The sequence below is a fragment of the Mesorhizobium sp. Z1-4 genome, assembly GCF_004000235.1.
Lineage (GTDB): Bacteria > Pseudomonadota > Alphaproteobacteria > Rhizobiales > Rhizobiaceae > RCIO01.
In genome coordinates, this window is sequence record NZ_RCIO01000002.1 from 835,869 (window position 1) to 891,908 (window position 56,040).

Below are 56,040 nucleotides of genomic sequence, written 5' to 3' on the forward strand. Positions count from 1 at the left end.
CCGTAGCCGTGCGACAGCATGTAGTCTGCAACGGCGGCAAGCTGCTCCGGCTCAATCAATCTGCGCTTGGCGTTGTCTTGCGGTATCTGATGCACGCCGGCCCCCTGTTGGCGTCTGATCGAACGCAACACCCGGCGCACAAGCGCGCCAATACTCCGCGACTTTTTTGGAAATACTGCCCGGCTACAGCGGACTACGCCCCCGAATCACCTGACTATGAGTATGCCTTCGCTCGAATCTTGGCGCAAGAGTCGGCTTTGCTTGCGCAAGGTCGGCGCAAGTTTCGCGGTAAGTGTCTATTTCAGAATGCGAAAACGGCTTGATCAGGGTTGGCGGCGGGCGGCGCGGCGCGCTCATGTGCCAGCAGGCGCTTTTTCGTTTCGGTGCCGCGCTCGGCCGAAAATCCACCCAGTTTGCCGCCTGCTGCCACGATACGGTGACATGGCACGATAAGCGGAATCGGGTTGCGCCCGAGCGCCGTGCCCGTTTCGCGTGCGTGATTTGGGAAGCCGGCACGCGCTGCGAGTTCGCCATAGGTAACGACTTCGCCATGGCCGAGTTTACGCGCGGCCGCATAGACCGCGCGCCGGAACGGATCGACGCCATCAAGATCAAGCGGCACGGCGTCGAAGCCGCTTTCGTCGCCTTCGGCATATGCGCGCACTGCCGCAACGACCGCTCGAACCGGGGCTGGAAGGTCGGGTTCTGAGACAAGCCCGGCGTCACCGGTGTCCCCGCGATTGGCGAACAGCTGCTCGGCTGCCTGCCGGGTCGGTTCGGGCAAGATGCAGCGGCAGATGCCGCGCGCACTCCAGGCAATGGAGAAGAATCCCAGTGCGGTTTCGAAGATGAACGCACCAGGCGCCAGTTTGGAAGGGAAGGCGGTTTCAGTCATCTGTCACACCCGTTCCGCTGCAGAATAGCATGGACAACTAGCCGAACAAAGCACGAACCGATCACTCCTGCCACCCGATTCCCGCATGTGTTGTACTTAGCGTCTGCAACACCCGTTGAAGGTGGACATATGCGCGTCGCAACGAAACAATGCTCCGCAACAACGGAGGTATTCATGCGTCTGAAGATAATCGCCGCAATCTTGCTTGCGGCTTCCACTATTAGTGCTCCGGCACAGAACTGCGAGGATCCGCAGACGCAACTCGAGATGAACCATTGTGCGGGCCTTGCCTACGAGGCCGCCGATGCGCAACTCAACGAAATCTATGGCGAGGTACGGTCGCGGCTCGATCCCGACGGCACGGAGCAACTCGTAGCAACGCAGCGCGCATGGATCGCTTATCGCGACGCCGAATGCACCTTCCGGTCGCGCGGCGTCGAGGGCGGGACAATCTATGCTACAATCCATGCCGGCTGCCTTGCCGATCTAACCGAACAGCGCACCGCCGATTTCGAAACGATGCTGGCCTGTCCCGAGGGCGATCTGAGCTGTCCGTTCTGACCGCGCAATGCCGGCGGTTACCAGGCGTTGGCGGCCTCGGCTCTTGCGAAACGGCGATAGGCTGCAGGAGCCTTTGACTGGTGTTTGCTGAAGGCCCGGCTGAATGCCGCTTCGGAGCCGTAGCCGACCTGCTCGGCAATTTCTATGATCGGCTCGTTCGATCCTGCCAGCAGCTGACGTGCGACTTCCATGCGCCAATGGGTCAGATAGCCGATTGGCGTCATGCCCATGCATTCGGCAAAGCGCATCGCAAATGCCGTGCGAGACATGCCGGCCGTGCGCGCCAGCCGCTCGATCGTCCATGTGTCGCCGGGCCTTTCGTGAATCGCCGCAAGCGCACGGGCGATGTGCGCGTCGGCGAAACCGGCAAGCACCGGTCTGTCTGAACCGGCGATGTCGAGATAGGTGCGAAGTGCCTGGGCGAAGATGATTTCCGACAGTTTGAGGGCAATCAGGTCGCTGCCCATTCTCTGACGCCCGGCTTCGGCCCCGATCACTTTGAGTGTCTGTTCCATCCAGGCGCCCGCGGCCTCGCTGTAATCGGCGATATGGATGTGGTCGGGCAACGCATCGATGAGCAGTGAACGCGCATCCGGGTCGAATGCGAAATGCCCGCAGACCAGCTGTGTGGCGTGGTCGGTGCCGGTCGGGCCGTAAACAAGCGCCCCTTTGCCGTCGAACCCGGACTCTTCGATGACACTTTCCAGTTGGACCGCGAGGTTTTCCGTCTTTGGGTCGCAATACATCGTGTGGGCCGCGCCGCGCATGATGATGAGCAGATCGCCCTGTTCCAGCAGAACGGGTGCCTCCCGAGGACTGATGCGGACCAGGCAGCGGCCTTTGTGCACGTAGTGGAAGCGCGCAACATTTTCATAGGCCGGCACGCGGATGCTCCAGGGCGATGTAAACGCGGTGCGAAAATAAAGCGTCCCCGCCAGTCGCATGTGGGAGAGAATGTCACTCAGCAGATCCATGACGGGAATAATGCCATTGCGATCATCTATCGTCCATAGATGGAAACTGTTCCGAACGATTGATCAATTTTTTGGAACTTTGAGCCATTCATGAAACCAGCTTGTTCCGTTTTGGTTGAGCGCGAGGGCTGCCACGGCTCTCGGCGAACCTAAAAGGAACCAATCCATGAAGATAATTTCATCCCTCCTGGCAGCCGGCGTTGCTGCATCCCTCGCTGCTGCCCCGGCTTCGGCACAGGATGCGGCTGCCCTCAATGACCTCGAAATCGCGCATGTCGCTTATGTCGCGGACAATATCGACATTCGTTATGCGCATCTGGCGCTGGCGATTTCGACCAACCCTGCGATCCATGAGTTCGCCAGAACGATGATCCGCGACCATACGGCGGTGAACGAGCAGGCGCTTGCACTTCTCGACAAGCTGGGTGCGCAGGCACAGGACAATTTCCTCAGCCAGACACTGCTCGAAAACGCCGACAAGCTGGTCGACGAGATGGCTGGTCTGCGCGGCGCGGAGTTCGACAAGCGATATGCCGAAAACGAACTTGCCTATCACATGGCGGTCAACGATCTCGTCGAGAACACCTTCATACCCAACATCGACAATGGCGAGGTGAAGGCTTTGTTCGAGGCCGGTCTTGAAATCTTCAAGGCGCATCAGGGCCATGCCGAAATGATGGTCGGGCAGGTTTCGCAGTGAGCCGGCGGAACAGGCGTTCCGTGCTCGCGGGCGGTGTGGCGGCTTTTGCCGCCGCGCTGTCCGGGCGCGCGGCCTTCAGCCATAACGGCATCGACCACAGCAAGGAGGGTGCCGCGCATCACACGGTGACGATCGAGCGTTTCAAGTTCGTGCCGGCGGCGATCGAAGCAAAGCCGGGCGACACCGTGACCTGGACGAACGCCGATATCGCACCGCATACGGCCACTGCCGCCGACGCCAGCTGGGACACGGGTACGATCAGAAAGGGCGAGGCGAAGTCCATCACCGTTTCGGCCGGCATGGCGCCCGACTATTTCTGCCGCTTTCATCCCGCAATGAAGGGGACGATCGGCGTTCACGCGTGAAGGGTAGCGCCGTGCGATCTTTTTCACCATGCGACTGCGCGTTCCCGGCGGTTCGATTACCGACTGTTAATTCCTGCCCGGCTACCTCGAAGCATGGCCAAGAAATCGAAAAAAGCAGATGCCGGGACCGCTCCCCGGGGGCGGTCCAGGCTTTTCATTGCGGCGGCGATAGCGCTGCCGCTCATTGTCGGTGCGGGCGGTTATGCCGTGTGGGCGCTGTATTTCGCTGCTCCGGGAAATGCCGAAGCCGCGGCCGTGCACGACGCGACCGACGAGACGAAAGTTGCCGCCGTTCCGCGCGAGATCATGGCGGAATCGTCCTTCACCCATTCCCACGCGCTTTCCGTGCTGGTGCGCGAAAAGTGCGGGTCTTCGCAGGCGCCGGCGCTGCGCGAGGCGAGCAATGCCGAAGCCGCCGGGGACGGGCTTCTGGCGCAGCTCTCGTGGGAGGCCGCGGCGCGCCGCACCCAGCTGCTGAAGACAAAATCCTGCGGCTACCTGCTGACCGAAATCGCCGATGCCGATGCCCGGGCGGCGCGGATGCTCGCCGCCAACAAAAGCGGGCAGGCGTCCAAGCACTGAGCGCGCCTGCCGGCCAATTGCCGGCGCAAGGGGCCGGTCTTTGCCGCCGAATGGACAAAGCGCCCGCCCGGGGAGACAATGGTGCCCGGATTTGAGCGGGGGCAACCATGCCGAAATGGGCCAAGATCGCACTGGGCGTCGCAGGCGGCCTGGCGGTGTTCGTTGCGATTGTGATCGCGATCGTGTTCTACGCAACGTCGGGTGTGATCGAGGCGATCGACCGGCACCTGGCGCTGCTGAAGGCGGGCGATGTGCCCACAGCCTACGAAGAAACGTCGGAGGCCTTTCGAAGTGCGACGACCCTGGAGGGGTTCGTTGCCTTCATCGATGCGCATCCGATCCTGAAGGAGATCGAGGACCATTCCTTCTCCAGCCGCGAGATCAAAAACGGTGTCGGCCATGTGTCGGGCAAGCTGACGACTGGAAGCGGCGGCGTGCAGCCGGTGGAATACCGGCTGGTGAAGGAAAACGACGTGTGGAAGATCATCTCGATCGATCTCGGCGGATGATTTTCTCGCTCACGCCGAGTCCCCCCGGAACATGTCCGGGGTCAGCGGCTTCGCGGGGGCGGGCCATAAGGCCCGACGCCCACTTGGGCTTGCGGACCTTGTCCGATATCCGCCTGGTCTCGGAGGCTGAGCCATGGTTCTGATCGCACGCATTCTGCTCTTCATCCTGATCGTCGCGATTGCCGCGGTTGTGGGCGCCTTCGCCGCTTTCTTCGGGCTCTACTTCATCGGCAAGCTGATGGGCGCCAGCGACTTCGAGGGCGCGCTGGCGATGGGAGCGGCGGGTTTCATGCCCGCCGGCGCGGTTGTTGGGGCGATCGCGGGTGCAATCTTCGCCTGGCGGCTCAGCCGCAGGCTGGAGCCGCGTGCTGCGATGGGTGCCGGCTATGGGCTCGCCGGGCTGATCGCCCTTGTCGCCGCAAGCTGGTTCGGCCTCGACTATTACCAAAAGGGCGGGCCCTACTCGGTGGAGGAAGAGCCGCTGGTTCTGATCGAATGGCGGCTGCCCGAGCAGGTGGCGGGCTCCGATGTCGTGCTCTACCGGCACACGATGCGCTCCACCTTCATGGACTGGACGCTCGACACGGGGTGGGACGATCCGCCAGCGCGCGAGGAGGAAGGGCGCACCGTGCTGCGATTTCGCGGTTATCTCCGCTGGCGGCGGGAAGGGCGTATCTTCCAGTTGTGGAAGTTCCCTGAGCACAACGACCGTATCACTGTGGAGCTGAAGCTTGGTGCGGACCCCGAAGCTCAGGCCGATTACGGCCCCTGGCGCGAGGCGGGCGAGGGTCATGCTTTCCGGACGCGGGTGGTGCGGTAGAGGTTTTTTGCGATTGATTTCGCTCACGGGCTATTCCGCCGCGTTGCGGCGGGCCCTTCGCGGGGGCCTCGCATAAGCTCGGACGCGCGCTTGCGCTTGCGGCCTTCGGCCGAAGGGCAAACCTCTTGTGACGGTCTGCAGCGCTTCTCGTGCTTGTGCCGGGCCGCTCCTTTCGTTAATAGGGCGGCGGGTGGGGAGTTTCCGGTTTCGGTCGTTTGCTGATGTCCCCATCGTTCAAATCCCTTCCGCAGATATCGTTCGCGCTGGCGCTCTCGCTTGGCGCGCTGTCGCTTGCCGGCTGCACTTCGTCCGGCGGGGTAGCGCAGCAGCTGCAAGCCGCAGCGCAGGAGGAAGCCGCACTTCCCGATGAGGTGAACGCGGTGCCCGGCGCGCGGGGCGAGGGTTTCGCGCTTGCCTCCTATGCCGGCCCGACGCCAACTTCGGCCAATACGGTGTTCGCGCCGGAGGGGCGCTACGGGCCCGACCGGGTTGCCGCGCGCAGCCCCGAACTCGACCTTCTGATCGCGCGATATGCGGAGCATTACGACGTGCCGGAACGGCTGGTGCGGCGCGTGGTGAAACGCGAAAGCACGTTCGATCCCGCCGCGCGCAACGGGCCCTATTGGGGGCTGATGCAGATCCTGCCGCAGACCGCCCGCACCATGGGGCACCGGGGTTCGGCGGAAGAGCTGCTCGACGCCGAAACCAACCTCAAATATGCGGTGCGCTATCTGCGCGGCGCCTATCTGACGGCCGGCGGCGACGAGGACCAGGCGGTGCGGCTCTACGCGCGCGGCTATTATTACGACGCCAAGGCGGCCGGGCTGCTCGACGAAACGGGCCTCGGCCGCGACCGCCGGCGGATGAACTAGGAAAGTTTCTTCGCGGGTTGTTTTCGCTCGGGTTTGTTTTCGTTCACGGGCAATTCCGCCGCTGACGCGGCGGGCCCTCAGCGTGGGCGCCGGACGACCGGCGGCGCGCAGTCGCGCGCTCGGACCACGTCCGTTTGTTTTTGCTGACGCCGAATTCGCTCTGATCACCGGCTCCGCGGGCGCGCCCGAAAAGTCGGGCGCAGTCGCCGCCTCGGCCTGCGGCCGTTTTGGCGCAATTGCTGAGAAGTGGCGAATGTCGCGACCATTCTGGCATCGATCCTCGGGTCAAGCCCGAGGATGACGAGGTGGATATGTGCTCCGCCAGTCTCCAATGTCATGCCGGTATCGCCGTGTAATGGAATGCTCTGCGGCTGACGGTTTGCGTCAGGCCTCCCTCCCGGTCGTCATCCCGGACTTGATCCGTGATCCATGCCTGAGCGGCCGTGAACTGCACAAAGATCACGGAATGGGTCCCGGACAGGCTTCGCCTTCCGGGATGACGCGCGTGGTTTTGGTGTTCGCAACCGGGCCCGGCTGCTCACCCATCACGACGTATCGAGCGCGTCCAACGCCAGGGCCTGGCACTCGTTCAATATGTCGTCGACCATGTGGTTGGGGCGTTTCCTCTTGCCCGGCGGGTGGCCGATGCGCAGCGGCGAGACGCGGCGGATACCAGAACCACCCCCAGCCTCTCCCCGCAAGGGGGAGGGGAAATCCGCCCCTCTAGCCCTCCAGCGAGCAAGGCGGCGTGCCTCGCGCGGCAGGTTGGCGAGTGCGCGGCGCGACGAAAGCAGGCGGCGGCAGAGGCCCGTCACATCGACCGGGTCGTCGGGGGAAAAGACGGGCTTTTCGGGAATTGGCGCCGGCTCGGTGACGCCCACCACGCAGATGCGCGGCATGAATTTCGAAGCGTGCCTCGGCGGTTCGAAACGGAACCGCTTCAGCGGGTCGAGCAGCGGGAAGGCCGGGATGCGAAGGCTTTGCCCCCACTCCGCCTCGCTTTCGCTCGGCACCTCTCGTTGCGGGGAAGAGGAAGGGGGCCAGGTCCTGCCGGCCGGACGCGGCACGACATCCTGCGCGGCAATCACGACGAGACGCCGGATGGCGGCTTCGGCGGCGCGCAGGATGCGCAGCGCATAGGTGTGCAGGTGGCGCGGGAGGAAGTGGCGGCAATCGGCAGTCGGCAATAGGCAATCGAAAACACCATTGTCGCCAGCCTGTGCTGAGCCCGACTGCCGACTGCCGACTGCCTATTGCCGACTGCCGGTCTTCAAGCCCGGCAAGCGCGAACAGCGCCGCGAGGATGCGCTGCAATGCCTCGCGGTTGCGTCTGATTGCCAGCGTCCAGTCCATTTCCACCTCGCGTTGACCTGCGGGGATTGTCGGAGCGGTTTGGCGAGCGGGGATAGAAAAGTGGGTGGTGAGTGGGCAATGGTGAGCGGGGGCACGGGGTTAGCGGGGGTGAAAATTTCTCCAGTGCCGAATCTGTCCACGCGGCGTCAGCGAGTGGTAGGAGCCACCACCACCGCCGTCGTCCCGGACGAGCCGCGCAGCGGCGATGATCCGGGATCCATTCCGGAACGGTTGTAATCTCGGCAGGAGTCACGGAATGGATCCCGGACAGCCTCGTTTCACTCGGCTTCCGGGATGACGCGCCGAGGTGGCGAAGCTCGTTACTGGCCCGGCTCTGAGGCTCGGACCCAGAGGCATGGATTCCCGACACACTCCGCTCGTTCCTCGCTCATGCGGTCGGGAATGACGGCGAGGTTATATTCACGCTTGCTAAAAAGACTTGTCCCCCCCAGTGCCAAGAAGCAAGAATTTAGAGCGGAAAATTCAACTGGCTTCTGGCGAAATGCAATCCGAGGAGCCAACCGATCTAATTGGTACGGCTTATCCACATCGGTATAGCTAAATGAAATTAGGCTTGGTCTCACGAACATTGCTATGACCGAAATCGATTTTGGGTACTACCCGTCGCCGCTCGCGATTTCTGTTGGCAACATCGAAATTCGGACGCTTCCTAACTTGGAAGCAACGGTAGCGCTCGTGAATGCCGAAGGTGTGGTGGGTAAGTGGATCTACGCTCCACCGCAGGAAGTTCGTCATTTCGGCGCTACTCGCGAAATCCGCACTATGCCATACCCGTCGCGCGTTTTTGGTTTGCCGAAGACCCATGTCCTTAGGCACTTTGCTGCCGAAAGCACTGACCACATTACCTTTCTCTTATGGGCAGAGTCCTTTTTTGAAGGAATTAGGCTCACAGCAACGGAGGCCGGATTTATCGATGCTACGCCTCTCGTTCCAGGTACATTGGTGGATTTCGGCATGTCTGGCCCGAACAAGCGAAAGGCGCTGGCGCTCGCTGATGCGTTCTGGATTGCCAATCGTTGCAAGCCAATGCGGGCAAAACGTTTCGCTGCCGCCGTACATTCGCTCTTCCTCAGCCAGAATCCGCTTCTTCTTCAGTTTGAAAAGTTTATTTTTCTCTACACCGCGCTTGATGCCTGTTTTGCCCTTGCGTCATCCATAAATCCTCGTCCCAAACACCTATCGCATGCTGAGCGCGTAGCTTGGATGTGTGACCTGTTCAGTATGGAAACGCCCGTGTGGGCAATCAAGAACGGCGGCCAGGCGGAGATTGCGATACTACGTAACAATGCGCTTCATGAGGCACTTTTCATGGGCGAACCGCTGGGCTTTGCGCTTCATGGAGTGGGTACTGGGAGTAACCTGACCCTCGAAATGCATGCGCTTATCTGCCGCCTGCTGGTTGCGTTACTGGGCGCACCTTCAAGCGGATATGTCCGCGCTGCCATCAATACGCGGCAGCGTCACCTTTTAACCCTCTAGAGCCGGGGTATAGCGGGACCTTCACGTGGCCTTCTGACAACCTGCAGAGGACGCAATTAGAGTGATCCGTCAGTCGCCTTCGGCTATTCAGGCCGCGTGGGCCATGTCCTTCGCGGGTGTCACCGCCGCCACGACCGCATCTTCGGACCACGAGCGGAAGTCGGGGTCACGGCGCAGTGCGTCGAGCGTGCGTGGCTCGGGTTTTTCGCCCTGCCAGTCTTCGAAAGCGAAGCCGAGGGCAATTCCTGCTTCGCGCAACGCTTCGTCCAGCGTGTCCGCAATGGTGGTCACACCCGGAACGTCGGGGAAGGAAATGCCGTAGCCGCTGTCGGGCTCTTTGTGGATGAGCGCGATGTAGTGGGTCATCGTCAGTCCTTCGGCCAGCCGGCCTGCGCGTAGATGGAACGCACGGTGCCGGCGGGAATGTCCTTGCGCGGATGTGTAACAATCACCACACGGCCATCCGCATGACGGTATTTATGGTGCGAACCGCGTGTCGAGACAAGGAGGAAGCCGTCGCGCGTCAGCCGGCGGATGATGTCGCGACTGTCCTTGAGCACGCATTCCCCCTCTCTTGCGAATTCCAGGGACTTGGCAGAGCCAAGCCCAGGAATTCGCTTTCTCTCCCGCAAGGGGAGAGATAGGCGCCGGCGCACGGCCTCTGCCACCCCCACCCCGCGCCTGTGGGCTCTGCCCCTCACTGCCCTGCCGGGCATCTCTCCCCGTGAACGGGGAGAGAAAGGCAGCTTCGATCAAAAATACCCCTGCAACGGCCTGACCTCCAGGCTCCCCGCCCGTAGCGCCGCGATAGCTTCCGCGACGGCGGCGGCGCCGGCCATCGTGGTGTAATACGGCACCTTTTGCATCAGCGTGGCGCGGCGGAGCGATTTGGAGTCCGACACCGCCTTCTGGCCGTCGGTCGTGTTGAAGACAAGCTGCACCTGGCGGTTGCGGATGGCGTCTTCGATATGCGGGCGGCCTTCCAGCACCTTGTTGATCTTTTCCGCCTCGACGCCGTTTTCGCGCAGGAAGCGCGCGGTGCCAGAGGTGGCGAGCACGCGGAACCCTTCGGCGGCGAGCTTCTTGACCGACGGCAGCACGCGCGCCTTGTCTTCCTCGCGCACCGAGACGAAGAGCGTTCCTGAGCGCGGCAGGTCGACGCCGGCGCCCAGCTGCGACTTGGCGAAGGCCAGCGCATAGTCGGTGTCGAGCCCCATGACCTCGCCGGTCGATTTCATTTCCGGGCCGAGCAGCGTGTCGACGCCCAGGAAACGGGCGAAGGGGAAGACGGCCTCCTTGACGGCGATGTGGCCGAGCGGACCCGAGGCCGGGCGGCCGCCATAAGCCTGGAACGCGGCCTCCAGCGTTTCGCCCGACATGACACGGGCGGCAATCTTGGCGATCGGGCGGCCGATGGTCTTGGCCACAAACGGCACGGTGCGCGAGGCGCGCGGGTTGACCTCCAGCACGTAAATCTCGCCGTCCTTGATGGCGTACTGCACGTTCATCAACCCGCCGACATGCAGCGCGCGGGCGAGGCTCGCGGTCTGGCGCTCAAGCTCGGCGACGAGCTCGGCATCGAGCGAGTGCACCGGCAGCGAGCAGGCGCTGTCGCCCGAATGAATGCCGGCCTCCTCGATATGCTCCATGATGCCGGCGACATAAGTGGCCGAGCCATCGGAGAGGCAGTCGACATCGACCTCGATCGCGTCGGTGAGATAGGTATCGAACAGAAGCGGGTTCTTCGACAGCAACGTGTTGATCTGGCCGGTCTTGTCGGCCGGGTATTTCTGCTTGATGTCTTCCGGCACCAGGCCCGGCACCGTGTCGAGCAGATAGGTCTGCAGCATCGCCTCGTCGTGGATGATCTGCATGGCGCGGCCGCCAAGCACATAGGACGGGCGCACGACCAGCGGGAAGCCGAGCTCGCCGGCAACGACGCGCGCCTGCTCGACCGAATAGGCGATGCCGTTTTTCGGCTGGGTGAGGTCGAGTTTGATCAGGAGCTTCTGGAAGCGGTCGCGGTCTTCGGCGAGGTCGATCATGTCGGGCGCGGTGCCGAGGATCGGGATTCCGGCCTTTTCGAGCGCGTCGGCGAGCTTGAGCGGGGTCTGGCCGCCGAACTGGACGATGACGCCGACGAGGGTGCCGGCTGCCTGTTCGGCGCGCATGATCTCCAGCACGTCCTCATCGGTCAGCGGCTCGAAATAAAGCCGGTCGGAGGTGTCGTAGTCGGTCGAGACGGTCTCGGGGTTGCAGTTGACCATGATCGATTCATAACCGGCGTCGGCCAGCGCGAAGGCGGCATGGCAGCAGCAATAATCGAACTCGATGCCCTGGCCGATGCGGTTGGGCCCGCCGCCGAGGATGACGACCTTCTTCTTGGCCGACACCTGCGCCTCGTCGGCGAGCTTGCCGGCGAAGGGGGTCTCGTAGGTCGAATACATATAGGCGGTGGGCGAGGCGAACTCGGCCGCGCAGGTGTCGATGCGTTTATAAACAGGATGAACGCCGAGCTTTTGCCGTAGCTTTTGAATCGCCTGGGCGTCGGTCTTCGTCAATGACGCGAGGCGGGCATCGGAGAAACCGTTCGCCTTGAGCATGCGCAGATTGTCGGCGTCGGCCGGCAGGCCGTGTTCGCGCACGCGCGCCTCAAGCGCCAGGATGGCGGCAATCTGGTCAAGGAACCAGCGGTCGATGCGGCACATGGCGTGCACGTCTTCGACGCTAGTGCCGAGGCGCATGGCTTCGGCGACCATTCTGAGCCGGTCGGGGGTGGGGCGGCCGAGCGCGGCTCGGATGGCGTTGCGGTTTTCGGATTCGTCGCCGCCGGCGACGTAACCGGGGATCTCGATCTCGTCGAGGCCGGTGAGGCCGGTTTCCAGGCCGCGCAAGGCTTTCTGCAGGCTTTCCGCGAAGGTGCGACCGATCGCCATGACCTCGCCGACGGATTTCATCGCCGTGGTGAGCACCGGGTCGGCGCCGGGGAATTTCTCGAAGGCGAAGCGCGGGATCTTGGTGACCACGTAGTCGATCGACGGTTCGAAGGAAGCGGGCGTGGCGCCGCCGGTGATGTCGTTCTCGAGCTCATCCAGCGTGTAGCCGACGGCAAGGCGCGCGGCGACCTTGGCGATCGGGAAGCCGGTCGCCTTGGAGGCAAGGGCGGAGGAGCGCGACACGCGCGGGTTCATCTCGATGACGACGAGGCGGCCGTTCTCGGGATTGACCGCGAACTGGACGTTGGAGCCGCCGGTCTCGACGCCGATCTCGCGCAGCACCGCAATCGAGGCGTTGCGCATGATCTGGTATTCCTTGTCGGTCAGCGTGAGCGCCGGCGCGACGGTGATGCTGTCGCCCGTGTGCACGCCCATCGGATCGACGTTTTCGATGGAGCAGATGATGATGCAGTTGTCCGCGTGATCGCGGACGACCTCCATCTCATACTCCTTCCAGCCGAGCACCGATTCCTCGATCAGCACCTCGGTGGTGGGGGAGGCATCGAGCCCGCGCTCCACGATCTCGAAGAATTCGGAGCGGTTGTAGGCGATGCCGCCGCCGGTGCCGCCGAGCGTGAATGAGGGGCGGATGATCGCCGGCAGGCCGACATGGTCGATGGCGGTGGCGGCGATCGCCATCGCGTGCGCCATGTAGCGCTGCTTGCGGTCGGTCTCGCCGAGGTTCCACTGGTTTTCGAGTTCGTCGAGCGCGGCGTCGAGTTCGTCACCGGCGAGGCCGTTGCGCAGCTCGGCGCGGGCGGCCTCGTGGCTCTTGCGGTCGGCATTCTTGATGTCGGAGGCGTTGGCCAGCATGGAGCGCGGCGTTTCCAGCCCGATCTTGGCCATCGCCTCGCGGAACAGCGCGCGGTCCTCGGCCTTGTCGATCGCCTCGGCATTGGCGCCGATCATCTCGACATTGTAACGCTCCAGCACGCCCATGCGGCGCAGCGACAGCGCGGTGTTGAGCGCGGTCTGGCCGCCCATCGTCGGCAGCAGCGCGTCGGGCCGCTCCTTGGCGATGATCTTGGCGACGACTTCGGGGGTGATCGGTTCGATATAGGTCGCGTCGGCCAGCTCCGGGTCGGTCATGATGGTGGCCGGGTTGGAGTTGACCAGGATGACGCGGTAGCCCTCCGCCTTGAGTGCCTTGCAAGCCTGGGTGCCCGAATAGTCGAACTCGCAGGCCTGGCCGATGACGATGGGGCCGGCGCCGATGATCAGGATCGACTTGATATCAGTGCGTTTTGGCATATTCGGGTTCCGGCTCGGGCGCGCGCTTTCCGCCCGGTTTTCCGAGGCGGAATGCATGAAGTGAATGTTCAGGCTAGGCGCGCTCTATAGGGTATGGCGCGCGGGTAGGGAACCCCTGCCGACAGCGTTTACTCAAGTGCTTCGAGTGCCGCTTCGACGCGCGTCAGATTGTCGGCGCTTTCGCGGGCTGTCTCTGTTTTGCCGGAAGCCCTGAGCCCGGCCTCGGCCCATTCGCATAGCCCCCTGGCTTCGACCAGGGCGGCGCGGTCCTTCCTGTGCCGTCCGAGATTCAACAGGGCACGGCAAAGGCTGTCGGCGGTACTGTGCTGCGATGCGGACCCCAGTTCGCGCTGGACGGCGAGCGCTTCGCGCAGAATCGGCACCGACCGGGAAAACAGGTCTTCATCGTCCGCCAGTTCGCCAAGCAGCACGAGATCGTATCCGATCAGATTCTGAAGAATGGCCCATCTGTCGGGAAACCGGTCGCGCGTCAGCACGGTCTGCGCGGCACGGGCCGCCTGAATGGCGTCTTCAAGGTTGGAGCTGCGCTGTTGCTCGAAAGCGCTGTCTTTGGCTGCAATAGACAGGAGAAATGCGAGCTTGTACTGGCTGATCGTGCGGTCGAACGCTCCATCCGGCAGCACCGCGACAGCCTCGCGATATGCAACGATCGCATCCCGGGTATGCCGTTGCCCGGCATTCATCTGCGCCAGTTCGTGGAGCGCGTCGCCGATTTTCATTTGGACCTTGGCCCAGGAAAGCGGATCGCTGCTTCGGGTCCATATCTGAAGGGAGGCGCGGTAGGCCGCCATCGCCTGCTGGACCAGCTTGTTATCCTGCTTCCGGTTGCCAAGTTCGACCAGTACTTCCGCCAGAAAGTAGTCCGACCGAGCGCGGCCCGGTGATCCAGGTCTCCACATAGAACGCGCTTTTGTTAACGCGGTTACGGCAGCCTCCAGCCGGTCAGTGCGATCTTCTATCAGGCCCAGCTGGTGCAAAGTGACGCCCATCGTGTGGAGTGTGGTCCGATGCGAGGGGGAGCTTTCGTGCGGCGTGTTTTGTATTGCGTCCTCGAGCAACGCCACAGCGCGCTTGAGCCTGACCGGATCCCGATTGCGCTTGCCGACTTCATAGAGTGCGCTCGCCAGGTTGGTTTTCAGCGCGACAAGCGAGTAGGGCACCCACTCTTCCGAGGCCTCGGCCATTGAGGCCGAATAAAGCCGGATCGCCTCCTCGTAACTCGCAACATCGTTATCGAGTTCCGCGAGCTTCGCGACGGATGAGGCGAGCTTCGACGTTTCAACTGCCCAATCGACTGGAAATTTGTCCCGGGTAACGACTTCCAGGACCGATTTGAATCGCTCGATGGACTCCTTCAGTTTTGTCTTGTCCCGGGTGCTGCTTCCCAGCATTCTGAGCGCCGTCCCGCGCTCGCTCTGTATCTTCACCCAAGATAGCGGCGTCTGCTCCCTGCTGTACCGAAGGGCCGCCTGGTCGAGCAATCCTATTGCCTCCTCCAGACCGGAAGCGCCGCCGCCGAGTTCGGCAAGTGTGATAAGGGCCGAGGCCAGGCCGGAGTGAGACCTGGCCAGCATCAAAGGCATATCGTCAGCCGGAATTTCTTCCAGCGTCATACGATGGATGGAAATCGCCCTCTCAAGGTGCGTGGGTTCGTTCAACCGTTTGCCGAGATCGCGATAGACGGATGCCAGACTGCTCTGTGTCATGATCCAATCATGGGGGTAGCGATCGCGGGTCCTCACCTCCAGCGCCTGACGATAGATTTCTGCGGTTTCGAGCAGCGTGCCTACGTCTGCTTGCAAGTTCCCCAATCGGTGCATCGCCGCACCGAGATTGTGCAGTGTGAGTGCCCAGTCGTAGGGTGAATTTTCCCGCGTTCGAACCTGCAGCGCCGACTTGTAGGCAGTGATGGCAGCGTCGAGATTGTCCCTGCTGAGGTCGCGCGCGCTCAACGTCATGAGCGTGCTGCCCACATTGTTTTGCGCGATCGCCCAGTCGTCAGGGTGCCGATCTCTCGTGTGCACACCGAGCGCCGCGCGGTAGGCATCCAAGGCCTGACGCAACCTGACATTATCGGTTTCGCGAGTTCCCTGTATCAGCAGTGCGTTGCCCAGCTCGTTTTGTGTAAGCGCCCAGCGCTCCCGGCTTTCCGTTGCATCGGCATGCCGGAGCGCCTGCCGGCCGGCGGCAATCGCTTTTTCCAGCGCGCCATTGTCACTGTTGAATTCGCCAGCCTGACGCAGGCTGCCGGCCTGCGCGGTTTTGTAGAGCCACGCCAGCTCAACGTCCCAACGCTCAATCTCGGCATAGGCCTTTTCATAATACTCGGCGGCTTTCAGATGATCGAAGGCCAGCGTCGCCACCTCGCCGCTCTTGGCATATTCGGCGGCGAATTCGGTACGGCGGGCGCGGATCAGATCTTCTTCGCTGTCGATGAACACCGACAGCTGTTCGATGCGTTTGTCGACCTCTCCGCGCAGCTGCCGTGCAGTCGCGAGCGCACCTTCAGCGACCGCCCGATCGGAAAGAGCGGACAGGCGCGCAAGGTCGGGGTCGGGGTTTTCGATGACGCGCCGCTTTTCGAGGAACTTCTTCAATTCCTCTGTCTGCTCGCGAAGCAGTTGTTCAAGTTCGGCCGGATCGTCCGGCGCATCGCGTCCGAGAGCGCGCAACATACCGAATATGGCATCCATCGGCACGCCGCCATTGGAGGCAATGCGCTCGACCTGCTTGCGGTTGAATTCCGGCAACGCCGCAATCGAGAGCAGCAGCTGTCGGCGCTCGGTGAGGATGTCGCCCTCGGCGCCCTCAACCGGCTTCGGCGCCTCACCGAAATAGAGCAGGCGGCGCAGGCTTTCATTGACCCAGGGACGCTGGCGTCCGCCGGTCTTGAGATAGACCTCTTCGGCCACCATGCGCATCACCGTGCCGAATTCCTCGCCTGCCATCGCCGAGATGTGGCGGGTGAGGGCGGCGGCATAGGGGCTGTTTTCCCCGGAAGCGCCATCAAGCGCGACCTGACCCGGTGCGGCGGCAAAGCCGATGACGATGCCGAGATTGTCGGAGGGCGTGGTGTCTGCCTTTGCGAGCGCAGACGCACCGCGCGTGTCGGCGACAGCGAGGCCGCCGGTGGAGACGGGCAGCGCGTCGGCGTTGGCAGCAACCTTCAGTGTCGCGCCTTCGGGGAAGGGGTTGTCGCGGCAGGCATCGAGCAGAACGATGGTGACGGCAACGGTCTGACGCAGCCGGCGAATGACATCAGAGACCGGGACGAGCTTCGTTGCTGCCTCATCGAGCGCAGAGATGTCGGTATCGACCGGCACCAGCCAGTTCTCGCCACCGGCCTCGATGCCGTGACCGGCGTAATAGAGCACGGCGACATCGGCGTCTTCGGCATCCTCGACGAAACGTTCGAGGTCACGCGCGAGGTCGTCAGCATCGCGGTCGGTGCGGCGGACGGAATCGAAGCCGAGATCGGAGAGCAGCTCCTCGATCGCGTCGGCATCGTCCGGCGGGTTCGCCAGCAGTGCCAGATGTTCGTAGTCGCCATTGCCGATGACCAGCGCCACACCGCGCAGAGTTTCCTGCGCGGATGCCGGCCGTAGCAGGCACATGCATATGGCAAAAAGCGCTAACGCAAGAAATCGTGCCGGCAAAAATCTCTTTGCCGCAGCTAGCCCCTTCACCAAGCCTTCGCCCGGCATTGTGCCTCCTGACTTTCCCATTCGCCCAACGCCAAACTAGAAGAACAATGGGACCGTGTCATGGCATCGACTGCCCCGCCGCGGGCCCCGGTTCGACTGATGCCGGCCCAGATGCTAGGGCCAATGGGCACGATGGGCGCTTACAACGGGTGCTGCGTGAGCGATGCCGAACAAGGCCAGAGGAGGCGCCAGCAGATGATCACAGTCCATTACCTCAACGATAGCCGGGCGCACCGCATCGTATGGCTTCTGGAAGAGCTCGGCGTCGATTACGACATCAAGCAATATACCCGCCGGGCCGACATGCGGGCGCCGGCAGATCTGAAGGCCATTCACCCGCTCGGCAAATCGCCGGTGATCGAAGATGACGGCATAGTCGTTGCCGAGACCGGCGCCATTGTCGAATATCTGATCGGCAAATACGGCAAGGGCCGCAACCTCGTGCCAAAGGGTGAGGAAGAGAAGCGCCGCTACTCCTACTGGCTGCATTACGCGGAAGGGTCTGCGATGCCGCTGCTGCTGCTCAGGCTGATTTTCGGCCAGCTGCCGGTGCGTTCGCCGTTTATCATCAGGCCTTTTGCCAAGGCGATTTCATCGGCTGTCACGGCGCGGCTCATTGCGCCGCAAATCGATAATCATCTGGGCTTCTGGGAGCGTGAGCTGGCGCGCGACGGCTTCTTCGCGGGGCCGGACTTCAGCGCGGCGGATATCATGATGAGCTTTCCGGTCGAGACCGGAATGGGCCGGGTCGACTATCACGGCAAACGCGAGGCGATCGACGCCTGGCTCGCCGCCATCCGCGCGCGCCCTGCCTATCAGAAGGCGCTTGAGCGGGGTGGTGCCTACCGCTTCGCTGCCTGACCCCGCCGGCCGCTACTCGGCGGCTATGCGCACATCTTCCGACTGCCAGCGCCTCGCCAGCTCGTTCAGGCCGCGCAGCGTGACAGCCAGCTCGGTTCCGCGATCCGTGAGGCTGTAGGTGACCTGCGGCGGGCTTGTCGGTTCGACATGACGATGAACCAGCCCGAACGCTTCCAGGTGGCGCAGCCGCGCCGTCAGCATGCGCGTGGAGACGCCGCTGACCTGTCGCTTCAAGGCCCCGAAACGCATCTCATTATGCTCATGGAGCACCCACACGATGTAGGTTGTCCATGGCCCGGAAAGCAGATCGGTGATGGAATCCATCGGACAGGCATTGGGCGGGCAAGGCAGCTTCATGGCGCAACCTCCTCGGATTGCTGCATCAAGTGGTTACTAAATAATACCTACTTTACTTAAGTGCCTATGACAACTAGCTCTTCTCCCGGAGATTGCGTTGGGCGCACGGCGAGAATTCGCGGTCGCGTGCAAGTGTCTTCGAACGCAATGGGCATAACGCCAGATCAATTGCCGGGCCGGCGCCAACAACGCCGCGTTACCCGCATGGAGAAGTTCATGAAGAAGATCGCCATCGTCTACCATAGCGGCTACGGACACACGAAGGTGCAGGCCGAGGCCGTGCATCGGGGCGCGGCAAGCGTTGCCGGTGTCGCAGCGTTGCTTGTGCCGGTCGATGCTTACGAAGAGAACTGGGACGAGCTCGACGCGGCTGATGCCATCATCTTCGGTTCGCCAACCTATATGGCCGGCGCCTCGGCGCAGTTTAAAGCCTTTCTCGACGCGACTTCCTCGCGCTGGGCGGAGCAGCGGTGGAAGGACAAGCTTGCCGCGGGTTTCACAAATTCGGCAGGACATAATGGCGACAAGCTCAATACGCTGCAGCAGTTCAGCCTGTTTGCCATGCAGCACAGCATGGTGTGGATCGGGCTCGGACTTCTGCCCGGAAATCACACCAGCGAAGGGTCGCCGGAAGATCTGAACCGCCTGGCCGGGTTTCTTGGCGCGATGGCGCAGTCGAATGCGGATCTGGCGGCCGATGTCGTTCCGGCAGGTTCCGATCTGCGAACGGCGGAGTATCTTGGCCAGCGCGTGGCGCTTGCCGCGCTGCGCTGGCGGCAGAGCGAGACAGCCTCGGAAGCAGCGGCGTAACCAACAGAAAAGGACGACAGGTGATGCCGAAATCCGATTTCGCAGAGGTGACCGCCGTCATCGCCAACTATTTCGACGGGCTCTACAACAGCGACGCGGCGCTGCTTGGCGAGGTGTTCCATCCGAAAGCAACCTATGCCTGCGCGACCGAAGGCAAGCTGACCTACATGACGATGGAGGACTATCTGCCGATGGTCGCCAAGCGGCGGTCGCCGGCGAGCAAGGGCGAAACGCGGACGGATGCGATCGAAGCGATCGAATTCGCCGGGCCGGTGACGGCGTTCGTGCGGGCGCGGTGTTCGATCGCGCCGAGGGATTTCACCGACTTCCTGACGCTGATCCAGATCGATGGCCGCTGGCAGATCATCGCCAAGGTCTTTCACTTCGAGACAGCCGACGAGCGCGGCTAGAACGCCGGCAGATAAGGACAAGGCGACATGCCATATGTGAATATCAAGATCACCCGCGAGGGTGCGACGGCTGAGCAGAAGGCCGAACTCATCAAGGGCGCAACGGACCTTCTGGTCGATGTGCTCGGCAAAAACCCCAAGACCACGGTCGTTGTCATCGACGAGGTGGAAATGGAACATTGGGGTATTGGCGGGCTGCCGGTCGAGGCCTACCGCAAGCAGGCTGCCGGGGGTTAGGCGACGGACAGAAGGCAGCGAGTAAAAGCGCCATGGCGATACGGACAAAACTCAACGACCTGCTCGGGATCGAGCACCCGGTGCTTTTGGCGCCGATGGCCGGCGTCAGCGGCGGCGCGCTTGCCGCTGCCGTCACGCAGGCTGGAGGGCTTGGCCAGATCGGCGGCGGCTATGGCGATGCCGACTGGCTGGGCCGCGAATTCGCCGCCGCCGGAAATGCGCGGCTTGGGGTCGGGTTCATCACCTGGAAGCTGGCGCAGCAGCCGCATCTGCTCGACATGGTGCTGGAGCGGCAGCCGGTCGCGGTATTTCTGTCGTTCGGTGACGCCGGGTCGTTTGCCGAGACAATCCGGCGGTCAGGCTCGAAACTGATCATGCAGGTGCAAACGCTGGAGCAAGCGCGCGCGGCGATCGATGCAGGCGCAGACGCCATCGTTGCGCAGGGCACCGAAGCCGGCGGCCATGGCGGCAGCCGCGCGACGCTGCCGCTGGTGCCGGCTGTCGTCGACATCGCAGGCGAGCTGCCGGTGATTGCCGCAGGCGGCATTGCCGACGGGCGCGGGATGGCCGCCGCGCTGATGCTCGGTGCGGCGGGTGTGTTATGCGGCACGGCGTTTTTTGCCAGCGACGAAGCTCTTTCGCCGGAAGGCGCGAAGGCCGTTGCGACCGCCGCTTCGGGCGATCACACCTTGCGCAGCTCGGTGTGCGACGTCGCGCGCGGCCTCGACTGGCCCGGCGCGTGGAACCTCAGAACCCTGCGCAACCATTTCTCCGACCGCTGGGCCGGCGAAGTCGAAAGCCTCAAGGCCGACGCAGCCGCGCAACGCGACATCTATGCATCGGCAGCAGCGAAAGGCGACTTCGACACCGCCGCCGTAATTGTCGGCGAGGGGGTGGACCTTGTCACGCGGCGCGAGCCCGCGGCCGCCATCCTGACGCGTATGGTGACCGAGGCCGAGGCGCTGCTGAAAGCCGCGCCGGGTTACGTCGCGGCTCCAGCATAGAAGCCGGCCCTGCCATCGCACTTCGGGACGACCGCACCACAGCCCGTTTTGCCTTATGAGAGGTTCTTGCGTCGTTCTATTTCATCGTCGGTCGGGGTTTCGAAGGCGAAAGAGCCAATCGCGATTTCGCCAACGCGGTCGTAGTGGGCGATGAAGACGCCGCTGGGCGAAACCTTGGATGACTTCAGCTTCAGGGTTGCGGGCGCTGCGGCTGGATCGAAGACCCGCTTGCCCTTGCCCAGGATGAGAGGGAACACAAACAGGCGCAGCTCGTCGACGAGATCGTTCTCGAACAGGATCTTCAGCAGTTCGCTGGAGCCCTGGGTCAGTAGGTTCGGGCCGCTACCCTGTTTGATCTCGCGCAGGCGCGCAACCACATCGCCACCCAACGCCTGGCTGTTCTGCCAGCCGAGAGATTCCGGCCGGTGGGTCGCAACATATTTGGTTGCACGGTTGAAGGAATTGGCCACCTCTGCCGACGAGGCGTCGAAATCGGCTGCCGTTTTATCCAGCTGCACATGCGGCCAGTGTGCCGCGAAAATGTCGTAGGTGCGGCGACCAAGCAGGAGATCGAATGGCTCGGCAAAAACACGATCCAAGGCGGCGCCAAGTTCGTCGTCGAAGAACGCGGGCAGCCAACCGCCGTACCGGAAGCCGTTGCTGGGGTCTTCCTCCGGCCCGCCCGGTGCCTGCATGACGCCATCGAGGCTGGTGAATGCCTTGGCAATGATTTTGCGCATCTGTTCGTTCCCTTCGATAGTGACACATTCCAACCCAGGACGTACGAAGCCTGCCGGTTCCGACAATGGACCGGCTTCCCAAAAAACGGAACGGGATCAACGATGACGCAAATCACCAGCGGCGGCTGCCTGTGCGGCGCCGTGACATTCGAGGTCGACGGCGAATTCGATGCATTTTTTCTTTGCCACTGCTCGCGGTGCCGCAAGGATACCGGCTCGGCGCATGCCGCCAACCTCTTCTCCGGTTCGGCAACGATCGCCTGGCTGTCCGGCGAGGCGTTCGTCAAAGGGTACCGGCTGCCGGGTACGCGCCATGAACGGAGCTTCTGTTCGCAATGCGGCTCGGCGCTTCCGCTATCGGGCGAGGGCATGCTTGTGGTGCCGGCGGGCAGTCTGGACAGCCCCGTGAGCCTGAGGCCGACGGCCCATATCAGCTGCGCCGACCGTGCCGGCTGGGACCGCGACCTGCATGAATTGCCGGAGATAGCGGGACTGCCCGGCTAGCCTGCGGCGGCGCTAGTCGAGTTCGGCCAGCACCTTGCGGCCGCGGGCGATGTTGGCCTCGGTGATCTGGGCCACGTCTGCAAGGCCATGCTGTTCGATCGCGGTCATCGCGCGGGCGCAGGCATCGAGACCTTCGCCGACGCGAGCACGGCTCGCCTCGGCGCGGCCGAGCTCTATCAGCGCCTCGCACAGGGTATCTTCCGAATAACCGAGTTCGGCCGAACCAGCATCGCGCTGGATGGCGGTTGCGTCGCGCAGAAGGCCGACGGCACGTGCATAGGGCTCCGGTCCGGACGCGGTTTCCTTGCCGGCGACGACCAGCGCATAGGCCAGCGAATTGGCGCGGCGCGCCCAGTCGAGCGGTGCGCCGGCGCGCAGATCGCCGCCGAGCGAGGCGTCGTAAGCTGCGATCGCTGCATCGAAATCGGCCGGAGTGCCGGTTTCGCGCGCCAGCGCCAGAAGACTGTCGGCAAGTCCCGCCCGGCGCTCGGCAGCGAGCGCGGCATTGTCGTCGCGTTCGGCGTATTCGATTGCCGCCCGATATTCGCGCACGGCATCGCGCGGGCTGGCGGCGCTTCCGGCTGCGGGCGACTGGTAGAGGATGGCGCGGTTGGCGTGTGCGTAACCCACGGTCTCGTGCATGGCCGGTTCGGCTTTGCCGGCGCCGATTGCGGCTTCATACGCATCGAGAGCCTTGCGCCATGCGGCGGCATCGCCCGTACGGTAGGCGATTTCATGCCAGGCACGGCCGCGTTCGAACTCGGCCTCGGTACGGTCGGTGACCTGTCCGGCGGCTTCAAACGCAGCCGCGGCATCGCGATAGGCGCCGGCTGCCTGTTCGAAATCGGCGCTTTCGCCGGTGTGCAGTCCGATAGCGAACAGCATGTGTCCGCTGTTGCGGCGCGCATAGACCCAGTCGGCCTCGGCGTCGGTCCAGATGGCGAGCGCTGCGTGGTAGTCTTCGAGCGCGGCCCGGTAGTCGTCGAGCAGATCTGTGCGGTTGGCGCGTTCGTGCAACGCCTGGCCACGCGAGAAAGCCGTGCGCGCAATCTCGGCCGGCTCGCTTGCCTCGCTCCAGAACCGAAGCGCGCTGCCGTGGGCGGCGGCGGCTTCGCGGAACGCCTCGGCATCGTCTTCGATGCGACCGAGCTCGAACAGCGCGTAACCCATGTTGCGCTGCGCGATCGCCTGGCTGCGGGGCACGTCGGCCCAGATGCCGACCGCCTTGCGATAGGCAGCGACGGCTTCGCGGTGATGGTCCGCGTCGTCGGAAGCCAGCGCCAGCGCATAGTGGGCGCGCCCGGTGTTGTTGAATATCTCGGCGAGATCGGCGCCGGCAGCACCGGGATCGACGACGGCGGAGGCCTCGCGCAGCACCTCGAGCGCGCGTTCCACGACGCCGGTGTCGGTGTTGCCGTCGAGCACGGCATTGCTCAGCTTGAGCACCGCGTCGGCGAAGGGCACCGGGTAGGCTTTGGAATCGTAGAGCTCGACCGCTTTTTCATAGGCTTCGATGGCCTGCGTGGAGGCGCCTTCGATGCCCTCGGACGCCAGGTCGAAGTGAATGTTGCCGATATTCATCTGCGTGCTCGCCGCGTCGCGCAGATTGCCTGTCGCCTTGCGAGCCTTGAGCGCCAGATCGTAGGCCGTGAGCGCATCGTCGCGCAGGGCGGGTTCTTTGCGAAGACGCGCCAGGCCGCGCAGGGCAACGCCAAGATTGTGCTTGGCCATCGACCAGTCTTCGATCTGCTGCTTGGGCGCGGACGGATCGAGTGCCTTTTCCACTTCCTTGAGGGCGGCCTGAACCGCATCGGACCCGCGTGCCGACGAACGCGCGGCCTCATCGAGGCCGACGATCGCCTCGTCCAGCGTGCCGCCGGGGTCGAAGAAGGCGAGGGCACGGTTGAGTGCGTCAATGGCGAATTCATAATCGGCTGCGTCATCGCTGTCCTGCGCCGCCGTGAGTGCGGTCACCGCGAGATCGTTCCAGATGGCACCTTTTTCGCGCCCACTGTCGTCGCCGGCATTGTCGAGCGCCTGCTGCAGGAAATCGCGCCCCTGGCGCAGAGCCTCGGGATCGTTGGTCAGGCGGGCCCGCGATAAAAGCATCTGGCCGAGCTGCTTGGCGAAACGGGCCGAGCGAGTCGGCGTCCAGCTGACGGTCGGGGTTTCGAGCTCGCGGCGGGCGACTTCCTCGCCCTCGGCAAGGGCAGCCAGGTCGCCGCGTTCCAGTGCCGCATTCTTGTAGGCCTCGAACTGGTAGCGGCGGTAGTCGAAAGCGCGGTCGATATCCCATTCGGCGATGATGTCGAAGGCCTCGCCATAATCGCGGGCGGCGGCCAGGTAGTCGAACAGGAGCAGCTTGGTTTCGGCGCTGCGGGCGTACACTTCCCCATCCTCGATGATGCGCTGGCGCAGCGCCGCGACCTGTTCCTGACGGGTTTCGCGAAGCGAGGCGACACGCGCCTTGGCCTGCTCGCGCAGCTCGTTGGCGGCATTGAGCGCGCCCTCGAGCTCGGCCTGATCGGCCAGTTCGGTGAGGCGCTGGATTTCCGGGTCGGGATTGAGCAGCGCTGCGCGGGCGTTGCGGTTTTCCGCGAAACGGTCGATCTCGGCCTTGAGCCGCGCCTCGACGGTTGCGGGATCGTCATTCGGATCGATGCCGGCCGCACGCATCATGGCGAAGACGACGCTCATCGGCACATTGCCGGAGCGGGACAGGCCCTCGGCGCTTTCGCGCTGCGGGGTGGGCAGTGCCGCAATCGAGAGCAGCAGCTGGCGGCGCTCGGTGAGGATGTCGCCCTCGGCGCCCTCGACCGGCTGCGGCGCCTCGCCGAAATAAAGCAGCCGGCGCAGGCTTTCATTGACCCATGGCCGCTGCGCTCCAGCGGTCTTGAGGTAGACCTCTTCGGCGACCATGCGCATGACCGTGCCGAACTCCTCGCCGGCCATCGCCGAGATGTGGCGGGTCAGGGCGGCGGCATAGGGGCTGTTTTCGCCAGCGCTGCCATCGAGCGCGACCTGGCCAGGGGCGGCGGCGAAGCCGATGACAATGCCGAGATTGTCGGAGGGGGTGGCGTCTGCCTTTGCGAGCGCAGACGCACCGCGCGTGTCGGCGACAGCGAGGCCGCCGGTGGAGACGGGCAGCGGGTCGGCGTTGGCAGCAACCTTCAGCGTTGCGCCGTCGGGGAAGGGGTTGTCGCGGCAGGCATCGAGCAGGACGATGGTGACAGCAACGGTCTCGCGCAAACGGCGCATAACGTCTGATACGGGAACGAGCTTCGTTGCAGCAGAATCGAGCGCGGAGATATCGGCATCGACCGGCACCAGCCAGTTCTCGCCACCGGCCTCGATGCCATGGCCGGCATAATAGAGCACGGCAACATCGGCCTCTTCGGCATCCTCGACGAAACGTTCCAGGTCACGCGTGAGGTCATCCGCATCGCGGTCGGTGCGGCGGACGGAATCGAAACCGAGGTCGGAGAGCAGCTCCTCGATGGCGTCGGCATCGTCCGGCGGATTGGTCAGCGGCGCAAGATGTTCGTAATCGCCATTGCCGATGACCAGCGCCACGCCGCGCAGCGCCTCCTGCGCGGGTGCAGGCATGGCCGCCGCGCACAGAAACACGGCGATTAACGAAAGAAGCCAGGTGCGGCGCAGCGCCGCCAACGCGGAGGAGAACGTGCTTTCAGTCATGCCCTATTGCCCAGAGCCTGACTTATAGTTTCCCGCCAATGTGGCGGCAATGAGTGACGGCCCGCAGACCGCCACTCACCGCCGGTTGCGCCGGGTTACTGCGCCAGAAGAGGTAGTGCGTCGGTCTGCTGTTCGGCGCCGATCGCCGTATAACCGCCGTCGACCGCAATGTCGGTGCCGGTGATGAAGGACGCTTCGGCCGAGCACAGGAACATCACGGTGTTCGCCACCTCGTCGGGTCCGCCGGTGCGTTTGAGCAGATGGAAGGGGGCAGCCACGCTGTCGGCCTTGGCGCGTTTGTCGCCGGTGATGTCGCGGATGATGTTGGACCAGGTCCAGCCCGGCGAGACGGAATTGACCCGGATGTTCTGCGGCGCGAGGAAAGCGGCCTGCGTTTTGGTGACGTTGAGGATGGCGGCCTTGGAGGCCGAATAGACCATGCGGCCGGGCTGCGCGATCTTGGCGGAAATGCTGCCGTAGTTGACGATGGCGCCGCCGCCGCGTGCCGCGATCTCCTCGCTTGCCTTCTGGGTGAAGATGGCGCCGCCGACAAGGTTGATGTTGAGCGCCGAAAGCCAGTTCTCGCGGCTGGTTGCAAGCCCCTCGTCGAGATAGGTGGAAGCGATATTGACGAGGAAATCGATGCCGCCGAATGTGGATTTGCACTCCGCGATGCAGGCATCGATATCCTTGTCGCTTGTGATGTCGGTCTTGCAGAACCGGACCTTGGCGCCCAGCTCGTCTGCAAGCGCCTTGCCGTCGGCCTCGGCGATGTCGGCCATGACGACCGAGACGCCGTTGCGGTTGAATGCGCGCACCACTTCCTGCCCGATCAGTGTCGAGGCGCCGGTGACGATCGCTACTTTTCCTTCAAGTCCTCTCACGGTTTCCTCCCGTTATCGAAATTCCATTGATTGCCTTCATGTCACTGCACCGCCGCAGCCGCGGCAAGCGCCTGGGCCGGTGCGATCGTCTTGAAGGCCGATTCCATGTAAAGCAGCGGTTCGCCGCCGCTGTTGTTCTTGATGCCGACGATATCGGCCACGATGATGGCGTGGCTGCCGACATCGATTGCCACGTTGAGCGTGCAGTCGAATGCCGTGAGTGCGTCGTCGAGAATGGGCGCGCCGGTGGTCAGGGTCCGCCAGCGGCCCTCGCTGAAACGGTCGACATCGCCGATATCCTTCATGCCGGCAAAGCGCATCGCCAGCGACTGATGCGCAGCGGACAATATGTTGATGCCGAGCCTGCGGCTTTTCGAGATCATCTCATAAGTGATGCCGTTGCGGTTGATGCAGGCGATCACGCGCGGCGGATCGGCGGACAACGAGCAGACGGCCGTGGCCGTCAGGCCGCGCCGCTCCGCGCCCTCGCCGGTGGTCACAATCGTGACCGCGCCGGCAAGGTAACGCATCGCCTGCTTGAAATCGCTCGACGCCACGGGCGTCATGACAGGCTGCGCGGCGAGGGTCACGGTGTCATCCTTGCCAGTGGATGGCTTGAGCGCGGCATGCCCAATACCTGCCTGATCTGGCCTTTGCCGATCTTGAGTTTGTTAGCGATGTCGACACGGCCGGCTCTGCCGCCGGAGACTTCGTTCATGAATTTCAGCGACGCCTGCGGCTCCAGCATCTGACGGGTGAAGCTGTTTGGGTTGTCGAAATTGTTGACGAAGGCGTTTGCGACTTTCTGGTGTACGGAGGCGTTGTCCGGCCTGCCGTCGCTGCCATATTGAGCGATCAGAATGCGCTGTGCGGCGGGCGTGATCTCCTCCAGAAGGAGGTTGTTGAAGTCGTTGGTGGCCTTGCCGATCTCATCGTAATAGGCGTCGAAGGTCGCCTGCATCCACTCGGCATCGAACGTGCCCGACTTGTTGGCCTCCGCGGATTTCAGCAGCATCCTGATCTGGCGGTAACAGTTGTTTGCGCCCTGGCCGCCGATCGGGTCGAGTGCGTTTGCCATGTCGCCCAACGCCATCACATTGCGGCCGGAGGGCAAGGTGCCGACAGGATGTTTGACGCACGGCGTGAAGGCACCTTTCAGCCAACCCTTCGGATCTGCCAGTTCGGCGTTTCTGATCCAGGCGTAGTCCCAGGGAATATACTGTTTGAACAGCTCCTTGACCCGGACGAGAAGCTCTTCGCCGGTTTTGCAATCGTCGAATTTGTCGAACACACCGCCGGGCCGGGCCTCGAAGATCGCGTTCCAGCACTGGAACCCGTCCTTGTGCCAGTAGGGGATGGAAAACTGCTCGCCGGCCGTGGCGAAGAAGTTGAACTTGATGCCGTACTGGAACGGGATGCCGTCACGGGTGCGGTCAAGTTCGAGATTCTTCATGACAAACATGGCCAGCTTGCGCTGCGGCTTGTCGTAGACGGTGCGGGCCTTGTCGACCTCGAAAATGCTGCCGATGTCGCTTTTGCCTGCGGCGACCAGGGTGAGGTCGGCCGCCGCTGCGATTTCCTCCAGCCGGGCCAAGTCGACATTTTCGACGATCACCTTGCCACCGCGTTCCTGGAAATCATGCGTCCAGCGATAGGACTGGATACGCACGTCGATGGCCAGCGCCATGCGGTCGAGGCGGCCCATGAGATCGATGAGCTGGCGGCCCATCTTGGGGCAGAAGGTGAGGTGAATGCCGTTGATCGGGGTGGAGTTTTCCCAATGGTTGACGCCGAGCTCTCGCTCCAGATCAAGCGAACTGGCGAAGCGGCAGGCGGTGCCGGTGGGCGGCACTTTGGTAAGCCAGTCCTCCGCGCTGAGCGCAGAATGGATGGTCACGTCATGTCCCTGCTTCAAGAGACCCAGGCCGGCAAGCAGGCCGCTCATGCCGGAACCGATAATTGCTATCTTGCTCATCTCTCAACCCCTCCCAAGGCGAGTAGGACCAGCCTGTCTGAACGAAGGCGCGCGGCCGGCCAGATGATGCAAGACTTTGCCTGTTTTGGCGCTCCCGCAATCCGGATATTGCGGGATTGTCCGGATCGTGCGACAAGTTTAAGCTTGAAGTAAATCGAGATGGAGGGCCGATGCACGTAACGTCATCGCATCTTTCTGATTTTACTGAAGCGGTGGGCAGCCACTTCCGTCCGCACGAAGTGAGCGGACCGGACCGGATTGCCGGAAACCTGGAAGCGCGGCATTTCGGCCGTGTGGGGCTTACCTATCTCAGCTACGGGTCCGAGGTGGAAATCCGGACAGACCCCCTGGACGGGTTCTCACTGTTGCAAATCCCGATCAAAGGCGTGTCGAGCGAACCGGACGGTGACGGGCGAGACCGGTTCAGCCTGCAAAAGGGGCAGGTGCTGGGGCTGGCACGCGGTATCGACTTCGCCATTCACCGCAACTGCACTTTGCTGATCACCCGGTTCGAGAACGCCGACATCGCGGAGACGCTGGCGGACCTTTCGGGCCAGGGCGATGCGGCCCGTACAATGAAAACGATGAAGAGCTGCGACCTCGCCTCACCGGCCGGCCGGGCGCTGCTCAGCCAGCTACGGTGGCTCAATTTCGAGCTTGCCGAAGGCGGCTCGCGGCTGGCGCTCATGGAAGCGCATTGCTCGAAGGGGCTGCTGGTGAGTTTTCTGATGGCAACCGTGCCTGGCCTTTCCAGAAGCTCCACGCCGCTGCCCACCTTTGCGGCCGTGCGGCGGGTCGAGGCCTATGTGGACGAGCACCTTGGGGAGGCAATCACCATTGCCGACATGGCGCGGGTCGCGGGGGTGCCGGTGCGCACGCTGTTCGAGCTGTTCAAGCGCTACAAGGAAGAAACGCCGGCAGAGATGTTGCGGCGCAAACGGCTGGAAGCCGTGCGGCAGCTCCTCGTTCAGTCAAGCCCCTACGATACCACTGTAACCGAGGCCGCGATGGCCTGCGGCTTCGCGCATCTGGGCAGGTTCGCGCAATATTACGGCGCCGAATATGGCGAAAAACCCTCCGACACGCTGATGCGGCGCAGGCACCATTCCTGACATCAAGACATCGATTCGGTGCATGATCTGACGTCTCCTGCGGGCACTTTGCCGGCAGCCAGAAAAACGATCATAAAGAAATACAATAAAGCCAGCGTTTTTAGGTTATACTTGTTCTCTTTCGGTTAAAGCTTAGCCGGTGCGTGGGAGGGCATGGCGATGGTTGATGTTCGCAGTCTAGCCGAAGTCGAACTCAGGGCGCGCGAGCGGCTGCGCCGCAACAAAAGCCAGATCGAATATTCGCTGGAGCAGATCGCCGACGGCAATCCGCTGGCAGCGGAAACGCAACCTTTCCGGCGTCTGGAGCGCATCCAGACAAAAGCCGGCGTGACGCGCGACGAAGCCGAAATGATGTCGGTTGCGATCGAAGCGACGGCGCGGCAGCCGCGGGCGCGGGGAGCGAAACGCGCCAAGGCGGGCGGGCCGGAGGTCATACGCGGGGCGACGCTGGACTTTGTCGGCGTGGCGTTTCTGGAGATCGGGCGGCGCGCTGCGGACGCTGTCGGGCGCATTGCGTTTCTGAACGATGCACCGCAAGGCACCGGGTTTCTCGTCGGGCCGCGGCTCCTGCTCACCAACCACCATGTCATTGAGACCGCCGCTGCCGCGCGGCGCATGCAGGTGCAGTTCGACTATGAATACGGCGTCGACAGGTTTGCGCTGGCTCCGTCGAACTTCTTTCTCGACCCGGGCTACTGCTTCGTTACCGACGGTATCGACGGCCTGGATTTCACGCTTATCGGCATCGGCGCGCAGCGGTCCGGCACGCGGCAGCTTGCCGAATTCGGTTATCTGCCGCTTTCGGATGCCGGCGACAAACACATGCTTGGCGAGACTGCCAATGTGATCCAGCATCCGGACGGGCGGTACAAGGAGCTGGTGCTGCGGGAAAACCATCTGGTTGCGCGCGACGAGACGGCACAGGTGCTGCACTATGTTGCCGATACCGAGCAGGGTTCATCGGGATCGCCGGTCTTCAACAATGAATGGGAGCCGATTGCGCTGCATCACTGGGGCACCGCCTGGCGCGAGGTGATGGGCACAGACGGCCGTCCCCTGTCGCGCGAGGTCAATGAAGGCATCCGCATCAGCGCCATTGTCACCCATCTGCAGAAGCTGCTGACGACGGGTGGGATCGAGAAGCCGGCCGTGGTGCGCGCGGCGCTGGAGATGTGGGAGCGGGCGCGGGATGGCGGGCGGTCCATGCGCACGCCCATCGGCGCGGGCTCCGATGTCTCGGGCGAAGAAAGCAGAAACGGGCCTGCCGGATCGCTGCAGTCGCGGGTCGGCGATGACGGATCGGTGACGTGGACCTTTCCGATCGAAATCACCGTGCGGGCACCGCTGGCGGCGGCCACGCCCGACACCGCTGCCGAAATGCCGGCCGAGCCGGAGGCTGAGGCGCCGGCGGAGAGCCCCGGCGGGGCCGAACGGCGCACCTGGCGCACCGAGGAATTCGACGACCGCGGCGGCTACGAGCCGGGTTTCATTCCCGGTTTCATCGTGCCGCTGCCGACCGTTGCCAAATCGCCTTACCGGATCGCCGAAAACCAGCTTGCCGGACCGGGCGACGACAAACACGAGCTGCCCTATCATCATTTCTCGATCGTGATGAATGCCGACCGGCGGCTGGCGTTTTTCACCGCCGTCAATATCGACGGCAAACGCATCAAGGCGGTGAAACGCGGTACCAAGACCGTGACCAGCGACCCCAGCCTGTCGCAGCTCGGCGTGGAACGCATCGCGGCCGAGGGCGCGGAGGCGAGCGACGATTTCCGTCCCGACCGGCGCGTGCTCGAATCCGAGCGAATGGACCGGCCCTTCTACGAGAAGCAGGTGGTGCCTGGGTTCCCCGACCCCTCGGCGCGCGACCGTATTGCGCGCATGTTCCAGAAGGGCCACATCGTGCTGCGCGGCGACCCCGCCTGGGGCAGCGACGAGGAGGCGCTTGCCGCCGAGCGCGACACGTTCTTCTACACCAACGCCGCGCCGCAGGTCGGCTTCTTCAATCAGGGCAGCGACCTGGACCGGCCTGGTTCCAAGGGAAAGCTGCGCTGGCGGGCGGTGGAAACCTATGTGCTGCGCAACGCGGTGACGATGAAAAGCCGGATCTCGGTGTTTGCCGGGCCTATATTCGCCAAGGACGACCCCGAATACAGGTTCGGCGCGCAAGTGCCGATGCGGTTCTGGAAGATCGCGGTGTGGAACGACGGCGGAACGCTTCGGTCGATCGCGCTGATCGCCGACCAGCGGCCGGTACTGAAGGTCATGCCGGAGCGGATCGCGGACGGGGCCGAGGCGTTCGGCGACGATGAGGAACTGGCGCGCGTCTCCGAGTTTCTGGCGACCGTGGCGGAGGTGGAGAAGGCGACGGGGCTCGACTTCGGAGATATCGTGCGCGACGGCGATATCCGGGCAGGGGCGGAAAGCGCCGCCGCGGTGACGCTCAAAGCCACCGACCTCAAACGGCGGGCGCGAAAGCCGGCGAAAAAGAGCACGGCGGCAAGTCGCAGGAAGCCGGCAAGGCGCAAAAGCTAGCTGCCGTTGCATTGCGGTGCGATGCGGCTGGGCGCCACGGTATCGCGCCACTGGCCAGCCTGTTAGCCTGGCGGCGTAACCGGCATGTTCCGGTGCGCCGCGGCGCGCCTGTGCCGGCGCGGAGGAGCATGATGGGAAAGCGCAGCGCCGAGGTCGATGCCTGGATGGCCGCGTATGACAACCCGCAGAAGCCGGTCGTGGAGGCCGTGCGGCGCGTGATGCTCGATGCGGACACGCGTCTCGGCGAGACCATCAAGTGGCAAGCGCCGACCTTTGTCTACAAGGGCAATCTGGCGTCGTTTTTTCCGAAGGCCAAGAAACACGCAACGCTGATGTTTCACACCGGCGCGTCTCTCGCGGCAGCGGGCGATTTTCCTTCGCTCGAAGGCGAAGGGGCGACGTCACGCGCGATGAAGTTCGCGGATGTCGACGATGTCGATGCCAAGGCAGGCGAACTTCGGGCGATCGTCAAAGCCTGGTGCGATGCAAGAGACGGCTGAGCGCGCGCCCAGGGTGGACGATGGCGACGACCGTGCCGCACGCCGACTTGCGCGGCTTGATCTTGCCGCATATCCGGTCTTGATTGACAGAGCGGCGATCGGCGCCGCGGCGGAAGCAGGAAAATCATATGCGTTGGCGCGGACGGCGGGAAAGCAGCAATATCGAAGACCGGAGAGGCCAGTCGTCAGGGCTTCCCGGCGGTTTCGGGCGCGGCGGCACGCGGATGCGGCTTCCGACCGGGCGCGGCGGCGGCGGTATCAGTTTCACCGGGCTGATCATCATCGTCGTCGTCTTTTTCGGCCTGCGCGCAATCGGCATCGACCCGCTGGCCATGCTGGGTGGCGGGCAGGGCGGTGGCGGCCAGTTCGCGCAGGAGGAAGGCACGCAGGCCTCCGACGACATGCGCAAATTCGTGGCTGTGGTTCTGGGCGAAACCGAAAATGTCTGGAACGGGGTCTTCAGGGCAGAGGGCGCGACCTATCGCGAGCCGACGCTGACGCTGTTTTCGGGGCAGGTGCGTTCCGCCTGCGGCTTCGCCTCTTCGGCCTCGGGGCCATTCTATTGTCCGGGCGACAGCAAGATCTATCTCGATACGACCTTTTTCGACCAGCTGGCGCGCCAGTTCGGCGCCGCGGGCGATTTCGCGCAGGCTTATGTGATTGCGCATGAGGTCGGCCACCATGTGCAGAACCTGATCGGCGTTTTGCCGCGGTTCAACGAGATGCGCCAGCGCATGAGCCAGGCCGAGGCCAATGCGATGTCGATGCGGGTCGAGCTCCAGGCCGACTGCTTTGCCGGTGTGTGGGCGCATTTCACGGATCGCGAGGGGCTGCTTGAGGCCGGCGACATCGAGGAAGCGCTGAATGCCGCCAGGCAGATCGGCGACGACACGCTGCAGCGGCGCACGCAAGGCTATGTCGTGCCGGAGAGCTTCAACCACGGCACCTCGGAGCAGCGCCAGACCTGGTTCGCGAACGGGTTCAGGGGCGGCAAACTCTCCGATTGCGACACGTTCAACAACCCGATCTGAGCCATGTGCCGCGGCCGGCAAGCGCGCCTTTCCAAGGTAAACCGCTCCTAAACAGTCACTCACGGTTTCATGCAATCCGTTTAGACGGGTATTAACAGGCGCCGGGTTATGGTGGTTTCCGAAAGGCTGGGGAACGACCATGCAAAAACGATCGAAGCGCTTTCTCGACAGCACGAGCGGAAACTTTGCGATTGGCGCAAGCGTGCTTGCGGTGCCGCTTATCTTTGCCGCCGGGCTGATGGTGGACATGACGACGGTCAGCCACTCGCAGAACGAATTGCAGCAGGCGATGGACGCGGCGGTGCTTGCCGTGGCGCGCGAAGGCGAGAACCTCTCCGACAAGCAGGCGAACGATATCGCCCGTACCTATATTCAGGAAAACTACAATCTCGTCTTCGGCAATCTGAAGGTCATCAGGGAAGGGACCAAGGTGACCGTCGATGCAACAGCGGAGACACCGACCGCGTTCGGCGGGTTGCTCGGCTACAGCAACTGGACGGTCGAGGCACGGTCCGCCGCCGATGTCGCCTTTGCAAGCTACGAGGTCGCGCTGGTGCTCGACACGACCGGCTCCATGGCCGGCGGCAAGCTGACGGCGATGAAAGACGCCGTCGACGGCATGATCCAATCGATGACTGCCCAAATCCAGAACAAGGAACGGCTGAAGTTTTCGCTGGTGCCGTTCGCGACCTTCGTCAATGTCGGGCCGGAGCATGGGCCCAAATTCGACAAGAGTGGCAAGCAGATCGCCGGTACCGGTGCGCCGTGGCTCGACCTGAATGGTGAAAGCCCGCTGCCGCAGACGGAGCTGTCGCCTGGCGCGAGCCGCTTCCAGCTATACGAAAACATGGGCAAGAGCTGGCCGGGGTGTGTGGAGACGCGCTATCGCGGGTCGAAGGACTACGATGTCAGCGATATGGCTGCCGACCCGTCCAAGCCGGAGACGCTTTTTGTTCCGGCTTTCAGTATCGATGAACCGGACGAAGGCTACGCAAACAGCTACATCACCGCAAAAGTAGACCCCCTGGACATGTCCGTCGCGGCCAAGAAAGAGAAGTGGAGCAAGTATGGCGTCAAGACCAATGACAAAGGCGAACCGCTGCTTGGTGGGTTGCTCGACGGCATAACCGGGCTGGTCGGTCTCGGCGGTTCCGATCCGAAACTGAAAAAGGTGAAAATCGACGACGGGCCGTCGATCTATGCCGGAATGAACAAGGGGCCGGACTTTTTCTGCGACACGCAGCCGATCACCGCGCTGTCCAACAACTATCCGGATCTGCGTAGCAAGGTGAAGGCGCTCGAGGCCAAGGGCAACACCAATATCATGGAGGGTGTCGCCTGGGGAACCAGGGTGCTTTCGCCTGGCGAGCCCTTCGGCCAGGCGCAACCGAAATCCAAGTCAGGCATCGAAAAGATCATGGTGGTGCTGACCGACGGCTCGAATACGCTTGGCGTCAATTCAAGAGATCTCGGCTCAGAGTATTCCAGTGTCGGCTACCTCGTCGATGGCAGGCTCGGCACACTGACGCCGAGCGGAGCTGCCACCAATACGGCCATGAACGAGCGCACGCTCGCGGCCTGCGATTACGCCAAAAAAGAGGGCATCGAAATCTACACGATCCGGCTTGAAGAGCCGGACGTGAAAACCGGGACCATGCTGCAGCAATGCGCCACCTCGCCGGCCCACTTCTTCGACGCGCCGTCGCGTGCGCAGCTCGACGAGGTCTTCGAGGAAATCAGGGAACGCGTCGTGAGGCTGCGTCTGGCGTCCTGACGGACACGGATATGACTTGCGGATAGGGCGGCCCAGTGCCGCCCTTTCCATTTTGCAAGCGGGTTGGCCGCCTATTCACCCCAGCCGGCGATAACCGCGTCAGCCTCGAACTCGACCAGCCATTCCGGGTTCACGAAACGATTGATGGCCATGATCGTATCGACGGGCCGCACATCGCGGAAATATTCCTTGCGGACGTCAATCGCGGCTTTCCAGTTGTCGATGTCGGTCAGAATGACTCGCGTACGGACGACGTCATGCAGGCCCGAGCCTGCGCGCTCGAGCGCATCCTTGATGATCTCGATGCACTGCCGCGTCTGGGCGGCGACATCGCCAACGCCGACGGTCTTGCCGTCGGCACCCACCGGAGCCGTACCGCCTATCGAAATGAACGGGCCGACACGCACAGCGCGCGAGAAGCCCACAACGGCCTCCATCGGGTTGCCGTTGGAAATCAGTTCCCTGTCGTATTTCATGCCTCGATCCTCCACACCTGCCGCAGCAGAATGCGTGGACGGAGGGCTGGCTGGCAATCGCGCTTGGGCGCTAGCGCTCGGCCAGCGCCGGCTCGCCCTGGCGCTCGCGGATCAGGTTGGCGAAGCGCCGGAACAGGTAATGCGAATCCTGCGGGCCGGGGGAGGCTTCCGGGTGGTGCTGTACCGAAAAGACCGGCTTGCCGGTGACGCGCAGACCACAATTCGAACCGTCGAACAGGGACACATGCGTGGCTTCCACGCCTTCGGGCAGGGTATCCTTGTCGACCGCGAAGCCGTGGTTCATCGACACGATTTCCACCTTGCCGGTGGTGAAGTCCTTCACCGGGTGATTGGCGCCGTGATGGCCCTGATGCATCTTCACCGTGGAAGCGCCGAGCGCCAGGGCGAGCATCTGGTGGCCAAGGCAGATGCCGAACACCGGAATGCCGGTCGCGATGAGGTCCTTGATCACCGGTACTGCATATTCGCCGGTGGCGGCGGGATCGCCGGGGCCGTTCGACAGGAAAATACCGTCGGGCTGCAATGCCAGGATATCGGCGGCCGGGGTTTTGGCCGGCACGACGGTGACCCTGGCGCCGAGATTGGACAAGAGGCGCAGGATGTTGCGCTTCACGCCATAATCGATGGCGACCACATGGAAGGAAGCCGCGTCCTGCCTGCCGTAGCCGGCTTCAAGCGTCCATGGCTTTTCTTCCCATTGCGACGACTGGCCGGAGGTGACCTCCCTGGCGAGGTCGAGGCCGACGAGGCCCGACCACGCGGCCGCCTTGCGCTTCAGGTCCTCGACGTCGAACGAACCGTCGGGTGCATGGGCGATGACGGCGTTGGGCATGCCCTTTTCGCGGATGAGCGCGGTGAGCGCCCGCGTGTCGATGCCGGATAGCGCGACAATGCCGCGGCGCTTGAGCCAGGCATCGAGATGGCCGGCGGAACGGAAGTTCGACGGGCCGCTGACATCGGCCTTGAAAATCGCACCCACCGCTCCGGCGCGCGCGGCCGGGTTCAAATCCTCGATATCATCGTCATTGGCGCCGACATTGCCGATATGCGGGAAAGTGAAGGTGACAATCTGGCCGGCATAGGAGGGGTCGGTGAGGATTTCCTGGTAGCCGGTGAGCGCGGTGTTGAAGCAGACTTCGCCAATCGCCTCGCCCTCTGCGCCGAGGCCGCGGCCCTCGATCACCGTGCCGTCGGCCAATACCAGAAGCGCGGTCGCGCGGGTGGCTCCCCAGGGTGCGGTGTGGTCGGTCATGGCGTTTCTCCGGTGGTCCGGGCGAGGGGCTTGAAAACGGTTCGTCTTTGGCCATATAGGCGTCGACACACGTGCGCTCGCCATTCGGTCGATCGTTTGCGCCTGCGGTGTAAAGGCTTTCAAAGGCGCGGACAATAGGTAACCGAAACGGGCCGGTCAATGTGGACAAATGCGTTCGCGCGATTTTACGAAGATATTCAAAATCAATAGCTTAGCGGCAAGGAAACGATTTGCGCCCAAGACCGGCGGGCGCTATCCTGCGCGCGAGGCAGGGAGTATTCGGCCATGCGCGATGACATCGCGAAGGCATTGAAAGACGCCATCAAGCAGCAAGACAAGCACCGCGTTTCGACATTGCGCCTGATTCAGACCGCGATTCAGGACCGCGATATCGCCAACCGCGGAGCGGGCAAGGACCCGATCAGCGAAACGGAGATCGCGGCGGTGCTGCTGACGATGGTCAAGCAGCGCAAGGAATCGGCGCGCCTCTATGAAGAAGGCGGCCGGCTTGAGCTTGCCCAGCAGGAGCTGGACGAGATCGACATCATTCGCGGCTTCCTGCCCAAGCAGCTTTCCGATGCCGACATGCAGCGGTTGTGCGCCCAGGTGGTGCACGAGATCGGCGGTGGCGGACTGCGCGACATGGGCCGCTGCATGAACGAGCTGAAGGCCAAATATCCGGGCCAGATGGATTTCGGCAAGGCGAGCGGGATCGTCAAAGACCTGCTGCGCTAGGCAGCTGCCTTCCCCGGCTTGGCACGGGGAAACTTTCCACAACCGAATAAGCGGAGCCGGCATTTGCCGGCTCCGCCTGTTGTGCGAGCCGAATCTATTCGAGCGGCTTCCCGCTAGCCGGCACGTCGCTCGTCTGCGTGACGTCGATACCGGCCTCGATATCGGAATAGGCAGGAGCCGCTTCCAGCGCCTCACGCGTCACGTTGAGCACGATGCGGTCGGGAAGATTGTCTTCGCCGACGACCGGTTCATCGTCGACCGGCGGCCGGGCATAAGCGGCGCTGTCCGAACCGCCCATGGTTCCGGTCGTGCCGGTGCCGTCGGGCTCTTCGGCAGGCATCCTGGCGGCTGCCTCCGACTGCGCCTCGAGCTCGCGCCGCTTTTCCTCCTTCGTCTTCAGACCCTCGGTCTTGCCGGGGCCGAATTCGAGCGCGCTCATCGCCACGGCGACGTCCTTCTCGCCGATGCCGAGAAAACCGCCGACACCGACGAGAACGGCAATCACTTCGCCGCGCCCGTTGACGAGCACATCCGAGATATCACCGATATTGTCGCCCTTGGCGTCCACGACCGCCTTGCCTTCAAGGTCGGTGGCACGCCATGCGCCGCTTTGCGGAACAGTCACGAACGGCCCTGAAACCTCATTCCCGCCGGCAAGGGCGGTCTGCGTGCCGCTCTCTTCCATGGTTTCCGCGGGTTTCGTCGCGGCCTGTTCGGTGTCGTCGGCAGGCATGGTTTCTTCCATCGCCTGTTCACCGGCGGTGCCGGCATCCGGCTTGACGAGCAGTTCTTCCGCCTGGACCTCGGGGTCCTGCGCGGGCTGTTCCTGGGCAATCGCGGCGAACGGAATCGATACCGCCGCGAGCAAAGCCAAATAGGTGTTTCTGTTCATTGGATCTCTCCTTTGACGCTTCAACACCCCCCTTTGATCTGGGAATTGCGTTCCCAGGCTGCGAATTGCGCGGCTGGCTGCCGACATCGCTTCCGCCGTCACCACCTGACATCGAACTGGGATTGCTCCGCGGGTGGCACATATGCCCGGCATCGGCTTATCGTCGCCAAGCCAAACCCCGCATTCGCAAGCGGCATTAGGCGGCGACCAATGAGGCGTATTCAAGACGTCTGTTGGGCGATCCCGCGGCAATCAGCCGGCAGGTACCGCAGCCGGCGGCCGGGCACCGCTGCGGCGCTCCCATTGATACGAGCCGGCTGCGACAACGACAGCGATGATCATGGCGAAGATGCCAAGCACCGGCAGGCTGCGATAGCCGAAGCCGGCGGTGAGCAGCAGCGAGCCGATGGTCGCCGCGAGTGCTATGCCGAAGTTGAAGCCCGACGGAATGAGCGATGAGGCAAGGTTTGGCGCATCCGCGGTCCAGCCGAGGATGCGGGTCTGGACCGGCGTGCCGATGGCGAAATTCACTGCGCCCCAGAGGGTCAGTATGGCGATCATCGCGACGGGGTAGGGTGCGGCGGCATACATGGCAGCCATGACGGCGGCCTGCAGCGCCAGAAGCCCGATCATCGACGGCATCAGCTTCCAGCCCGCGAGGCGACCGCCGGCAAAAACACCGGCAGTGGCGCCGACGCCGTTCAGAAGCAATACCCAGGGGATCAATTCCGGGTCGAGGCCGGTGATCTCGCGCAGGAAAGGCACGATGTAGGTGTAGGGAACGAACTGAGCGATCATCAGCATCAGCATGACGATGAGCGAGGTCCAGACCTGCTGGCGGCCGAGAACGCGGATTTCGCGCGCGAGGCCTGCGGGAGGCGCGGACGCGGCCGGCGTGCGCGGCAAAAGCGCCAGCATGGCCAGCGTGGCGAGGAGGCCGAGGCCGAACATTGCCCAGAAGGTGGCGCGCCAGCCGAACGCGTTGCCGATGGCGGTGCCTGCCGGCACGCCCAAGATGCCGGAGACGGTGAGGCCGGCGAGCACAACCGCGACCGCCATGCCACGCCTTTCCTCGCTGACGAGCCCGACGGCAACGACCATCGCCGCACCGAAATAGACGCCATGCGCGACTGCCACCGCGACGCGGAGAAAAAGCATCTCGGCGAAACCGGGTGCCAGCGCGCAAGCGACCTGCCCGGCGGTGAAAATGACCGCGAGCCAGATCAGCAGCGTGCGGCGCGGTACGCGTCCTGTCACGATGGTGAGCAGCGGACCGCCGATCGCGATGCCGAGCGCATAACCGGTGACGAGGTAACCTGCGGCCGGAATGGAGACGTCCAGCCCTTCGGCTACGTTCGGCAACACGCCTGCAATGACGAACTCGGTCGTGCCGAAGGCGAAGGCAGCGATGAAAAGGGCGATCAGGGGCAGCGGCATTGTCGGCTCGAACTGTGCGGAAGTCCGGCGTGAAAGCACGACGGCAGCGGCGCGGCAATCGAGAAATTGTGTGCCAGGGTGCAGATTATCTGAAGTGCGGCGGGCTTCGCAGTCAGGCGGCCTATTCGGCCGGATCTTTCAGCTTGCGGATTTCCTGCATGTAGCTGCGCAGCACCGCATTGATGCGAGTCTGGTAGCCCTTGCCCTCGGCTTTGAAGAAATCGAGCACGTCGCTGTCGAGCCGGATCGAAACGGCCCTTTTCTCGACCGGATAAACGACGGTCGCCTTCGACCAGTCGATATCCATGAAATCGGCCCAGTCGGGATCGTCGCGCATCTGCGCCTCGATCTCCTCGTCGGTCATGGCATCGACGCGGGCCCAATTTGTCTTGGTTTCACCCCGCTCGGCCATGCGACGGATTTCATCCGCCGAATATCTGACGATATTTTTCTCGCTCATAGCGTCTCGCCGGCCTCATCGTAATAATACGGCACCGATCGTCTCGCATCGTGTAGACAACGGCTACCAAGCGTTCGTTTGTTCGGCAAACCGCGACGGCGCGGTTTTCATCGTCCCTAACAGACGGCCAAGAGATGTGCGGCTCGAGAAGTGCTCTCGCACCGTCAGCCAAGTCCATTTCCCGGACGTCGAGGGTCAACTTCCGCTTCGCTTCATCCCACTCGAATTCAGTCTCTAGATGTAGTTGTGAAATTTCCATCGGTCAGTTCCCGAGAAGCTTTTCCTAGTTGGCTTACTCCGGGAACGCCACGGAACTCACAGAGATTGTATATACGTTTGTATCTTCTTTCGGTCAAGCTGTGAACATCGGGCACTAATGCTCGTCACCGTCGCGCTTTGGCCATCGCGTGGTTATATGAGAGCCTCCAGCGAGGCCTCGATGCGGTTTTCAGACACTTTTCTCGACGAGATACGCGCCCGGCTGCCGATTTCGGCCGTCGTGGGCACGCGCGTGACGTGGGACAAGAAAAAAACCAACGCCTCGCGCGGCGACTACTGGGCCTGCTGCCCGTTCCATGGCGAGAAGACGCCGTCCTTCCATGCGGACGACCGGCGCGGGCGCTATCACTGTTTCGGCTGCGGGGTCTCGGGCGACCATTTCCGCTTCTTGACCGAACTCGACGGCATGAGCTTTCCCGAGGCGGTGGAGCGCGTAGCCGATCAGGCGGGCGTGCCGATGCCGGCGCGCGATCCGCAGGCGGAACGCCGCGAGAAGGAAAAAGCCTCGCTCACCGAGGTGATGGAACTGGCAACCGGGTTTTTTCAGGAGACGCTTCAGGCGGCTGACGGGGCGAAGGCCCGCGCCTATCTGCGCGACCGCGGCATCACTTCGGTGACGCAGCAAACCTTCCGGCTGGGCTACGCACCCGACAGCCGCAATGCGCTCAAGGAGTTTCTCGCCTCGAAAGGCATCGAAAAGGCGCAGATGGAGGCCTGCGGGCTGACTGTGTTCGAGAACGTGCCGGTCTCTTATGACCGGTTCCGCGACCGCATCATGTTTCCGATCGAGGATTCGCGCGGGCGGGTGATCGCATTCGGGGGGCGGGCAATGTCGGCCGACATTCCGGCCAAATACATGAACTCGCCGGAGACCGAGCTCTTCCACAAGGGCAACGTGCTCTACAATTTCGCCCGCGCCCGCAAGACGCTCGGCCGCGATGAAACGGTGATCGTCGCCGAAGGTTACATGGACGTGATCGGGCTGGCGCAGGCCGGATTCGAGCACGGTGTTGCGCCGCTGGGTACCGCGCTGACGGAAAACCAGCTCGAACTGCTTTGGCGCATGACCAAGGAGCCGCTTTTGTGCTTCGACGGCGATCAGGCCGGGCTGCGTGCCGCGTTCCGCGCCGCCGAGCTGGCGCTGCCGATGATCGCGCCGGGGCGTACGCTGCGTTTCGTCATCATGCCCGAAGGCAAGGACCCGGACGATCTGGTGCGCGAAAGCGGACCGGAAGCATTTCAGGCGCTGATCAACGAAGCACGGTCGCTGGCCGACATGCTGTGGCTGCGTGAAACCTCGGGCGGTGTGTTCGATACGCCGGAGCGGCGCGCCGACCTTGAAAAGCGGCTGCGACTTTTGACGGCCACCATTCGCGACGAGAGCGTGCGCTACCACTACAGCCAGGATATGCGGGAACGCGCACAGGCGTTTTTCGGTGCCAGGCGCGAACCGGCCAACCAGCGCGGCGACAAGCGCGCGTTCGGCCAGGGAGGGCGCGGACAGGCCTCCGGCCGGATGCCGGTGTCTGACAGGCTTGCACATTCGGCGCTTGTGCGCAGCGCCGGCCCGGTCATGCCGCTGCGCGAAGCGACGATCGTGGTGGCGCTCGCCAACCACGCCGCGCTGCTCGACGCCTATTTCGATCAGGCCGCGTCGATGGATCTGGAGCACCCCGAACTCAGGCAATTGCTGGCGGCGCTGCTGGATATCGTTGCGACCGGCGAGCCGCACGGGCCTGATGAGGTCGCGGCCCGATTCGAGGCGCGGGGGCTGGCCGAAACCTGGTCGCGAGCGGTGCTGCTCGTCAAAGGCGCGCATCAATGGCCGGCACTGGCCGACGCCACGCTGGACGACGCGCGCGAGGCATTCGTGCAGGCGCTGCACTTGCAGCGCAGCTCAGGCTTTCTAAATAAGGAGCTGAAAGCGGCCGAACTGGCGCTTGCAACCGATCCGACGGAAGAGAATTATCGGCGCCTGGTTGAGATACAGGCCCATATCCGGGATGCACAATCCACCGAAGCGCTGATCGAAGGCTTCGGAGTGACATCAGGGCGCGTTGCTCGCGGATAGGCTGTTTCGACCCGGAATCGGCTTTTTGCCGGCTGTGATTCGCTTTTTTAATGCGAATCGTGCCACTGGCGCTTGACCTTGCACGAGAATGACGGAATCACACGATCCGAAATCCGCAGATGCGACCAATATGCGACGGTTCTATGGACCAGCGCCGGCATCGACCTATGTGGCAGGGTTAATCGACACTTAACGGGGTTGGGGTACTGCGCTCATTAAAATGAAGGCGACAGCGGCAACCCGATTCGGACCGCACAATCCGGCAGCTTGAGGCTGCCGCCTGGAGACGGAACAAAGCATGGCGACCAAGACGAAAGAAAAGGAAGAGGTCGAAACCGAACGCGAAGGCCAGACCGACGGCCCGCTGCTCGACCTTTCCGACGACGCGGTCAAGAAAATGATCAAGGTCGCCAAGAAGCGCGGCTACGTTACGATGGACGAGCTCAACGCCGTCCTGCCTTCCGAGGAAGTCACCTCCGAACAGATCGAAGACACGATGTCGATGCTCTCAGACATGGGCATCAACGTGGTCGAGGATGACGAGGCGGGCGAAGAGTCCGACAACAAGGACAACGATTCCGACGACGACGCCAACGAGGTTGCGGCACAGACCGGAACCGCCGTCGCGACGACGACCAAAAAAGAACCGACCGACCGGACCGACGACCCGGTGCGCATGTATCTTCGCGAGATGGGCTCGGTCGAGCTTCTGTCGCGCGAGGGCGAGATTGCGATCGCCAAGCGCATCGAGGCCGGCCGCGAGACGATGATTGCGGGCCTGTGCGAAAGCCCGCTGACCTTCCAGGCCATCATCATCTGGCGCGACGAACTCAACGAAGCGAAGATTCTGCTGCGCGAGATCATCGATCTCGAGGCGACCTATGCCGGCCCCGAGGCCAAGCAGGCACCGGTGGTGGAGCGGGTCGAGCCGGAAGACAAGCCCAAGGAAGAGCAGAAGGGGCGGCGCTCGCGCGACGATGACGACATCACCAATGTCGGCGGCGAGAGCAACACCGAAGACGACGACGAGGACGATGAGGACGAGGCCAACCTGTCGCTTGCGGCAATGGAGGCCGAACTTCGCCCGCAGGTGATGGAGACGCTCGATACCATCGCGTCGACCTACAAGAAGCTCAGAAAATTGCAGGACCAGCAGGTGGAAGCCCGCCTGTCGGCCTCCGGCGCGCTGTCGACCAGCCAGGAGCGCTCCTACAAGAAACTCAAGGAAGAGCTGATCACGGCGGTGAAATCGCTGTCGCTCAACAATGCGCGCATCGAGGCGCTGGTGGAGCAGCTCTACGACATCAACAAGCGGCTGGTTCAGAACGAAGGCAAGCTTCTGCGCCTCGCCGAAAGCTATGGCGTGAAGCGCGAGAGCTTCCTGGAGCATTATCAGGGATCGGAGCTCGATCCCAACTGGACGAAGTCGATCTCCAATCTTGCCGCGAAGGGCTGGAAGGAGTTCACGAAGTCCGAGAAGGACAACATCAAGACGCTGCGCGCCGAAATCCAGAACCTGGCGCAGGAAACCGGCATTTCGATCGGCGAGTTCCGTCGCATCGTGAACCAGGTCCAGAAGGGCGAGCGCGAAGCCGCAATCGCCAAGAAGGAGATGGTGGAAGCCAATCTGCGGCTGGTGATTTCCATCGCCAAAAAATACACCAACCGCGGCCTGCAGTTCCTGGATCTCATTCAGGAAGGCAATATCGGCCTGATGAAAGCGGTCGACAAATTCGAATACCGCCGCGGCTACAAATTCTCCACCTACGCGACCTGGTGGATCAGGCAGGCGATCACCCGTTCGATCGCCGATCAGGCGCGAACCATTCGCATTCCGGTGCACATGATCGAGACGATCAACAAGATCGTCCGTACCTCGCGCCAGATGCTGCACGAGATCGGCCGCGAGCCGACGCCGGAGGAACTGGCGGAAAAGCTCGCCATGCCGCTCGAAAAGGTGCGCAAGGTGCTGAAGATCGCCAAGGAGCCGATCAGCCTCGAAACGCCGGTCGGCGACGAGGAAGATTCGCATCTGGGCGATTTCATCGAGGACAAATCGGCCGTGTTGCCGATCGATGCCGCGATCCAGGCCAATCTGCGCGAGACGACGACGCGCGTGCTCGCCTCGCTGACGCCGCGCGAAGAGCGCGTTCTCAGAATGCGCTTCGGCATCGGCATGAACACCGACCACACGCTGGAGGAAGTCGGCCAGCAGTTCTCGGTGACGCGCGAGCGTATCCGCCAGATCGAGGCCAAGGCGCTGAGGAAGCTGAAGCACCCGAGCCGCTCTAGGAAGCTCAGGAGCTTCCTCGACAGCTAGACTTGCAGACCAGTGTCGACGTTGCAAAAGCCGGGTGTTTTGCCCGGCTTTTCTTTTGGCTGAAGGTGACAATCGCCGCGACGAGGGTTGCATTCGGCGAAGCGGGACGCTGCTCCACCCAGCCGCGATAGGCCATGTCAGGAGTGACCGCGCCATGCGTTGATCGCGGTCCCGGCAGATGCGTATCCTTGGCTGTCTTATAGGCGGTTCAGGAGAGCGATGCCGGATGGAGAAAGTCGATTTCAAAAGGACGCTGAAGCATTTCTATCTACCGACGGCGAAGGATTTTTCGCAGGTCGAGGTGCCGGCAATGCAGTTCGTCATGGTCGACGGGGCGGGTGACCCGAACACCTCGCCGGTCTACAGGGCAGCGCTGGAATGGCTCTACCCCGTAAGCTACGGGCTCAAATTTGCCTCCAAGCTGACGCTCAAGCGCGATTATGCGGTGCCCCCGCTCGAAGGTTTGTGGTGGGCGGAGGACATGGGTACATTCCTGACGCGCGAGAAGGACAAGTGGTCTTGGACAATGATGATCATGGCGCCGGACTGGATCGACCGGGCGATGTTCGATGCGGCGGTGGCAAAGGCGGCCGGCAAGCTCGGCGCCGAGCCGCCGGCAAGTTTGCGCCTCGAGGCGTTCGACGAGGGCCTTTCGGTGCAGATCATGCATGTCGGGCCATACGACGCGGAGGGGCCGACAATCGCGCGGCTGCACGGCGAATACCTGCCGGCGAACGGGCTGACCGAAAACGGCCATCACCACGAAATCTACATCGGCGATCCGCGGCGCACCGCACCCGAGAAACTGAAGACGGTGCTCCGGCAGCCGGTCAGGCGCGCCTAGAGGCCGGCAATAGCCGGCATCGGCGGTGGACTAGACCGTGGCCGGCGGCGCGTTGCCCGAGACTATGCGACGGCACGCATGGCGTTCTGCCGCGGCAGCCTGGCGTCGACATATGGATTGCCCGAGCGGCTCGTTTCGAGGCTGGTCTCGACACGGTAGGTCTCGCCGATCGCGGGCAAAGCGAGCACTTCGCGCGTCGGCCCCTCAGCAACCACCCTACCATCGCGCAGCAGCACCAGCCGGTTGCAGAATTTCGCTGCCAGGTTGAGATCGTGCAGGGCGGCGATGACGACCATGCCGCCGTCGCGCGCCGCGTCGTGGATGCGCGTCAGAATGGAGAGCTGATGGTGGAGGTCAAGCGCACTGGTCGGCTCGTCGAGCAGCATCAGGTTGGGCGCGCGCACGAGGCTCTGCGCCACCGCGACCATCTGGGCCTGGCCGCCGGACAGGGCGCCGATGGGGCGGTCGGCAAGATTTGCGAGGGCGAGTTTGTGGAGCGCGCCACTGACGCGTTCGACCTGTTCGGCGCCGACGCGCCAGCCTCCCTTTTGCTTAAGGGCCAAAAGGACACTTTCGAACACGGTGAGCGCTGCGTTGCAGCCATAGGCCTGGGGCATGTAGACGACCTGCCGTGCGCGTTCGGCACGCGGAAGAGCATCGAGCGATTTTCCGTTCAGTTCCATGGTGCCGGCACGCGGCCGGATCAACCCGGCCAGAGCCTTGAAGAGCGTCGATTTTCCAGCCGCGTTGGGGCCGATGAGGCCGATGAAGGAACCCGGTTCGAGCACTCGGGTGGAAACGTCGTGCAGCACCTGCCGGCTGCCGTATGACACATTCAGCCTGTCGATGATGAGGGTCATCCGAGTTTCTCCTTGCGGGTGGACAGGATCAGAGACACGAAGACGGGAACGCCGATCAGCGCCGTCACGATGCCGATGGGGTAAAGCACGCCGGGCGTGACGCTCTTGGAGACGATCGAGGCGACTGACAGAACGAGCGCGCCGACAATGGCGGAGAGTGGCAGAAAGAAACGCTGGTCCTCGCCCACCAGCATGCGGGCGATATGCGGGCCGACAAGGCCGACAAAACCGACCGTTCCGACAAAGGACACGGCTGTCGCCGCCAGAAGCGAAATGCAGACCAGCAGTTCCAGACGCAGCCGTCCGACATCGACACCCATGGAGCGTGCGGTTTCCTCGCCCATGCGCAAGGCGGTTAGCTGCCATCCGCGCATCATGCAGAAAGGAAGGATGAGGAAGAGGAGGACGCCCCCGAGCTGTATCTTTTCCCAGCTGGCGCGCGAAAGCGAACCCATCATCCAGAAAACGATACGCGACAGCTCATCCTCCGAGGCCGCGTACTGCATCATCGCCAGCAGCGCGTTGAAGGTGAAAAAAATGGCAATACCGAAAAGCACCATCGTGTCGGCTCCGGCGCCGCGAAGCCGGCTGGCAAACAGCAACAGCGCGCAGGTGGCGAGCGCAAACACGAAAGCATTTATGGTGACGATCAGCGGCCCGACATTGGGTATGAGGCTCATTCCCGTGACGATGGCCAGCGCCGCGCCGAAGCTGGCGGCAGAGGATACACCGAGCGTGAAAGGCTCCGCGAGCGGGTTGTTGAGGATGGTCTGCATTTCAGCGCCGGCAGCACCGAGCATTGCGCCGACAAGAACCGCCGTCACGGCGATCGGCAGGCGGTAGTCCCAGACAACAACCTCCAGCTTTACCCCATGGGAACGCGGGTCGAGCAGCGTGTCGAAGACGGTCCTTAAGTTGAAATTGCCGGGACCGTTGGTGATGTCGATCATGAAGGATGTGAGCAGGAGTGCCGAAAGGAGGCCGATCAGGGCCAGCCGGCGGCCGATACGGCTGCGATAACCCGCGGCCGGGTCCAGCTCGTCCGGAGCGGGCCGTGAACCTGCGTTTGCGGTCATGGTGGATATCCAGCGGACAGTGTTTGCGTTTCCGGATCACCGGTCCGGTTTGCAAACCGGACCGGCACGCGGTCTGCGACTATTGGAGGGTGGCCCAGAAGCGGCCGCTATAGTCGATGGGCAGGAAACGGTCGTGCAGGAGCCTGAAGTTCGCTTCCGGGTCGATATCGGCGAACAGCTCGGGATGGAACCACTTGGCGAAGGCCTGCATGGCAACGAAGTGATAGGGGCTGTTGTAGAACTGGTGGTAGACGGAGTGGAACCGCTTGTTCCTCACGGCAGACAGTTCCGGCCAGCCGTTGCGGTCTGCGAGCGCAGCCAGCCGCTTCTGGATGTCGGCGTCGTCGGCTTCGTAACCAAACAGGACCGCCTGGGTTGCGGGCCGTGCCTCGGCCCAGTTGGCGCCAGTTCCGATGATGACGTCCGGGTCGTCGGCGAAGATCGCCTCCGGGTTCACGGCGCCGCCGTATCCCGGGAACTTCCGCGTTCCCCAGTTGATGCCGCCCGCGAGATCGACCAGCCGGCCGAGATTGGCGCCGCCGAAGGTGCGGCAGCATGCTCCTGGATCGTACCCGGCAGCGGTTTCGATAAAGACCAGAGGCTTGTCTTCGTCCGCCACGCCCGCCAGGCGCCCGGTGATCACGCTCATCTGCTGCGTGTAGAAATCGATGAACTCCGCCGCTTCGTCGCGGCGGTCCAGAACCTTGCCGAGCAGCATGAGGCTTGGAATGGCGTTTTCGGTAGGGTTTTGACGAAAGTCGATGAATACCGCGGGGATGCCGGCTTTCTCGAGCTTTTCGAGAATACCGCTCTCCTGGGCCTTGAGCAGGTCGCCGAGGTTCATCACGATCAGCTCGGTATCGAGCGCGATCAGCTTTTCGAGGCTGTACTCGGCATCGTAGGGGTTGCCGAGGCTGGCAATGTCGCGCGCCGCCGGGAAAAGCGCCTCATATTTGCGCCAGGCATCGGGATCGTAGTTGATCAAATCGTCTTTCCAGCCGACGACACGCTGGAACGGATTATCGCGGTCAAGCGGGGCAATCGAATAAAGCATCCGGCCTTCGCCCAGAACGATGCGGGAGGGGTCGGATTCGAGCTCGACGGTTCGGCCGGCGATGTCCGTTACGGTAATCTTATCGGCATTGGCCGGGGAGGAAGACAGTGCCAAAGCCAGCATGGTGGTGGAAAGCGCAGCGCATGCGCCGCGCAGGAATTCTGCGGGTCTCATTACTTCTCCTGACGCAGGTTCAAGGTCTCGGGGGAAAGCGCTGGCGGCTGCTGGCAGCGGCAAAAGATATTATATGACTAAGTTAGTCAAGTTTTATTCGAGAGGCGGGCATTCGTTCGCGCGCGCACGCATTCCGGCGTTTGGAGAACGCCGAAAAACGGGGCGTGTCTGGAAGCGGATTGACTGCCTGGCGCTTAAGCCGCGGCCTCGGCCGCGCATTTGCTGCACAGCGGTGTCTGCGGCAGAAGGTCGAGGCGCTCCTCCTCGATCGGCTGGCCGCATTTCACGCAGGTGCCGTAAGTGCCGGCCTTGATGCGGTCGAGCGCGGCGCGGATCGCCTTGTATTCGGCCAGGCCGCTGGCGCCGAGACTTTCCAGAACCTCATCGTCCTCTTGCTCAATCGCGTTTTCCTCCCAATCGGGATTGGGGGCGTCGTCGAGCAGGTCCTCGATGTTCCTGAGCCGCTCGTCGAGTTCGGAAAGGCGGGTCAGAAGCTGCTTCTTGCGGGCCTTGAGGTCTGTCATGTCAAATTCCCTGTTGCTCTCTCAAGCACTAGCGCAGCATCGTCTGCTTCAAATTGATGCCGGTCAATGCGCGACCCGGTTGTGCGTTCTTTCCAGCGAGGCATCAAAGGGTCAGCGGTGCGGCGACAGACCGGCGACAACGGCATCCAGAACCTGCATCTGATCCTCAACCGGCGCACCCTCGGCGATCGCCAGCGTAGCACGGTCGTACATCGCGCCCAGCAGCCCGGTGAGCGCGTCGAGCGGTAGCGGCGCAATGGCGCCGGCCCGAATAGCGGCGGCCAGCCCCTCGCGCAAAGTGCGGTTGCCGTGGCGTCCGTCTATCTCGTCCATCACGGTTCGTCCGAGTACGGCCGGGCCGTCCAGAAGCAGCAGGCGCGTCCGGCCCGGTTCACGCATGGCTTCGACATAAGCGCGGCCGCCCGCGCTCAGGGCGGATGCCAGATCGGCGGCTTTGGACGGTGCCGCCCGTTCGATCCCGGCAGCGACGACCTCCGCCTCCTGCTCGACCACGGCCCGGAACAACGCCTCCTTGTCGGCAAAATGGTGATAGAGCGCGCCGCGCGTGACGCCCGCTGCGCCGACAATCTCCGGCGTGCCGGTGGCGGCGTATCCCTTGTCGACAAACAATGCGCGTGCAGCGGCAATGAGTGCAGCGCGTGTGGCGTCCGTACGGTCGCGGTTCGAACGTCTCGCAGAATCCTGTTGCATACATACAGCCTGTATGTTATTTCAACCTACATACAGCCTGTATGTAACCGAGAACGGAGCCAAGCGCAATGAAATCGACCAACTACTATCCCGTGCTGTTGACCGGCGACGTGGCCGCAACCGCGGCCTTCTACATCGAGCATTTCCAGTTTCAGGCGATGTTCGACAGCGACTGGTACGTGCATCTGCAGTCAACCGAGAACCAGAGGGTCAATCTCGCCATCCTGCAGGGCGATCACGATACGATCCCCCAGGAAGGCCGGGGCCGGACGTCCGGACTGATCATCAATTTCGAAGTCGAGGACGTCGATAGCGTGCATGACCGGTTGGCGGCAGCGGGGCTGCCGATCCTGCTTTCTCTGCGCGACGAGGCCTTCGGCCAGCGCCATTTCATTACCCGCGACCCCAACGGCGTTTTAATCGACATCATCAAGCCGATCCCGCCGAGCGAAGAGTTTCTCGCGCAGTATGCGCCGGATGCGGTGCCCGCCGACTAGGCAGGAGCGCGAGGTCGGGCGGACGAGTTTCGCCCGGCCTTACTCCTTCAGGAACCTGAAATGTCTGATCGCCGCGCCGCCGCGCGTGCCTGGAAAGTCGTTTGCGGAGGGCAGTTCCTGCATGGCGGCAACCACATTGGCGATCGATACGACGCCGTGCAGTCCCTGGGGATCGAGCACTCCGACGATCCGCAGATACATGAGCCCGAGATTCGGGTCCTTGTAGCGGCCAATGACTTCCACGCCTTCCAGGTCACCGACCTTGGTCTTGCGCACAATGTCGCGCACACTTTCGGTATAGGACGCAGTGGCGCGGCCGAAAACGTCGTTCGCCAAAAGACCGGCGAGCGCGTTGAGCCTTTCCTCAGCGCTACCCCGGGCGATCGTCATGCGAACGAACTGGATATTCTCTATCAGTTTGCGGTCTTCGGTGGCGAAACTCAGCTTGAGGAACGGCCCGTCCGGACCCTCGGGCACATAGTCGACAAGCTCAAGCACATCGTCGGCCAAAGGCACCAATATCGAGAATGGCGCCGGCACATCGACACCGTGCGTGGCAGCGAAGTCGGCATCGACCTTGAGCGTGGTACCGACGACCAGCCCTTCCACCGACAGGAGGTTGAATTTAACCGAACCTTCGGCGGTGACCTGCTGGGCGGCGGCCGGCGCGCAAAGCCCGGTTGCGAAAACGAGCGCTGCGAGCGCATGCCTGAACCTACGATCCATTGTTGAGCCCTGCTGACAATGTTCGTGGCTACAGGATGCACCGCAATTGCGCGGATGCCAAGCGCGAGGCCCTTGCGCGCGCCGGCGCTGCTTCTATCGTGAGGCATGGCACAGACGCGGCTGACGATAGAGACGAGCGGCCAGGGGCTCTATGAGTTCACCGGCAGGGCGGCGGATTTCGTGCGCGGTGCCAAGCAGAACGAAGGTCTGCTGACCCTGTTCGTGCGCCACACTTCCTGCTCGCTGGTCATCCAGGAAAATGCCGATCCTGACGTGCGGCGCGACCTGGATGTCTTTTTCCGCAGGCTGGTGCCGCCGTCGGACGACCCGTCCATGTCATGGGTGGTCCACACGCAGGAAGGGCCGGACGACATGCCGGCTCACATCAAGGCGGCGCTCAGCGCGGTGTCGCTGTCGATCCCGGTGAATGACGGCAGGCTGATGCTGGGCACATGGCAAGGCATTTATCTGTTCGAGCACCGGGACCGGCCGCACCGGCGCGAGGTGGTGCTGCATTTGGGGTCATAATGCGGCGGTGCTGTAGCGGTGAAATATGAGAGCGCACGAAAAAACCAGCATATTGAACGTGTTGACAGAGATTTCGCGGGGTTTGAAAATCGCCGCATTCACGCCCACACTCATATGCGCCGCAATCTCCGGTGCCGGAAGGTGAGCGATGGATTGGGCGACGGCGGCGGGCGCTGCCGTTCCGGTTTGGGCAACGAGGCTTTGGGTGGGCTTTCGATGACAGGATATATGATGCGCGGGCTGGCCTGCGCGGCGGCGTTGTTTGCCGGGCTGGCCGGTAGCGCGCAAGCGCAGGAGACGGTCGACCTCTTCACCGAGGAACCGTCGGAAACAGCGCGCGGGCGCGGGCTGTTCGATCCCGTTCCCGGCATCAGCAGCGACATCATGGGGGACGTCTCCTACTTCTCACTGTCTCCCGATGCCGGACGCAACATGCGCGACGGCAGCCGTGGCGGACGCCGGCTGAGGATTGCGTTGCCCGAAGGCGACACCGCCACATGCAGCTTCCCGCCCGAGCCCGACGCAGTCGGTGACGACCAGCCCAAGCTGCTCTCGGGTACCGTGGCGGGCGCCCAGGACGCAGGCCGCTGCGACCTTGTTCTGCAAGGCAACGGTGTGGTGGGCGATCTCGACACGCCATCCGGACGATACCGCATCATACCGGTGGGCGATGGCGATCACGCCGTCGTACGCATCAGGACCGAAGGCTTCGAGGAAGAAGGCGAGCCGCGGCGGGTGCCCGACGCGGCACGCGACGAGAGCCAGCGCGATGCCCGATTTCTAGGCCAGATGTGCGACCGGCGGGTGAACGCATCGCTGCCGCCGCGGACATTCGGGCCGCTGCGGGTGATGATACTCTATACGCCGGCTGCAAAGGCGCATTCGGCCAATATCGATGCCGACATACGGCTGATGATGGCAGGCCTGCGCCGGGCCTATTCGGCGAAATCCACCGGCGGCAATTTTTCGGTTCTCGTGGAACTGGCACATGCGCAGATGGTGGACTACCACGAGGGCGACGATATGGGCGTCGATCTCGACCGGCTCAGCGATCCCAACGATTCCGTCTTCGGTTTCGTGCAGAGGCTGAGACAGACCTACCGGGCCGACTTCGTGCATCTGCTGACCCGTGCCAAACAAGGCGACGGGTGCGGGCTTGGCTGGCTGAACGCCGATGCGCAGCCCCGGCGCGCCGGCTGGGCATTGTCGGTGAGCGATGTCGAATGCGCAGTGAACAATTACAGCTTCATCCACGAACTCGGCCATAATCTTGGTATGGAGCATGACCGTCATGTGGTGTCGGACGCCAGCCCGGACGGCACGAATTACGGATATGTGATGGTCGATCGCGGCCTGCGCTCGGTGATGGCCTACAACAATGCCTGCTCCAAGCAGGACACCTATTGCCGGCGGCTGCCGGTGTTTTCGTCGCCGCATCTGCATGTGGACGGCATGCCGTTCGGACGCAGCTCCAGGGAGCAGCAGGGCGCATACAATATCGAGACCCTATGCCGCGCGGCGCCAATTGTAGCGGGCTACCGGAACAATTCGCCGTTCGCCTCCTACGAAGGTCACGACGTCATCGGCAGAGAAATCGCCCGCTACCAGAATATGGGGCTGCTGGGCTGTTCGGAAGCCTGTGCCGGCAATCCCGATTGTGCGGCATTCACCTTCGACAAGTGGAACGCCTGGTGTTTTTTGAAAGGCAGCGTGGACGAGCTCAGGATCGAACCCAAGGCGATATCCGGCGTGGGCGCTTACTGGAGCGAACCGACACGCTCCTCAGCCCCTGTCGAGATCGTGCGCTACCGCGGAAAAGCCTTCCCTGGACGGGGCTACGACACCCACCGTGCGACCAGCATGGAACAGTGCGAGCAGATATGCCAGGGCGACGGCCACTGCATGGGCTTTACGTTCCATAAGGCAGACAACCGATGCGAAGCATATGCGAGCCTCGGCACCTATACGGGCCGCAACGGCGCGGACAGCGGCGTCAAGGTTCAGCGCGCGCTGGCCGGCGATCAGTAGGTCTGATTGGAGCGGGAGGCGCGGGCCGCCATGCCCTTTGAATATATCAGCGTCGAAGACGCCATCGCGCGCGATGGCCTGCGCATGGTCGTCGTGGGCGACATTCCGAGCCCTTGGGGCGAAGCCGCCAAGGGAATATTGCATGTCAAAGGCATCGAATGGTCGGCCGTCCGGCTGGTGTATGACAGCGATGAGCTGAAGCGCTGGGCAGGACAACGCAGCGGCCCCGTTGCGGTCTACAATGGCGAACCGCCGCGCAGCGGCTGGTCGGAAATACTGACGCTGGCTGAGCGGCTGGCACCGCAGCCGGCGCTGGTGCCGGACGATGCCGAGCAGCGCATCGCCGTTTTCGGTATAGCGCAGGAGCTCTGCGGAGAGGGCGGCCTTGGCTGGTCGCGGCGGCTCGACCTGATCGATGCGCGGTTTGCGGGCCGCGGTGGTTTCGCGGAGCCGGTGGCGAAATATCTTGCCAGAAAATACGGCTACCGTCCCGGCGTCGGCGACGATGCAAGGCGCAGGGTACGCAGCGGACTGGCCATGCTGGTCGCCCGGCTCAGGGCGCAGCGGGCGGCGGGCAGCGGCTACATTGTGGGCGACGGTCTCACTGCTGCGGACATCTATTGCGCCACCTTCGCCGGCATGTTCCAGCCGCTGGCGGAAAATGTCTGCGCGATGGAAAAGCACATGCGGGCCGCGTTCGCCACACTCGACGACGAGACTAAAGCAGTGCTCGACCCGGTTCTGTTCGAGCATCGCGACATGATGTATGAGCGGCATCTCGAGCTGCCAATGTCACTATGATCGTCGGCAGCTGCCGCCGGAGGGGGAGGAACCACTGTGGCACTGGTGCTGATGGCTGGCGCGCTCGTGTGGGCGCTTTCCGAAGTTCTTGAACTGCTACAGGGCGGTTTTACACCGCTGAACAGCGGCGTTTCGGCTGTTGCCTTTGTGCTGATCGGCATCGGCGTGTGGGCGTTGTGGCGCGAGCGCGCGCAAAACCGGCTCGGGCAGGCCGGGATCGCGATGCTTTCGATCGGAATGGTACTCTTCGCGCTTGTTGCCGTGCAGGTCATGAGTTCGGGCATTACAAGCGATGCCGAAATTGCCGATACTCCGATCTTTCTGCTGTCCGGCGGACTGGTCAGCATCGGGGCACTGCTGCTCGGCTGGTGGCTGGTCGCGGCATCGCCGTTTCCGAAATGGATTGGGGCCATTCTGGTGGCGGCGACGCTTTTCACGCTGGCAGTGGCGTTCGTGCCGGCAATCGTGGCGCTGCAGCCGGTTTCCAACCTGGTGCTGGCGGCTGTGCTTGGTCGGCTCGGCTGGCAGCTGCGGAGCAGCTAGGCGCCGATGTGCGCCAGCAGGTCCTCGCCGGTCCATCTTCGTTTCGTTCCACCCTCCGCCTCGCGGACCAGATCCACGATTGCCGCGTTAACCGGCGCGGAGCGTCCGATACTTTCGGCCAGGCGCACGACCTCGCCGTTGAGGAAGTCGATCTCGGTCGGGCGTCCGGCTGCAAAATCGTCGGCCATGGACGAA

Annotated in this window: 54 protein-coding genes and 1 pseudogene (2 of these 55 running past the window's edge); 28 read left to right on the plus strand and 27 right to left on the minus strand. The window is 63.1% G+C overall.

Annotation, left to right across the window (positions count from 1 at the left end):
• Positions 1-95: the start of a hypothetical protein gene (locus tag EP165_RS11065; protein ID WP_127522372.1), read on the minus strand. It extends 136 nt beyond the left edge of the window; 95 of the gene's 231 nt are visible here — the first part of the coding sequence; its start codon is at positions 93-95; its stop codon lies beyond the left edge, outside the window.
• A 206-nt stretch (positions 96-301) separates the two neighbouring features.
• Positions 302-895 (minus strand): methylated-DNA--[protein]-cysteine S-methyltransferase, encoded by a 594-nt coding sequence (locus EP165_RS11070; RefSeq protein ID WP_127522374.1) that lies wholly within the window; start codon positions 893-895, stop codon positions 302-304.
• Positions 896-1,069: 174 nt separating this feature from the next.
• Here EP165_RS11070 and EP165_RS11075 point away from each other — a divergent pair, with 174 nt between their 5' ends.
• Positions 1,070-1,456, plus strand: coding sequence for a lysozyme inhibitor LprI family protein (locus tag EP165_RS11075; RefSeq protein ID WP_127522376.1), 387 nt, complete (start codon positions 1,070-1,072; stop codon positions 1,454-1,456).
• Between the two features lie 17 nt (positions 1,457-1,473).
• Here EP165_RS11075 and EP165_RS11080 read toward each other — a convergent pair whose 3' ends face one another.
• The gene (locus tag EP165_RS11080; RefSeq protein WP_127522379.1) at positions 1,474-2,430 is read right to left on the minus strand and encodes an AraC family transcriptional regulator; all 957 of its coding nucleotides are present in this window, start codon (positions 2,428-2,430) and stop codon (positions 1,474-1,476) included.
• Between the two features lie 166 nt (positions 2,431-2,596).
• On the opposite strand from EP165_RS11080, the gene EP165_RS11085 reads away from it, so the two are divergent.
• The 6 genes and pseudogenes from EP165_RS11085 to EP165_RS11110 form a co-directional block, all read left to right on the plus strand.
• Entirely contained in the window at positions 2,597-3,130 is a 534-nt protein-coding gene (locus EP165_RS11085; protein ID WP_127522381.1) for a DUF4142 domain-containing protein, read from the plus strand.
• Complete coding sequence (locus EP165_RS11090) at positions 3,127-3,495, plus strand: cupredoxin domain-containing protein (RefSeq protein ID WP_127522383.1); 369 nt, start codon at positions 3,127-3,129, stop codon at positions 3,493-3,495. Before EP165_RS11085 ends, EP165_RS11090 begins: the two co-directional genes overlap by 4 nt.
• A gap of 93 nt (positions 3,496-3,588) precedes the next feature.
• Positions 3,589-4,077 carry a flagellar basal body-associated FliL family protein gene (locus EP165_RS11095; RefSeq protein WP_127522385.1) on the plus strand — a complete coding sequence of 163 codons (489 nt, stop codon included), beginning with the start codon at positions 3,589-3,591 and terminating at the stop codon, positions 4,075-4,077.
• A gap of 107 nt (positions 4,078-4,184) precedes the next feature.
• A complete protein-coding gene (locus EP165_RS11100) occupies positions 4,185-4,586 on the plus strand; it encodes a DUF4864 domain-containing protein (RefSeq protein WP_127522387.1) in 402 nt (133 codons plus the stop codon).
• 133 nt (positions 4,587-4,719) lie between these two features.
• Positions 4,720-5,406, plus strand: a complete 687-nt coding sequence (locus EP165_RS11105) for a hypothetical protein (RefSeq protein WP_127522389.1) — start codon at positions 4,720-4,722, stop codon at positions 5,404-5,406.
• 344 nt (positions 5,407-5,750) lie between these two features.
• Positions 5,751-6,278, plus strand: a pseudogene (locus EP165_RS11110) (transglycosylase SLT domain-containing protein); the annotation flags it as partial.
• 545 nt (positions 6,279-6,823) lie between these two features.
• On the opposite strand, the gene EP165_RS11115 reads toward EP165_RS11110, so the two are convergent.
• Positions 6,824-7,465 (minus strand): hypothetical protein, encoded by a 642-nt coding sequence (locus EP165_RS11115; RefSeq protein ID WP_127522393.1) that lies wholly within the window; start codon positions 7,463-7,465, stop codon positions 6,824-6,826.
• 760 nt (positions 7,466-8,225) lie between these two features.
• Here EP165_RS11115 and EP165_RS11120 point away from each other — a divergent pair.
• On the plus strand, positions 8,226-9,131 hold the full coding sequence (locus tag EP165_RS11120) for a hypothetical protein (RefSeq protein WP_127522395.1): 906 nt from the start codon (positions 8,226-8,228) through the stop codon (positions 9,129-9,131).
• A gap of 87 nt (positions 9,132-9,218) precedes the next feature.
• Here EP165_RS11120 and EP165_RS11125 read toward each other — a convergent pair whose 3' ends face one another.
• The 4 genes from EP165_RS11125 to EP165_RS11140 form a co-directional block, all read right to left on the minus strand.
• Complete coding sequence (locus EP165_RS11125; protein WP_127522397.1) at positions 9,219-9,497, minus strand: type II toxin-antitoxin system HicB family antitoxin; 279 nt, start codon at positions 9,495-9,497, stop codon at positions 9,219-9,221.
• A gap of 2 nt (positions 9,498-9,499) precedes the next feature.
• Positions 9,500-9,691, minus strand: coding sequence for a type II toxin-antitoxin system HicA family toxin (locus EP165_RS11130; RefSeq protein WP_127522399.1), 192 nt, complete (start codon positions 9,689-9,691; stop codon positions 9,500-9,502).
• 192 nt (positions 9,692-9,883) lie between these two features.
• On the minus strand, positions 9,884-13,378 hold the full coding sequence (gene carB, locus EP165_RS11135) for a carbamoyl-phosphate synthase large subunit (RefSeq protein ID WP_127522402.1): 3,495 nt from the start codon (positions 13,376-13,378) through the stop codon (positions 9,884-9,886).
• A 128-nt stretch (positions 13,379-13,506) separates the two neighbouring features.
• Positions 13,507-16,968 (minus strand): caspase family protein, encoded by a 3,462-nt coding sequence (locus EP165_RS11140; RefSeq protein WP_164743007.1) that lies wholly within the window; start codon positions 16,966-16,968, stop codon positions 13,507-13,509.
• Positions 16,969-17,298: 330 nt separating this feature from the next.
• On the opposite strand from EP165_RS11140, the gene EP165_RS11145 reads away from it, so the two are divergent.
• Positions 17,299-17,964 (plus strand): glutathione S-transferase family protein, encoded by a 666-nt coding sequence (locus EP165_RS11145; RefSeq protein ID WP_127522406.1) that lies wholly within the window; start codon positions 17,299-17,301, stop codon positions 17,962-17,964.
• Between the two features lie 12 nt (positions 17,965-17,976).
• On the opposite strand, the gene EP165_RS11150 is transcribed toward EP165_RS11145, so the two are convergent.
• The gene (locus EP165_RS11150) at positions 17,977-18,321 is read right to left on the minus strand and encodes a winged helix-turn-helix transcriptional regulator (protein WP_206075899.1); all 345 of its coding nucleotides are present in this window, start codon (positions 18,319-18,321) and stop codon (positions 17,977-17,979) included.
• Between the two features lie 216 nt (positions 18,322-18,537).
• Between EP165_RS11150 and EP165_RS11155 the strand changes: the two genes are divergently transcribed.
• Genes EP165_RS11155 through EP165_RS11170 form a run of 4 tightly spaced genes read left to right on the plus strand, consistent with a single transcriptional unit; the run spans position 18,538 to position 20,782 of the window.
• Positions 18,538-19,131: a flavodoxin family protein gene (locus EP165_RS11155; protein WP_127522408.1), complete on the plus strand. Its 594-nt coding sequence runs from the start codon at positions 18,538-18,540 to the stop codon at positions 19,129-19,131.
• Between the two features lie 23 nt (positions 19,132-19,154).
• A complete protein-coding gene (locus tag EP165_RS11160) occupies positions 19,155-19,541 on the plus strand; it encodes a nuclear transport factor 2 family protein (RefSeq protein WP_127522410.1) in 387 nt (128 codons plus the stop codon).
• Between the two features lie 27 nt (positions 19,542-19,568).
• Positions 19,569-19,778 carry a tautomerase family protein gene (locus EP165_RS11165; protein ID WP_127522412.1) on the plus strand — a complete coding sequence of 70 codons (210 nt, stop codon included), beginning with the start codon at positions 19,569-19,571 and terminating at the stop codon, positions 19,776-19,778.
• A 32-nt stretch (positions 19,779-19,810) separates the two neighbouring features.
• The gene (locus EP165_RS11170) at positions 19,811-20,782 is read left to right on the plus strand and encodes an NAD(P)H-dependent flavin oxidoreductase (RefSeq protein WP_127522414.1); all 972 of its coding nucleotides are present in this window, start codon (positions 19,811-19,813) and stop codon (positions 20,780-20,782) included.
• Between the two features lie 53 nt (positions 20,783-20,835).
• Here EP165_RS11170 and EP165_RS11175 read toward each other — a convergent pair whose 3' ends face one another.
• Positions 20,836-21,522: a dihydrofolate reductase family protein gene (locus EP165_RS11175; RefSeq protein WP_127522416.1), complete on the minus strand. Its 687-nt coding sequence runs from the start codon at positions 21,520-21,522 to the stop codon at positions 20,836-20,838.
• Between the two features lie 102 nt (positions 21,523-21,624).
• Here EP165_RS11175 and EP165_RS11180 point away from each other — a divergent pair, with 102 nt between their 5' ends.
• Positions 21,625-22,026 carry a GFA family protein gene (locus EP165_RS11180; protein WP_127522418.1) on the plus strand — a complete coding sequence of 134 codons (402 nt, stop codon included), beginning with the start codon at positions 21,625-21,627 and terminating at the stop codon, positions 22,024-22,026.
• 12 nt (positions 22,027-22,038) lie between these two features.
• On the opposite strand, the gene EP165_RS11185 is transcribed toward EP165_RS11180, so the two are convergent.
• The 4 genes from EP165_RS11185 to EP165_RS11200 form a co-directional block, all read right to left on the minus strand.
• Complete coding sequence (locus tag EP165_RS11185) at positions 22,039-25,722, minus strand: caspase family protein (RefSeq protein WP_127522420.1); 3,684 nt, start codon at positions 25,720-25,722, stop codon at positions 22,039-22,041.
• Positions 25,723-25,817: 95 nt separating this feature from the next.
• A complete protein-coding gene (locus EP165_RS11190) occupies positions 25,818-26,606 on the minus strand; it encodes an SDR family oxidoreductase (RefSeq protein ID WP_127522422.1) in 789 nt (262 codons plus the stop codon).
• Between the two features lie 41 nt (positions 26,607-26,647).
• Positions 26,648-27,196: a flavin reductase family protein gene (locus EP165_RS11195; protein ID WP_127522424.1), complete on the minus strand. Its 549-nt coding sequence runs from the start codon at positions 27,194-27,196 to the stop codon at positions 26,648-26,650.
• Positions 27,193-28,581 (minus strand): styrene monooxygenase/indole monooxygenase family protein, encoded by a 1,389-nt coding sequence (locus tag EP165_RS11200; RefSeq protein WP_127522426.1) that lies wholly within the window; start codon positions 28,579-28,581, stop codon positions 27,193-27,195. Before EP165_RS11200 ends, EP165_RS11195 begins: the two co-directional genes overlap by 4 nt.
• Positions 28,582-28,751: 170 nt before the next feature.
• Between EP165_RS11200 and EP165_RS11205 the strand changes: the two genes are divergently transcribed.
• From EP165_RS11205 to EP165_RS11225, 5 genes are all read left to right on the plus strand, one after another.
• Entirely contained in the window at positions 28,752-29,693 is a 942-nt protein-coding gene (locus EP165_RS11205) for a helix-turn-helix domain-containing protein (RefSeq protein WP_127522428.1), read from the plus strand.
• A 159-nt stretch (positions 29,694-29,852) separates the two neighbouring features.
• Positions 29,853-32,231, plus strand: a complete 2,379-nt coding sequence (locus tag EP165_RS11210) for a DNA/RNA non-specific endonuclease (RefSeq protein ID WP_164743008.1) — start codon at positions 29,853-29,855, stop codon at positions 32,229-32,231.
• 131 nt (positions 32,232-32,362) lie between these two features.
• Complete coding sequence (locus EP165_RS11215; RefSeq protein ID WP_164743009.1) at positions 32,363-32,731, plus strand: DUF1801 domain-containing protein; 369 nt, start codon at positions 32,363-32,365, stop codon at positions 32,729-32,731.
• A gap of 128 nt (positions 32,732-32,859) precedes the next feature.
• Positions 32,860-33,762, plus strand: a complete 903-nt coding sequence (ypfJ, locus tag EP165_RS11220) for a KPN_02809 family neutral zinc metallopeptidase (RefSeq protein WP_127522434.1) — start codon at positions 32,860-32,862, stop codon at positions 33,760-33,762.
• A 139-nt stretch (positions 33,763-33,901) separates the two neighbouring features.
• Positions 33,902-35,536, plus strand: coding sequence for a pilus assembly protein (locus EP165_RS11225; RefSeq protein ID WP_127522436.1), 1,635 nt, complete (start codon positions 33,902-33,904; stop codon positions 35,534-35,536).
• 71 nt (positions 35,537-35,607) lie between these two features.
• Here the strand turns inward: EP165_RS11225 and EP165_RS11230 are convergent, their stop codons facing one another.
• Both EP165_RS11230 and carA read right to left on the minus strand, forming a co-directional pair.
• The gene (locus EP165_RS11230; protein ID WP_127522438.1) at positions 35,608-36,012 is read right to left on the minus strand and encodes a RidA family protein; all 405 of its coding nucleotides are present in this window, start codon (positions 36,010-36,012) and stop codon (positions 35,608-35,610) included.
• A 70-nt stretch (positions 36,013-36,082) separates the two neighbouring features.
• Positions 36,083-37,285, minus strand: a complete 1,203-nt coding sequence (gene carA, locus EP165_RS11235) for a glutamine-hydrolyzing carbamoyl-phosphate synthase small subunit (RefSeq protein WP_127522440.1) — start codon at positions 37,283-37,285, stop codon at positions 36,083-36,085.
• A gap of 285 nt (positions 37,286-37,570) precedes the next feature.
• Here carA and EP165_RS11240 point away from each other — a divergent pair, with 285 nt between their 5' ends.
• Complete coding sequence (locus EP165_RS11240; RefSeq protein WP_127522442.1) at positions 37,571-38,020, plus strand: GatB/YqeY domain-containing protein; 450 nt, start codon at positions 37,571-37,573, stop codon at positions 38,018-38,020.
• Between the two features lie 94 nt (positions 38,021-38,114).
• On the opposite strand, the gene EP165_RS11245 is transcribed toward EP165_RS11240, so the two are convergent.
• From EP165_RS11245 to EP165_RS20835, 4 genes are all read right to left on the minus strand, one after another.
• A complete protein-coding gene (locus EP165_RS11245) occupies positions 38,115-38,912 on the minus strand; it encodes a PRC-barrel domain-containing protein (RefSeq protein ID WP_164743010.1) in 798 nt (265 codons plus the stop codon).
• Positions 38,913-39,164: 252 nt separating this feature from the next.
• Positions 39,165-40,349, minus strand: a complete 1,185-nt coding sequence (locus tag EP165_RS11250) for an MFS transporter (RefSeq protein WP_127522446.1) — start codon at positions 40,347-40,349, stop codon at positions 39,165-39,167.
• A gap of 121 nt (positions 40,350-40,470) precedes the next feature.
• Positions 40,471-40,809: a BrnA antitoxin family protein gene (locus EP165_RS11255; protein ID WP_127522448.1), complete on the minus strand. Its 339-nt coding sequence runs from the start codon at positions 40,807-40,809 to the stop codon at positions 40,471-40,473.
• Positions 40,772-41,068, minus strand: a complete 297-nt coding sequence (locus EP165_RS20835; protein WP_127522450.1) for a BrnT family toxin — start codon at positions 41,066-41,068, stop codon at positions 40,772-40,774. The genes EP165_RS11255 and EP165_RS20835 overlap by 38 nt, the downstream gene beginning before the upstream one ends.
• Before the next feature lie 180 nt (positions 41,069-41,248).
• On the opposite strand from EP165_RS20835, the gene dnaG reads away from it, so the two are divergent.
• The 3 genes from dnaG to EP165_RS11275 all read left to right on the plus strand — a co-directional run bounded on the left by dnaG (position 41,249) and on the right by EP165_RS11275 (position 46,323).
• Complete coding sequence (gene dnaG, locus EP165_RS11265; protein WP_127522452.1) at positions 41,249-43,159, plus strand: DNA primase; 1,911 nt, start codon at positions 41,249-41,251, stop codon at positions 43,157-43,159.
• Between the two features lie 298 nt (positions 43,160-43,457).
• Positions 43,458-45,479 (plus strand): RNA polymerase sigma factor RpoD, encoded by a 2,022-nt coding sequence (rpoD, locus tag EP165_RS11270; protein ID WP_127522454.1) that lies wholly within the window; start codon positions 43,458-43,460, stop codon positions 45,477-45,479.
• A gap of 226 nt (positions 45,480-45,705) precedes the next feature.
• Complete coding sequence (locus EP165_RS11275) at positions 45,706-46,323, plus strand: GyrI-like domain-containing protein (RefSeq protein ID WP_127522456.1); 618 nt, start codon at positions 45,706-45,708, stop codon at positions 46,321-46,323.
• A 62-nt stretch (positions 46,324-46,385) separates the two neighbouring features.
• Here EP165_RS11275 and EP165_RS11280 read toward each other — a convergent pair whose 3' ends face one another.
• The 5 genes from EP165_RS11280 to EP165_RS11300 all read right to left on the minus strand — a co-directional run bounded on the left by EP165_RS11280 (position 46,386) and on the right by EP165_RS11300 (position 50,722).
• Positions 46,386-47,183 (minus strand): ABC transporter ATP-binding protein, encoded by a 798-nt coding sequence (locus EP165_RS11280; RefSeq protein ID WP_127522458.1) that lies wholly within the window; start codon positions 47,181-47,183, stop codon positions 46,386-46,388.
• Entirely contained in the window at positions 47,180-48,259 is a 1,080-nt protein-coding gene (locus EP165_RS11285) for a FecCD family ABC transporter permease (protein WP_127522460.1), read from the minus strand. The genes EP165_RS11280 and EP165_RS11285 overlap by 4 nt, the downstream gene beginning before the upstream one ends.
• A gap of 79 nt (positions 48,260-48,338) precedes the next feature.
• The gene (locus tag EP165_RS11290; RefSeq protein WP_164743011.1) at positions 48,339-49,487 is read right to left on the minus strand and encodes an ABC transporter substrate-binding protein; all 1,149 of its coding nucleotides are present in this window, start codon (positions 49,485-49,487) and stop codon (positions 48,339-48,341) included.
• 194 nt (positions 49,488-49,681) lie between these two features.
• Positions 49,682-50,011 carry a TraR/DksA family transcriptional regulator gene (locus EP165_RS11295; RefSeq protein WP_127522462.1) on the minus strand — a complete coding sequence of 110 codons (330 nt, stop codon included), beginning with the start codon at positions 50,009-50,011 and terminating at the stop codon, positions 49,682-49,684.
• Between the two features lie 111 nt (positions 50,012-50,122).
• Positions 50,123-50,722, minus strand: a complete 600-nt coding sequence (locus EP165_RS11300) for a TetR/AcrR family transcriptional regulator (protein ID WP_127522463.1) — start codon at positions 50,720-50,722, stop codon at positions 50,123-50,125.
• A 68-nt stretch (positions 50,723-50,790) separates the two neighbouring features.
• Between EP165_RS11300 and EP165_RS11305 the strand changes: the two genes are divergently transcribed.
• A complete protein-coding gene (locus EP165_RS11305) occupies positions 50,791-51,219 on the plus strand; it encodes a VOC family protein (RefSeq protein WP_127522465.1) in 429 nt (142 codons plus the stop codon).
• A gap of 39 nt (positions 51,220-51,258) precedes the next feature.
• On the opposite strand, the gene EP165_RS11310 is transcribed toward EP165_RS11305, so the two are convergent.
• Positions 51,259-51,945: a hypothetical protein gene (locus EP165_RS11310; RefSeq protein WP_127522467.1), complete on the minus strand. Its 687-nt coding sequence runs from the start codon at positions 51,943-51,945 to the stop codon at positions 51,259-51,261.
• Positions 51,946-52,050: 105 nt separating this feature from the next.
• Here EP165_RS11310 and EP165_RS11315 point away from each other — a divergent pair, with 105 nt between their 5' ends.
• The 4 genes from EP165_RS11315 (at position 52,051) to EP165_RS11330 (ending at position 55,845) form a co-directional block, all read left to right on the plus strand.
• Positions 52,051-52,473 carry a secondary thiamine-phosphate synthase enzyme YjbQ gene (locus EP165_RS11315; RefSeq protein ID WP_127522469.1) on the plus strand — a complete coding sequence of 141 codons (423 nt, stop codon included), beginning with the start codon at positions 52,051-52,053 and terminating at the stop codon, positions 52,471-52,473.
• A gap of 216 nt (positions 52,474-52,689) precedes the next feature.
• Positions 52,690-54,501, plus strand: a complete 1,812-nt coding sequence (locus tag EP165_RS11320; RefSeq protein ID WP_164743012.1) for a PAN domain-containing protein — start codon at positions 52,690-52,692, stop codon at positions 54,499-54,501.
• A 30-nt stretch (positions 54,502-54,531) separates the two neighbouring features.
• Positions 54,532-55,302: a glutathione binding-like protein gene (locus EP165_RS11325; protein WP_127522473.1), complete on the plus strand. Its 771-nt coding sequence runs from the start codon at positions 54,532-54,534 to the stop codon at positions 55,300-55,302.
• Positions 55,303-55,338: 36 nt separating this feature from the next.
• The gene (locus EP165_RS11330) at positions 55,339-55,845 is read left to right on the plus strand and encodes a hypothetical protein (RefSeq protein ID WP_127522475.1); all 507 of its coding nucleotides are present in this window, start codon (positions 55,339-55,341) and stop codon (positions 55,843-55,845) included.
• On the opposite strand, the gene EP165_RS11335 is transcribed toward EP165_RS11330, so the two are convergent.
• A protein-coding gene (locus EP165_RS11335; RefSeq protein WP_164743013.1) for a 2-dehydropantoate 2-reductase crosses the window boundary here: on the minus strand, positions 55,842-56,040 show its end. 803 nt of this gene lie beyond the right edge of the window; only the last 199 of its 1,002 coding nucleotides appear in the window; its start codon lies off the right edge, out of view; its stop codon occupies positions 55,842-55,844. The genes EP165_RS11330 and EP165_RS11335 overlap by 4 nt on opposite strands.

Coding starts and splice junctions, on each gene's coding strand:
- EP165_RS11070 (WP_127522374.1), bottom strand. CDS start 895: ATGACTGAAACCGCCTTCCCTTCCAAACTGGCGCCTGGTGCGTTCATC.
- EP165_RS11075 (WP_127522376.1), top strand. CDS start 1,070: ATGCGTCTGAAGATAATCGCCGCAATCTTGCTTGCGGCTTCCACTATT.
- EP165_RS11080 (WP_127522379.1), bottom strand. CDS start 2,430: ATGGATCTGCTGAGTGACATTCTCTCCCACATGCGACTGGCGGGGACG.
- EP165_RS11085 (WP_127522381.1), top strand. CDS start 2,597: ATGAAGATAATTTCATCCCTCCTGGCAGCCGGCGTTGCTGCATCCCTC.
- EP165_RS11095 (WP_127522385.1), top strand. CDS start 3,589: ATGGCCAAGAAATCGAAAAAAGCAGATGCCGGGACCGCTCCCCGGGGG.
- EP165_RS11100 (WP_127522387.1), top strand. CDS start 4,185: ATGCCGAAATGGGCCAAGATCGCACTGGGCGTCGCAGGCGGCCTGGCG.
- EP165_RS11105 (WP_127522389.1), top strand. CDS start 4,720: ATGGTTCTGATCGCACGCATTCTGCTCTTCATCCTGATCGTCGCGATT.
- EP165_RS11120 (WP_127522395.1), top strand. CDS start 8,226: ATGACCGAAATCGATTTTGGGTACTACCCGTCGCCGCTCGCGATTTCT.
- EP165_RS11125 (WP_127522397.1), bottom strand. CDS start 9,497: ATGACCCACTACATCGCGCTCATCCACAAAGAGCCCGACAGCGGCTAC.
- carB (WP_127522402.1), bottom strand. CDS start 13,378: ATGCCAAAACGCACTGATATCAAGTCGATCCTGATCATCGGCGCCGGC.
- EP165_RS11145 (WP_127522406.1), top strand. CDS start 17,299: ATGATCACAGTCCATTACCTCAACGATAGCCGGGCGCACCGCATCGTA.
- EP165_RS11150 (WP_206075899.1), bottom strand. CDS start 18,321: ATGAAGCTGCCTTGCCCGCCCAATGCCTGTCCGATGGATTCCATCACC.
- EP165_RS11155 (WP_127522408.1), top strand. CDS start 18,538: ATGAAGAAGATCGCCATCGTCTACCATAGCGGCTACGGACACACGAAG.
- EP165_RS11160 (WP_127522410.1), top strand. CDS start 19,155: ATGCCGAAATCCGATTTCGCAGAGGTGACCGCCGTCATCGCCAACTAT.
- EP165_RS11165 (WP_127522412.1), top strand. CDS start 19,569: ATGCCATATGTGAATATCAAGATCACCCGCGAGGGTGCGACGGCTGAG.
- EP165_RS11170 (WP_127522414.1), top strand. CDS start 19,811: ATGGCGATACGGACAAAACTCAACGACCTGCTCGGGATCGAGCACCCG.
- EP165_RS11175 (WP_127522416.1), bottom strand. CDS start 21,522: ATGCGCAAAATCATTGCCAAGGCATTCACCAGCCTCGATGGCGTCATG.
- EP165_RS11180 (WP_127522418.1), top strand. CDS start 21,625: ATGACGCAAATCACCAGCGGCGGCTGCCTGTGCGGCGCCGTGACATTC.
- EP165_RS11185 (WP_127522420.1), bottom strand. CDS start 25,722: ATGACTGAAAGCACGTTCTCCTCCGCGTTGGCGGCGCTGCGCCGCACC.
- EP165_RS11200 (WP_127522426.1), bottom strand. CDS start 28,581: ATGAGCAAGATAGCAATTATCGGTTCCGGCATGAGCGGCCTGCTTGCC.
- EP165_RS11205 (WP_127522428.1), top strand. CDS start 28,752: ATGCACGTAACGTCATCGCATCTTTCTGATTTTACTGAAGCGGTGGGC.
- EP165_RS11210 (WP_164743008.1), top strand. CDS start 29,853: ATGGTTGATGTTCGCAGTCTAGCCGAAGTCGAACTCAGGGCGCGCGAG.
- EP165_RS11215 (WP_164743009.1), top strand. CDS start 32,363: ATGGGAAAGCGCAGCGCCGAGGTCGATGCCTGGATGGCCGCGTATGAC.
- ypfJ (WP_127522434.1), top strand. CDS start 32,860: ATGCGTTGGCGCGGACGGCGGGAAAGCAGCAATATCGAAGACCGGAGA.
- EP165_RS11225 (WP_127522436.1), top strand. CDS start 33,902: ATGCAAAAACGATCGAAGCGCTTTCTCGACAGCACGAGCGGAAACTTT.
- EP165_RS11230 (WP_127522438.1), bottom strand. CDS start 36,012: ATGAAATACGACAGGGAACTGATTTCCAACGGCAACCCGATGGAGGCC.
- carA (WP_127522440.1), bottom strand. CDS start 37,285: ATGACCGACCACACCGCACCCTGGGGAGCCACCCGCGCGACCGCGCTT.
- EP165_RS11240 (WP_127522442.1), top strand. CDS start 37,571: ATGCGCGATGACATCGCGAAGGCATTGAAAGACGCCATCAAGCAGCAA.
- EP165_RS11245 (WP_164743010.1), bottom strand. CDS start 38,912: ATGAACAGAAACACCTATTTGGCTTTGCTCGCGGCGGTATCGATTCCG.
- EP165_RS11250 (WP_127522446.1), bottom strand. CDS start 40,349: ATGCCGCTGCCCCTGATCGCCCTTTTCATCGCTGCCTTCGCCTTCGGC.
- EP165_RS11255 (WP_127522448.1), bottom strand. CDS start 40,809: ATGAGCGAGAAAAATATCGTCAGATATTCGGCGGATGAAATCCGTCGC.
- EP165_RS20835 (WP_127522450.1), bottom strand. CDS start 41,068: ATGGAAATTTCACAACTACATCTAGAGACTGAATTCGAGTGGGATGAA.
- dnaG (WP_127522452.1), top strand. CDS start 41,249: ATGCGGTTTTCAGACACTTTTCTCGACGAGATACGCGCCCGGCTGCCG.
- rpoD (WP_127522454.1), top strand. CDS start 43,458: ATGGCGACCAAGACGAAAGAAAAGGAAGAGGTCGAAACCGAACGCGAA.
- EP165_RS11275 (WP_127522456.1), top strand. CDS start 45,706: ATGGAGAAAGTCGATTTCAAAAGGACGCTGAAGCATTTCTATCTACCG.
- EP165_RS11280 (WP_127522458.1), bottom strand. CDS start 47,183: ATGACCCTCATCATCGACAGGCTGAATGTGTCATACGGCAGCCGGCAG.
- EP165_RS11285 (WP_127522460.1), bottom strand. CDS start 48,259: ATGACCGCAAACGCAGGTTCACGGCCCGCTCCGGACGAGCTGGACCCG.
- EP165_RS11290 (WP_164743011.1), bottom strand. CDS start 49,487: ATGAGACCCGCAGAATTCCTGCGCGGCGCATGCGCTGCGCTTTCCACC.
- EP165_RS11295 (WP_127522462.1), bottom strand. CDS start 50,011: ATGACAGACCTCAAGGCCCGCAAGAAGCAGCTTCTGACCCGCCTTTCC.
- EP165_RS11300 (WP_127522463.1), bottom strand. CDS start 50,722: ATGCAACAGGATTCTGCGAGACGTTCGAACCGCGACCGTACGGACGCC.
- EP165_RS11305 (WP_127522465.1), top strand. CDS start 50,791: ATGAAATCGACCAACTACTATCCCGTGCTGTTGACCGGCGACGTGGCC.
- EP165_RS11310 (WP_127522467.1), bottom strand. CDS start 51,945: ATGGATCGTAGGTTCAGGCATGCGCTCGCAGCGCTCGTTTTCGCAACC.
- EP165_RS11315 (WP_127522469.1), top strand. CDS start 52,051: ATGGCACAGACGCGGCTGACGATAGAGACGAGCGGCCAGGGGCTCTAT.
- EP165_RS11320 (WP_164743012.1), top strand. CDS start 52,690: ATGACAGGATATATGATGCGCGGGCTGGCCTGCGCGGCGGCGTTGTTT.
- EP165_RS11325 (WP_127522473.1), top strand. CDS start 54,532: ATGCCCTTTGAATATATCAGCGTCGAAGACGCCATCGCGCGCGATGGC.